Below are 57297 nucleotides of genomic sequence, written 5' to 3'. Positions count from 1 at the left end.
GGGCTGCCGGTCGAGAAGGACCTGGTGGTCGACATGGAGCCGTTCTTCGACGCCTACCGGGCGATCAAGCCGTACCTGATCACCTCCGGCAACCCGCCGACCCGCGAACGCATCCAGAGCCCGACCGACCGCGCCCGCTACGACGACACCACCAAGTGCATCCTGTGCGCGGCGTGCACCACCAGTTGCCCGGTCTTCTGGCACGAGGGCAGCTATTACGGACCGGCGGCGTTCGTCAACGCACACCGCTTCATCTTCGACAGCCGCGACGAGGGCGCCGCCGAACGCCTGGACATCCTCAACGAGGTCGACGGCGTGTGGCGGTGCCGCACCACGTTCAACTGCACCGAGGCCTGCCCGCGCGGCATCCAGGTCACCAAGGCGATCCAGGAGGTCAAGCGCGCGATCATGTTCTCGCGCTGATTGGCCCGTCGATCAGCGCAGCATCCGTCACAGGAGTACCTCTCCAGAACCGGCGCGCTATTCGCGAAAGTGCTACCGCATGCGATGGCACGTTTGAAACCTTTCTATTGGTGCCACGGACCGTCACACATCTCAGGCCTGCCTCGTCTGAGGGATATGACACAGAAAGCTCGGATCGAGCCCCTGTCCCCAAAAGCGGCGCCACGGCCACGTTCCCGAGCCGTGGTGCCAGTGTCACGCTCAACGATCATCGGCAGTCACATATCTGCCGGCTACACCGTCTCCAGCGCGTAACCCATTCGCACCGAAATCAGGAGACATTCATGATCATCACCTGGTGGCCGCTCGCCGCGCTGGCCGTGATCCAGCTCGCCGATGCCGCTCTCTGCTGGAAACCTGTCGGATTCATCCGTGACTGCCTGGTCGACGTCCGGTTTCCGCGCCGCTTCTGGCGCGTTCTACCGGTCCTGAAAGTCGCATCGGCAGCCGGCCTGATAATCGGGATCTGGTTCCCGCCGCTTGCGTTAGTGACCGGCGTTGCGCTGGTCGGCTACTTCATCATCGCGATCACAATGCATGTCACGACTCGCGATTTCGGCCGTAACCTATTCGTCAATGCGACCGGCATGCTTGCTTTGTGCGCAGCCACGCTCGGTTTCGTCATCGTGTCGATGTGACACCCACAGGTCGTGTACTAACGAGACGGACGCAGCGGAGACCCGGTGAACTTCTCGGGATTGGCGATATCCCATAGCGCGCAGACCTTTCCGTCGCGCATCGTCACCGCCGTGATCCGCGGCGCCATCTCGCGGTAGCCGTCACCGGCCGGGCAGCCGGCCGTGTAGATGCCGAGTTCGCCGTTGACGAACCCCAGCTGATAGGCGGTGAACATCGACGGGCCGTAACGCTGCGCCAGGCCAAAGAAGAATCGGGCCACCTTGTCCGCACCCTGGATGACGTTGATTGCGGTGGGCGCCTTGCCATTCGCATCGCCGGTCAGGATCACGTCCGGGTGCAGCAGCGCCACCACGGCCTCCAGATCGGCGGCGGCCATGGCGGCCAACAACTTGCCCACCACCTCGTTGTGCGACGGATCCGGTTCGGGCGGCGGCTCGGCCGTGACGGCCTTGCGCGCCCGCGACGCGAGCTGCCGGGCGCCGGCCTCGCTGGTTCCCAGCACCTCGGCCACCTCGGCGAACGGCACGGCGAACCCGTCGTGCAACACGAACGCGACCCGCTGATCGGGCGAGAGCCGTTCCAGCACCACCATCGCCGCGAATCGGGCGTCCTCGCCGGCCACCACCGCCGACAACGGATCGGCTTCCGGAGCAGGGGGACCCAACCCGGTGACCACCGGCTCGGGCAGCCAGTTTCCGGTGTAGGTCTCGCGACGATGCGCGGCCGAGCGCAACCTGTCCAGACCCAGCCTGCTCACCACCGTGGTCAACCACGCCCGCAGGTCGGCTATTGCCGTGTCCTGCCGGTGCCAGCGCAGCCAGGCATCCTGGACGATGTCCTCGGCATCGGCGACGGTGCCGGTCAACCGGTAGGCCACCGACATGAGATGCGGCCGAAGGGCTTCGAATTCGGCGACCCGCGTCGAGGTCATACCGACGAGCCTAGCCCGGCGACGACGAGCGCCGGAACGGCGCGAGTGAGGAGCCGGGCGATCGAACCTAGCCCGGCGACGGCGAGCGCCGGAACGGCGCGAGTGAGGAGCCGGGCGATCGAACCTAGCCCGGCGACGGCGAGCGCCGGAACGGCGCGAGTGAGGAGCCGGGCGATCGAACCTAGCGTTACGCTCACCACCAACATGACCGACAACCTGTGGCTGCACTTCTCCCGGCACGGCCCGGGAATCACGCCGCCGATCATCACCCGCGGCGAGGGCGTCACCATCTTCGACGACCGCGGCAAGAGCTACCTCGACGGCCTTTCCGGGCTGTTCACCGTGCAGGTCGGCCACGGCCGGGCCGAGCTCGCCGAGGCCGCCGCCCGGCAGGCGGGCACGCTGGCGTTCTTCCCGCTGTGGGGGTATGCCACCCCGACGGCCATCGAGCTCGCCGAGCGTCTCGCGGGCTACACGCCGGGCGACCTGAACCGGGTCTTCTTCACCACCGGCGGCACCGAGGCCGTCGAGACCGCGTGGAAACTGGCCAAGCAGTACTTCAAGCTCACCGGCAAACCCGGTAAGTACAAGGTGATTTCGCGATCGGTGGCCTACCACGGCACCACCCAGGGCGCCCTGGCGATCACCGGGCTGCCCCGCTACAAGGCGCCGTTCGAGCCAGTGACGCCCGGGGGCTTCCGGGTGCCCAACACCAATTTCTATCGGGCGCCGGAACCGTTCGGAGCCGGTCTGGAAACCGACGCCAAGGCCTTCGGGCAGTGGGCCGCGGACCGGATCGCCGAGGCCATCGAGTTCGAGGGCCCCGACACCGTGGCCGCGGTATTCCTCGAGCCGGTGCAGAACGCCGGAGGCAGCATCCCTCCTCCCCCAGGCTATTTCGAACGGGTGCGCCAGATCTGCGACTCCTACGACGTGCTGTTGGTCTCCGACGAGGTGATCTGCGCGTTCGGCCGCATCGGGTCGATGTTCGCCTGCGACGACTTCGGCTACGTGCCCGACATGATCACCTGCGCCAAGGGGATGACGTCGGGCTACTCGCCGATCGGCGCCATGATCGCCAGCGAGCGCTTGTTCGAGCCGTTCAACGACGGCGCGACGATGTTCCCGCACGGCTATACCTTTGGCGGCCACCCGGTTTCGGCGGCCGTCGGGCTGGCCAACCTCGACATCTTCGAGCGCGAGGGGCTCAACGATCACGTCAAAACCAACGCGCCCGCGTTCCGCGCCACCCTGGAAAAGCTCTACGACCTGCCCATCGTCGGCGACGTGCGCGGCGAGGGTTTCTTCTACGGCGTGGAACTGGTCAAGGACAAGGCGACCAAGCAGACGTTCAGCGACCCCGAGCGCCGGGTGCTGCTCGCCCGGGTCGGCTCGGCGCTGTTTGCGGCCGGGCTGTACTGCCGCACCGACGACCGCGGCGATTCGGTCATCCAGCTGGCGCCGCCGCTGATCAGTGGCCGAGCCGAATTCGACACCATCGAATCCATCCTCCGTGGCGTCCTGCGCGAGGAGTCCGAGCGGCTCTAACCGATGGGCGCGCGCCTGACCGCGTCGGCGGCCAGCATCACCTCGCGGGCATGCGGGGCGCTCGGGTTGTGCGCGAACCGCGATACGGAGTTGCACAGCCAGGCAAGTGCCGACCGCCGCTCCGGCTCGGTTGTGGCGTCACGATGCAGCTTCAGCTCCGCCAGCACCTGATCCAGCCCGGAACGCCGCACCTGGGTTGCCTTCTCGACCTGTTTGAGCAAATCCTTCAGCGCGCGCGGGCCGGCGCCGGGCGCCTCACTCGCGCCATCGCGCTTGCGCCGCAACCTGGTCCACAATCGATCGTCGGAAATGGCAAATCCTCTGGAATCGGTGCGGGCGGGCGCATTCCCGCCGGCCGCGCGCCCAGCGTAACCCGGGCCCGTCGGTGCGGCTGAGTAACTTCCGTCTCACCAGTCACAGCGCGGCTCCCCGGATTCGGGCCCTCGATCGCTTACTGTGCACAGACGATGACCCTGTTACGTTCCGTATCATGCCTGGCAGCGGCGTTTTTCCTGATGGCCGCCCCGGCCACGGTCGCGGCCCCGGCGGCGTTGCCGCTGGGGCGGGCCGAACCCGGCGCCGAACCCAATGCCGCACCCGCGAACTGCCCGTACAAGGTGAACACCCCGGCGGCGGTGGATTCGTCGGAGGTCCCCACGGCCGGCGACCCCCCGATCCCGCTGGCGGTACCCGCCAAGTCCATCGGCGGTGACGCCCTGGGCAGCTGCGGCATCGTCGCCGCGCCGAACACGCCGCCGCTACCGGGTGACGTGTCCGCCGAGGCCTGGCTGGTGGCCGACCTGGACAGCGGCGCCGTCATCGCCGCCAAAGACCCGCACGGTCGTCACCGCCCGGCCAGCATCATCAAGGTGCTGGTGGCGATGGCCTCCATCAACACACTCAACCTGAACAAGTCGGTGTCCGGAACCGCCGACGACGCGGCCGCCGAGGGCACCAAGGTCGGCGTCCAGGAGGGCGGCGTGTTCACCGTCAACCAGCTGCTGCACGGGCTCCTGATGCACTCCGGCAACGACGCCGCCCACGCGCTGGCCATGCAGCTCGGCGGCATACAGCAGGCGCTGGAGAAGATCAACGTGCTGGCCGCCAAGCTGGGCGGCCAGGACACCCGGGTGGCGACGCCGTCGGGGCTGGACGCACCCGGCATGAGCACCTCGGCCTACGACGTCGGGCTGTTCTACCGCTACGCGTGGCAGAACCCCACGTTCGCCGACATCGTCGCGACGCGAACCTTCGATTTCCCCGGCCACGGCGACCACCCGGGCTACGAGCTGGAAAACGACAACCAGCTGCTCTACCAATACCCCGGCGCCCTGGGCGGCAAGACCGGGTACACCGACGACGCGGGCCAGACGTTCGTGGGCGCGGCCAACCGCGACGGGCGGCGGCTGGTGGCGGTGCTGCTGCACGGGACCCGCCAGCCGATCGCGCCGTGGGAGCAGGCCGCGCACCTGCTGGACTACGGGTTCGCCACCCCGCAGGGCACCCAGGTCGGCTCGCTGGTCGCGCCCGACCCGTCGCTGGCGCCCGCCAAGCGCGACACCGCCGCCGCCGACCGGCCCGCCAATAACGCTGCGGCCGGCGGGATCATCGGTTCCGCGGACGCCATGCCGGTCCGGGTGGGCGTCGGTGTCATCGGCAGCATCGTCGTGTTCAGCTTGATCATGGCCGCACGCTCGATGAACCGTCGACCCCAACACCGCTGAGCGCCGCTCGCCCGCCCCCCGTCAGCCTCGCCGAGAAGTGTCCTCACGCCAAAGATGCGGTGGCCACCGAACGTCACGCTCCGGTGACCGGTTTTTGCCAGCGGACGCCACTCACGTCGGTGAGGGAAAGTGTGTAGCTCCGATTCCTGTCAATAGTTGCAGTCCCGGTGTTGAGCGAGATCCGGGCTTTGCCGCCCAATGGTATGACCAGGCCGCACGTTCCCGGTTTCACCGCCGCCACGTGGTAATTCGATATGTCGCTCTTGGGGAGTTGGCTCAGCTGCGGCCCGGCCACCTTGAAAATTGTCTTGCCGTTATCGAGTAGAGCGACACTGACCAGGAATGAGCCGTATACATCCACGCCTTCGGTCCGATAGACCGTAAACCGCAAACCGCCGTCCGTGATCGTCGCATCGGAGATTTCGACCACCGGTTTGACCGACTTGTTGTGCAGCGGCCCGTAGACACCGCCGTGAAAGTATTGGTTGGTCACCAGCGTTACCGAAAGCACCGCGACCGCCCCGATGACGACAACCGGTTTTCTGACCTTCACTTCACCCGAGGCGAGCCAGGTGAAATATTTCGCCCGGGTGAAGCTCAGGCCCTTGCGCCTCAGCAGGTCGTCGACCGAGTACTCGCCGCCTCCGCTGAGCAAGAACGCGCTTCCGGACGCGATACCTAGAATTCCAATCTGCCATTCGTCGAGACAGGTGGTCCCCAGCCATCCTGCGCCCAGCAGAATGCCGAAGGCCAGCAGCATGGCGCTCGCACCCATTGTCCGGGTGAATATCCCGAGCATGAGACACAATCCGACAAGCGCTTCCACCATCGTGAAGGCGATCATGGACCATTTCAGAAGATCTGGGTGCAGCACAAGGTAGCTTATGGCTGGCTTGATGCCCAGCGCGTTGGGAAGGAAATTGTTGAACTTCTCTCCCACATACCCGGGGGTGCCGGGGTCCAGCTTGTCGGCGAGAATCGCCCTGCGCCAAAACGCCGAAAAATAAGCCCAGCCTGCAACCAGTCGGAGCGGGAGGAGAATGAGCGCAGCTGACGAGCTTTGGGTGCTGCGCTCAAGAGTGAGGTCCTGATTTCGCATCGAAAATACCATCCTTTAAAACAGCGGAAACAATCATGAAAATGGATGGCCGAAAGAATTGGCGCGCACTATCCGCGGCTGCGGGAAGCAGCATTCACTCCGGCGATGGGGTATTCCTCAGCGCCGGAGCAGGCAGAACATATGAAGGCGAGCGCGTCCGCTGAAAGCACGCGGCGCATGCCGGAGCCCTGGCGGAGGTCCTCTCGCGATACCCGCGGAGACGTCGATCCCCTGCGTAAAACCGACCGCGGGCGTGCTCCGTGTGTCATCGGTACCAGACGGCGAACCACTCGCAACGAAAGTAAAATCGCTGCTGCGGCACAGCTCCCGCGGGGCGGCCTTATGGTGCATCGACGCGGCGCGCGAGTGGTCGACCAGCTGCTCACCGACGGGGGCCGCCGCCCGTGCAGATTCATGGTGTACGGCGACGATGGTGGCCAAAGCTTCGACTGTGCGCGGGCAGTGCGTGAGAGCAAGTGGCGCGAGCAGGGCGATCACCGCGACTGCCGCCCACCGCACCCCTCGAGGTCGGTTGAGCCGCACGATCTCGAGGTCCTTCGGCGCGCGGCGCACGCGATCAAGATAGCAGCGGGCGCCGCGGGGTGCGGGCGGCGCAACTTCTCGCCATAACAAGTCGGAAGCGAATTTATGGGCGCTGAGCAGCTGGAAACATCCCCCGATCGGACATGACGGGCGGAATTCCCCCGTCCCCGATCGGGGAGCATCGGGTACCAAGCCGCGCTCAATGAGCGCTCGGCCCGCGACACTAGACTCACCGAGGTGACCGAAGCCCGGCGCGGCCTGCTGGTCGGGCTGACCGCCGCCAGCGTGGGCATCATCTACGGCTACGACCTGTCGATCATCGCCGGCGCGCAGTTGTTCGTCACCGAGGATTTCGGACTGTCCACCCGGCAACAGGAACTGCTGACGACGATGGTGGTGATCGGTCAGATCATCGGAGCGCTCGGCGCCGGCGTGCTGGCCAACGTGATCGGGCGGAAAAAGTCGGTGGTGCTGATCCTGTTCGCCTACGCGGTTTTCGCGCTGCTGGCCGCGTTTTCGGTCTCGCTGCCGATGCTGTTGGCGGCGCGACTGCTCGTCGGCCTGACCATCGGCGTGACGGTGGTGGTGGTCCCGGTATACGTGGCCGAATCGGCGCCGACGGCGGTGCGCGGCTCACTGCTGACGGCCTATCAGCTGGCGATCGTCAGTGGGCTCATCGTCGGTTACTTGACCGGTTACCTGCTGGCGGGCACACACAGCTGGCGGTGGATGCTGGGGCTGGCCTGCGTGCCCGCAGCGCTGTTGGCGCCGTTGGTGATTCGGATGCCCGACACGGCGCGATGGTACCTGCTCAAAGGCCGGGTGGACGACGCCCGGCGCGCGCTGCTGAGGGTGGAGCCCGACGCGCGGGTCGACGAGGAGCTGGCCGAGATCGGCCGCGCGTTGAGCGAGGGTAGCGGCAGCCTTTCCGAGATGCTGCCGGAAATGGTTCGCAGGCCCTATCTTCGCGCCACCGTCTTCGTGGTCGTTCTCGGCTTCCTGATCCAGATCACCGGCATCAACGCGATCATCTATTACAGCCCCCGGATATTTCAGGCCATGGGCTTCACCGGCAATTTCGCGCTACTGGGGCTGCCGGCGCTGGTGCAGGTGGCCGGATTGGCGGCCGTCGGCACGGCGCTGCTGCTGGTCGACCGGCTGGGCAGGCGGCCAATCCTGTTGTGCGGCACCGCCATGATGATCGTCGCCGACGTGGTCCTGATGGCCGTATTCGGCCGCGGCACCGGCGGTGCGGCCGCCGGGCTCGCGGGCGTGCTGCTGTTCATCTTCGGCTACACCATGGGCTTCGGCTCCCTGGGCTGGGTGTACGCCAGCGAAAGCTTCCCGTCCCGGCTGCGGTCCCTCGGGTCGAGCACCATGCTGACCTCCAACCTGGTGGCCAACGCCATCATCGCCGCCGTCTTCCTCACCATGCTGCATTCATTGGGCGGCGCAGGGACTTTCGCGGCGTTCGCGGTGCTCGCGGTGGTCGCGTTCGCCTTCGTCTACCGGTATGCGCCGGAGACCAAGGGCCGCCAGCTCGAGGACATCCGTCACTTCTGGGAAAACGGCGGCCGATGGGATTGATCGCCGCGGGAACGATGGTCCTCGGCGGGCGGATCTGTCGGCCGGGCTGGCTCGAGGCCTCCGGCGGCCGGATCGTGGCCTGCGCGCCCGGCCCGCCGCCACGCCCGGCCGACCATGATTTTCCCGATTGCACTGTGGCGCCGGGCTTTATCGACATGCACGTGCACGGCGGCGGCGGGGCTTCCTACACCGACGCGGACGGCATCGACGCCGCCGCCGCCTTCCACCTGGGCCACGGCACCACCACCACGCTCGCCAGCCTGGTGACCGCCTCGCCCCCCGAACTGCTCAGCGGGGTGCGCGCGCTCGCCGAGGCGACCCGGGCCGGCGTCGTCGCGGGCATTCATCTGGAAGGCCCCTGGCTGAGCGGGGCGCGCTGCGGAGCCCACGACCGCACCCAGATGCGTGACCCTGACCCCAACGAGATCGACGCGGTGCTGACCGCCGGCGGTGACACCATCAAGATGGTCACCCTGGCGCCCGAGCTGCCCGGGGCCGATGCCGCGATCCGGCGTTTCACGGACGCGGGAGTCGTTGTGGCGGTGGGTCATACGGATGCGACCTACGAGCAGACGCAGCACGCCATCGCGCTGGGCACCACGGTCGGCACGCATCTGTTCAACGCGATGCCGCCGCTGCACCATCGCGAACCGGGCCCGGCGCTGGCCCTGCTCCGGGACCCGCGGGTGACCGTCGAGCTGATCGCCGACGGAGTGCACCTGCACCCGGACCTGGTGCACGCGGTGATCGAGGCGGCCGGCGCGGACCGGGTCGCCGTGATCACCGACGCGATCGCCGCGGCGGGCCGCGCCGACGGCGCGTACCGGCTCGGCACGGTGCGCATCGATGTGGTGTCCGGCGTCGCGCGGGTGCACGGGGCGTCGACGATCGCGGGCAGCACGGCCACCATGGATCGGCTCTTCCGCGCCGTGGCCGGGCTGGGGTCCGATGCCGATACCGCGCTCGAGGCCGCGGTGCAGACGACCGCCGCGACGCCGGCGCGGGCTCTGGGCCTGGATCGGGTCGGCAGCCTGCGGCCCGGCTACAACGCCAATCTCGTTGTGCTGGAACGTGATCTACGGGTCGTAGCCGTCATGCTGCTGGGCGACTGGCAGGACTATCCGAGACGAGTTTGCTAACATCGAGCCGGTCAGCACCTGACACCGGACGAGGGGCCCCGTACCCGGCCAGCGAAAAGACGGCGCCGCGGAGGTGCGCGATGGCATGGCTCGTCTTGATCGCGTCGGGGGTATTGGAGGCGGTGTGGGCGACCGCCCTGAACAAGTCCGACGGCTTCTCCCGGCTTGGCCCGTCGCTGGTCTTCGTTGTCGCGCTGGGGCTTTCGATGGCCGGGCTGGCGAGTGCGATGCGCACCGTGGCGGTCGGGACCAGTTATGCGGTGTGGGTCGGCATCGGGGCCGTGCTCACGGTGGGCTACGCGGCGCTGATCGGCGACGAACCGGCGTCGTTGACCAAGCTGTTGCTGATCGCCGGGATCGTGGCCTGCATCGTGGGTTTGAAGCTGGTCAGCTAGCGGTTACGGTGAGCGAAACCCGCAATGCGGGAAAGCGTTAGCGCCCCAACAGCTCCCAATGCCATCGCGGTGAGCGTCTGGCGGGTGCCCAGGCCCTCGTCCATGTGCACCCGCGGCGCGATGATCGCCGGGGCGGGGGGCTCGACGTGTCGGTCGCGCGGATCGGTGGATGCCGTCGCCGCCCACGCCGTGCAGAACAGGACGAGATAGGCGGTGATGTAAGCGAACACCATCAACCCCAGCACCGGGCCGAACGCGACGCCCGCCGGGCTGCGCAACACCGCCTTCAGATAGATCGACGCCACCTGTTTGAACACTTCGAAGCCGATCGCCGCGATCAGCCCGGCCCGCATCGAATCGACGAAACTCACCTTTTCCCGGGGCAGGCGCGCAATCATCCAGGTGAACAGCAGCCACGACACCAGCGTCGCGATCAGGATCGAGAAAAGCCAGAAGAGCCAGTCGAACACCGCAAACTGCGGTATGCCGAGCCATTTCAGCAACGTGGCCATGGGTGCGGCGTGGCCGACGGTGGTCAGCGCGACGGTGGCCACGATCACCGCGAACGTCCCCACCATCGCCAGCAGATCGGAGAACCTGCCGCGCACGAAGCCCGGTGACTCGAAGTGGCGGTCCCACCACATCTCGGTCAGCGCCTGCCGCAGGTGCGATATCCAGCCCAGGCCCGCCCACACCGCGGTGACCAGACCGATGACACCGACCGACGTCCGGGCATCGATGGCCGAGTTCATCAACTCCTGCAGCTGATTACCCAGCCTGCCCGACACCTGGGAGCGGATGTGATCGTCGATCGAGCTCAGCAGCTGCGGCCGCCGCGCCAGAACGAATCCGAACACCGCGAAACCGACCATGAGCAACGGAAACAACGCGAAAATCGTGTAATACGTGAGGCCGGCGGCGAAGAACCCGCCGTTGCGCTCGTCGAAACGCCGGTAGGCGCGAATGATGTGGTCGAGCCACCCGTGGCGGGCCCGCAGCCGATCGAGAATGCCTGCCTCGGCCGGCTCGCTCATGGTGAAACTTCTTACCTCCGTTGCGGAAGGAACCCAAGCCGATCGTAGACCCGTTGGACCGTTTTCCCGGCGACATCCTGGGCCCTTTCGGCTCCGGCCGCCAAAATGGCCTCCAATTCGGCCGGGTCGGCCCGCAGTTCGTCCACGCGGGCCTTGATCGGGGCGACGAACTCGACCACCGCCTCCGCGGTGTCCTTTTTCAAGTCGCCGTAACCCCTTCCGGCATAGCCCTCGACGAGCTTGTCGATGTCCACGCCGCTGACCGCAGACTGGATGGTCAGCAGGTTGGACACGCCGGGCTTGGCGACGGTGTCGAAGCGGATCTCGCGCTCGCTGTCGGTCACCGCCGAACGAATCTTCTTGGCCGACAACGCCGGATCGTCGAGCAGGTTGATCAGCCCGGCATCGGTGGCCGCGGACTTGCTCATCTTCGACGTCGGGTCGGCCAGGTCGTAGATCTTCGCGGTGGCCTTGGGGATGAGCACGTCCGGCACGACGAAGGTGTCCGGGAATCGGGCGTTGAACCGCTGCGCCACGTCGCGGGCCAGCTCGAGGTGCTGGCGCTGGTCCTCGCCCACCGGCACCAGATCGGTGTCGTAGGCCAGCACGTCGGCGGCCTGCAGCACCGGGTAGGTGAACAAACCCACGGTGGTGGAGTCGGCGCCCTGGCGCAGCGACTTGTCCTTGAACTGCGTCATCCGCGACGCCTGCCCGAAGCCGGTGAAGCAGCCCAGCACCCAGGCCAGCTGGGTGTGGGCGGGCACGTGGCTCTGCACGAAGACGGTGCTGCGGGCCGGGTCGATGCCCAGCGCCAGGTATTGGGCGGCGGTGACCAGGGTCCGCCGTCGCAGCGCCTCGGGATCCTGGGCGATGGTGATGGCATGCAGGTCGACGACGCAGAAGAACGCGTCCCAGTCATCTCCCCAGTCGTCCTGCAGCTCGACCCACCGGGTGATGGCGCCCAGCGCGTTACCCAGGTGAAGCGAATCGGACGTGGGCTGCACGCCGGAGAAAATGCGGCTGGATCCGGTAGCGGTGCTCATGATGCACCGATCTTTTCACGCGCGCCGTGGCAACCCAGCGTGCGGCCAGCTTCACGTTCGGTGCCGAGTGTGCGGCCAGCCGCACCCTCACGATCAGGCACCTTGCGGTACCGGCGGTACCGCCTTTAATGTCGGGTTATGCGCAATCTCGTCTGCTCGGGTCCGTCCTCGTGAGCCCCGCTCGCTCGGCGTCGCCTTCGGCCCGTCCGCCGACCCACCTGGGTTCCGGCGAGCCGGTCGTGCTGCTGCACGGATTTTTGATGTCGCAAACGGTGTGGGATCCGGTAGCGCCGCGGCTGGCCGACACCGGCCGCTACGAGGTCTTCGCCCCGACCATGGCCGGGCACAACGGCGGGCCCTTTGCGGGCACCTGGCTGTTGAGCTCGTCGGTGCTGGCCGACCACATCGAGCGTCTGCTCGACCAACTCGGCTGGGACAGCGCGCACCTGGTGGGTAACTCGCTGGGCGGCTGGGTGGCCTTCGAGCTCGAGCGGCGCGGGCGGGCCCGCAGCGTCACCGGCGTCGGCGCCGCGGGCGGGTGGACGCGCTGGAGCCCGGTCAAATTCGAGGTCATCAGCAAGTTCATCGCCGGCATGCCGATCCTGGCGCTGGCCCGGCTGTTGGGCCAGCACACGCTGCGGCTGCCACTGAGCCGCCGGCTGGCGACCCTGCCGCTGAGCGCGACCCCGGACGGGGCCAGCGAGGAGCAACTGCGCGGGGTGGTCGACGACGCCGCGCACTGCCCGGCCTATTTCCAGCTGCTGATCAAGGCGCTGCTGGCGCCGGGGCTGCTGGAGCTGGCGCAGACCGCGGTACCGGTGCAGCTGGTGCTGTGCGAGAAGGACCGGGTGGTGCCGCCCAGCAGGTTCAGCCGGCATTTCACCGACTTCCTGCCCACGGGCACAAAGATCACCAAGCTCGACGGCGTCGGGCACGTACCGATGTTCGAGGCCCCCGAGCGCATCACCGCGGCCATCGCCGACTTCCTCGACGAGTGCGCCACCGGCCCCGACCGATTTTCGGACCGGCACCGACCGCCGGCTAGTTAGCCAGCTTCTTTTCCAGGTTCTCGGCGATCGAGTTGAGGAATTCCTCGCTCTGCTGCCACTGTTGGTCGGGGCCGATCAGGATGGCGAGGTCCTTGGTCATCTTCCCGCTCTCGACCGTGGAGACGATGACGGTTTCCAGCGTCTGCGCGAACTCGATCACCTCGGGGGTGTCGTCCAGCTTGCCGCGGTGCGCCAGCCCGCGCGTCCAGGCGAAGATCGAGGCGATCGGGTTGGTCGAGGTCGGCTTGCCGGCCTGATACTGCCGGAAGTGCCGCGTGACGGTGCCGTGCGCGGCCTCGGCCTCGACCGTCTTGCCGTCGGCCGTCATCAGCACCGAGGTCATCAACCCCAGCGAACCGTAGCCCTGCGCGATGGCGTCGGACTGCACGTCGCCGTCGTAGTTCTTGCACGCCCACACGTAGCCGCCCTCCCACTTGAGGCAGGCGGCGACCATGTCGTCGATCAGCCGGTGCTCGTAGGTCAGGCCCTCGGCATCGAACTGCTCCTTGAATTCCTCGTCGTAGATGCGCTGGAACTCGTCTTTGAACATGCCGTCGTAGGCCTTGAGGATGGTGTTCTTGGTGGACAGGTACACCGGCCATTTGGCGTTCAGGCCGTACTTGAAGGTCGCCCGCGCGAAGTCGCGTACGGAGTCCTTGAAGTTGTACATCCCCATCACGACACCGCCGTCGTCGGGGATGGACACCATCTCGTGCACGATCGGCTCGCTGCCGTCCGCGGGGGTGAAGGTGATCGCGACGGTGCCGGGCTTGTCGACCTTGAAGTTGGTCGCCCGGTACTGGTCGCCGAAAGCGTGGCGCCCGATGACGATCGGCTTGGTCCAGCCGGGAACCAGGCGCGGCACGTTGGAGATGACGATCGGTTCGCGGAAGATGGTGCCGCCCAAGATGTTGCGGATCGTCCCGTTCGGCGACAGCCACATCTTCTTGAGGTTGAACTCTTGGACGCGCGCCTCGTCGGGGGTGATCGTCGCACACTTGACGCCCACACCGTGCTTCTTGATCGCGTAGGCCGCGTCGATCGTCACCTGGTCGTCGGTGCGGTCGCGGTGCTCGATGCCCAGGTCGTAGTAGTCCAAATCGATGTCGAGGTGCGGCAGGATCAACAAGTCCTTGATCAGCTTCCAGATGACGCGGGTCATCTCGTCACCGTCGAGCTCGACGACGCGGCCTTTGACTTTGATCTTGGTTTCTTTGGAAACCAGATTGGACATGCTTGGTTTCAAGGCGTCCGAAACCTCCCTGCGGCCTCAGCCGTGCGCAGCCGCTAGCACCTCGTTGAACGTCTTGCTCGGCCGCATCACTGCGGTCGTCTTCTCGTTGTCGGGGTAGTAGTAACCGCCGATGTCGACCGCCTCGCCCTGCACCTCGGCGAGTTCGGCCACGATGGCGTCCTCACTGCGGCCCAACGAGTCGGCCAGCGCGGCGAAGCGCTCGCGCAACTCCTCGTCGTCGTTTTGGGCGGCGAGTTCGGCCGCCCAGTACAGCGCCAGATAGAACTGGCTGCCGCGGTTGTCGAGTTCACCGGTCTTGCGAGACGGACTCTTGTTGTTGTCCAACAGCTTTCCGATCGCGGCATCCAGCGTCTTGCCCAACAGCTTGGCGCGCTCATTGTTGGTCTTGATACCGATGTCCTCGAAACACGCTCCCAGGGCAAGGAACTCACCGAGGGAATCCCAGCGCAGATGATTCTCCTCGACAAGTTGGTGGACGTGCTTGGGCGCCGAACCGCCCGCCCCGGTCTCGTACATTCCGCCCCCGGCCATCAACGGCACGATGGACAGCATCTTGGCGCTGGTGCCCAGCTCCAGGATCGGGAACAGGTCGGTGAGGTAGTCGCGCAGGATGTTTCCGGTGGCGGCGATGGTGTCCTGGCCGCGCATCGCGCGCTCCAGCGTGTACCTCATGGCCCACACCTGCGGCATGATCTGGATCTGCAGGCCCTCGGTGTCGTGCTCCTTGAGGTACTCCTTGACCTTCTTGCGCAGCTCGACCTCGTGCGGACGTTCGGTGTCCAGCCAGAACAGCACCGTCATGCCCGAGTTTCGCGCGCGGGTGACGGCCAGCTTGACCCAGTCGCGGATCGCTTCGTCCCGGACGATGGGCATGCGCCAGATGTCGCCGCTTTCCACCTTCTGGGTCAGCAGGACTTCCCCGGTGTCGAGGTCGACGATATTGGCGACGCCGTCCTCGGGGATCTCGAACGTCTTGTCGTGCGAGCCGTACTCCTCGGCCTGCTGCGCCATCAGCCCGACGTTGGGGACCGTTCCCATCGTCGTCGGATCGAACTGCCCGTGGGTCTTACAGAAGTTGATGATCTCTTGGTAGATCCGGGCGAAGGTGGACTCGGGATTAACGGCCTTGGTGTCCTTCTGCCGCCCGTCGGCGCCCCACATCTTGCCGCCCGCGCGGATCATCGCCGGCATCGACGCGTCGACGATCACGTCGCTGGGCGAATGAAAGTTGCTGATGCCCTTGGCCGAATCGACCATCGCCAGCTCGGGCCGGTGCTCGTGGCACGCGTGCAGATCGCGGATGATCTCCTCGTGCAGCGACGCGGGCAGCGACTCGATCTTGCTGTACAGATCGACCAATCCGTTGTTGACGTCGACGCCGAGTTCGTCGAAGAGCGCCTGGTGCTTGGCGAAGGCGTCCTTGTAGAAGATCTTCACGGCGTGGCCGAAGACGATGGGGTGGGAGACCTTCATCATGGTCGCCTTGACGTGCAGGGAGAACATCACGCCGGTCTCGTAGGCATCCTGCATCTGCTCTTCGTAGAACTCAATCAGGGCCTTCTTGCTCATGAACATGGAATCGATGACGTCGGCGTTGCGCAGCGACACCATCGGCTTGAGCACGATTGTCTTGCCGCTTTCGGTCTCCAGCTCCATCTTCACGTTGCGCGCGCGGTCCAGCGTCATCGACTTCTCGCCGTGGTAGAAGTCGCCGCTCCGCATGGTCGCGACATGGGTGCGCGACGCCGGCGACCAGTCCGCCATGCTGTGCGGGTGCTTGCGCGCATACTCCTTGACGGCCTTGGGTGCGCGTCGGTCCGAGTTACCTTGCCGCAGTACCGGGTTCACGGCGCTGCCCAGGCATTTGCCGTAGCGGGCGCGAATTTCCTTGTCCTCGTCGGTCTTCGGACTTTGCGGAAAGTCCGGAACCTTGAATCCCTTGCCTTGCAGTTCCTTGACGGCGGCAATCAGCTGGGGCACCGAGGCACTGATGTTCGGCAGCTTGATGATGTTGGTGTCGGCCAGCTTCGTCAGCCGGCCCAGTTCCGCCAGGTTGTCCGGAACCCGCTGCTCGTCGGTCAGGTGCTCGGGGAACTCCGCGAGGATCCGGGCCGCCACCGAGATGTCGCTGGTCTTGATCTCGATGCCCGCCGGTTCGGCGAAGGCACGCACGATCGGCAGGAACGCGTAGGTCGCCAGCAGCGGCGCCTCGTCGGTCAGCGTGTAGATGACGGTCGGCTCTTCGGCGCTCACGGTCCCTCTCCCGGCGGCAAGATCTTCGATATCGGACAAATCTATGGGGGCTCAGCAATCTAACCGCCACGTTATCAAGGGTGTTTGGACGGGCGTCGACCTGCATGTGCGCCGCCACGGTTGGCAGCGGGTCGGCACAGTAAGATAGTCTTCGTATTGGTCATGAGCGCCAGCGTCAAGCCCCGGCTTGCTGGCCGGCAACCCTCCAACCGCGGTGGGGTGCCCCGGGTGATGACCAGGTCTAGTAGCCACAGGCTGCGCGGCAAGCGCGGGTCCGCCATAACGGACCCCTGACTAGAGGGGACACGTGATGTGCTTCTGTCCAGCTCCTTGCGATCGGCTCACCCTTTCAGATCGCCGATGTAGGCAATCGTGTGCCGGTGTTAGCCGGCCCGCCGCCGCAGAGATCCCGCTGAGATCCCGCTGAGATCAGAAGCCCATTTCCCAGGAGAAAGCCAACCCACGTGAGTTCCGACAACGCCCCTTCCCATGCCTCTTCCGATGGCACTACCAGCGGCGACGACATCGATCCGACCGCGCACTGGTCGTTCGAGACCAAGCAGGTGCACGCCGGTCAGCACCCCGACCCGGCCACCAACGCCCGCGCGCTACCGATCTACCAGACCACGTCGTACGTCTTTGACGACACCACACACGCCGCCGCCCTGTTCGGGCTGGAGGTTCCGGGCAACATCTACACCCGGATCGGTAACCCGACCACCGACGTTGTCGAGCAGCGCATCGCCACGCTCGAAGGCGGCGTCGCCGCGCTTTTCCTCAGCTCGGGGCAGGCCGCTGAGACATTCGCCATATTGAACCTGGCGTGTGCCGGAGATCACATCGTCTCGAGCCCGCGTCTCTACGGCGGGACGTACAACCTGTTCCACTATTCGCTGGCCAAGCTGGGTATCGAGGTCAGCTTCGTGGAGAACCCCGACGATCTGGATTCGTGGCAGGCCGCGGTACGGCCGAACACCAAAGGCTTCTTCGCCGAGACCATCTCCAACCCGCAGATCGACGTCCTGGACATCCCCGGGGTCTCCGGGGTCGCCCACGCCAACGGCGTCCCGCTGATCGTCGACAACACCATCGCCACGCCGTACCTGATCCAGCCGCTGCAGCACGGCGCGGACATCGTGGTGCACTCGGCCACCAAGTACCTCGGTGGGCACGGCTCCGCGATCGCCGGAGTCATCGTCGACGGCGGCACGTTCGACTGGACGCAGGGTCGTTTCCCGGGATTCACCACGCCCGACCCGAGCTACCACGGCGTGGTCTACGCCGAACTCGGTCCGCCCGCCTATGCGCTCAAGGCGCGGGTGCAACTGCTGCGTGATCTCGGTTCGGCCGCAGCGCCGTTCAACGCGTTCCTGGTTGCCCAGGGTATCGAGACGCTGAGCCTGCGCATGGAACGCCACGTCGCCAACGCGCGCCGCGTGGCCGAATTTTTGGCAGGCCACGAGCGCGTGCTGTCGGTCAACTACGCGAGCCTGCCCGGCTCACCCTGGTACGAGCGGGCAAAGAAGTTGGCGCCCAAGGGAGTCGGGGCGGTGCTCGCCTTCGAGCTGGCCGGCGGCGTCGACGCCGGCAAGGCCTTCGTGAACGCGCTGAAGCTACACAGCCACGTCGCCAACATCGGCGACGTGCGTTCCCTGGTGATCCACCCGGCCTCCACGACGCACGCTCAGCTGTCCCCGCAGGAACAGCTGAGCACCGGGGTGAGCCCGGGGCTGGTGCGGCTGTCCGTCGGCATCGAGGGGATCGACGACATCCTGGCCGACCTGGAGCTCGGCTTCGCCGCGGCAAGTAAATTCGGGACGACCGCGGGGGCGTCGGGCACCGATCCGCACGCCGTGGCGGCCTTCTAAGGGAGCCCGGTCGATGACGATCTCCGACGTGCCCACCCAAACGCTGCCCGACGAAGGCGAAATCGGCTTCGTCCATATCGGCTCGCTGACCACCGAAAGCGGCGCGGTGATCGACGACGTGCACATCGCCGTGCAGCGCTGGGGCGAGTTGTCGCCGACGCGCGACAACGTGGTGGTGGTGTTGCACGCACTGACCGGTGACTCGCACATCACCGGGCCGGCCGGACCCGGACATCCCACCGGCGGCTGGTGGGACGGGATGGTCGGGCCCGGCGCTCCGATCGACACCGACCGCTGGTGCGCGGTGGCCACCAACGTGCTGGGCGGCTGCCGCGGCTCCACCGGGCCCAGCTCGCGGACCCGGAACGGAAAGCCTTGGGGCTCAAGGTTCCCGCGGGTTTCGATCCGCGACCAGGTGGAAGCCGACATCGCCGCGCTGGCCGCGCTGGGGATCGACGAGGTCGCCGCCGTGGTCGGTGGATCCATGGGTGGCGCAAGGGCTTTGGAGTGGATCGTCGGTCACCCGAACCGGGTTCGGGCCGGGCTGCTGCTGGCGGTGGGCGCGCGCGCCACCGCAGATCAGATCGGCACCCAGTCCACGCAGATCGCGGCGATCAAGGCCGACCCGAATTGGCAGGGCGGCGACTATCACGACACCGGACTCACGCCCGAAACCGGGCTGGCGATCGCGCGGCGCTTCGCCCACCTGACCTACCGCGGTGAAGTCGAGCTCGACAGCCGGTTCGCCAACGACGGGCAGAACGACGAGGATCCGGCCGACGGCGGCCGCTACGCGGTGCAGAGCTACCTGGAGTACCAGGGCGACAAGCTGCTGGAGCGCTTCGACGCGGGCAGTTACGTGGTGTTGACCGAGGCACTGAACAGTCACGACGTCGGCCGGGGACGCGGCGGGGTGCCCGAAGCGTTGGGTGGCTGCCCGGTGCCGGTGGTGGTGGGCGGCATCACGTCCGACCGGCTGTACCCGCTGCGCTTGCAGGAGGAGCTGGCCGAGCAGCTGCCGGGCTGCGCCGCTCTGCGGGTGGTCGACTCCGTCTGCGGGCACGACGGCTTCCTGGTGGAATCCGACGCGGTCGGCGAATTGATCCGCGAGACACTGGTGTTGGCCACCGCGGACAGCAGGGAAGGCACGTCGCAACGGTGACCCGCTCGCGGCAGGACCGCTCCTTGTCGTTCGGCTCGGCGGCCGCGGCTTATGAGCGTGGCCGCCCCTCCTATCCCCCCGAGGCGATCGACTGGCTGTTGCCGATAGGCGCGCGTCAGGTGCTCGACCTGGGTGCGGGCACCGGCAAGCTGACGACCCGGCTGGTGGAGCGCGGCCTGGACGTGGTGGCCGTCGACCCGATCCCGGACATGCTGGAGGTGTTGCGGACCTCGCTGCCCGAAACCCAGGCCCTGCTGGGTACGGGGGAAGAGATTCCGTTGGAAGACAACAGTGTTGACGTGGTGCTGGTGGCGCAGGCGTGGCACTGGATGGACCCCGAGCGCGCGATTCCGGAGGTGGCCCGCGTGCTGCGGCCGGGCGGGCGGCTGGGTCTGGTGTGGAACACCCGCGACGAGCGGCTCGGCTGGGTGCGCGAACTGGGCCGGATCATCGGCAGCGACGGCGACGGCCGCACCCAGGTGAAGCTGCCCGAGCCGTTCACCGAACTCGCGCAGCATCAGGTCGAGTGGACGAGTTACCTTACGCCGCAAGCACTGATCGACCTCGTCGCGTCGCGCAGCTACTGCATCACCTCGCCGACCGAGGTCCGCTCCCGAACGCTCGACCAGGTACGCGAGTTGCTCGCCACCCATCCGGCGCTGGCGCATGCGACCGGCTTGGCGCTGCCCTATGTCACCATGTGCACCCGCGCGACGCTGGCCGGGTAACGGGATGGAGCAACGGCTGAGTCTGATTACCCTGGGCGTTGCCGATCTGGATCGCGCCCGCCGCTTCTATGAACGCCTCGGCTGGCACGGTCACGAGGTGCAGGAAACGGTCTTCTTCCAGGCCGGCGGTCTCCCGGTGGGTCTGTGGGCGAGGGAAAAGCTTTCAGCCGATCTCGGCATCACCGACCAAGGCGATGACGGTTTCGGCGGCGTCGCTTTGGCTCACAACGTGCGCTCGCGCACCGACGTGGACGAGATCATGGCCGCGGCAGAGGGCGCGGGCGCGACCATTACCCGCGCTGCTGCCGAGACGTTCTACGGCGGGTATGCGGGTGCGTTCGGCGATCTCGATGGCCACGCGTGGGAGATCGCCCACAACCCCGGGTTCGCGCTGGCCGAGGACGGCACGATCACAGTGCCCGACTTCTCAGACTCCTAACCGTAATTCAAGTTTCCAAGCGAGTTACCACGTGTCGTCATCATCCCCGTCGCGCAACAGCTTTTCGGGGTGGTGGAAAGTGTTGATGCGGGGTTGGCCACGGTCCAGGTGAGGGGGCCGACGCCATTCGGTGTCACCCCCGGCGTTCTTTCGGGTGCTCCAGCCGCCGGGTCGCAGCAGGCGGTGATGCGGGCCGCAGGCGAAGGTGAGGTCGTCTACGTCGGTGGTGTGGCACGCGGCCCAGTCGGTGACGTGGTGGACTTCGCAGTAGTAACCGGGCACGGTACATCCCGGCGCGCTACAACCGCGATCCTTGGCGTACAAGACGATTCGCTGCCCGGGTGAGGCCAGCCGTTTGGTGTGATAGAGCGCCAGGGCCTTACCTTTGTCGAAGACGGCCAGGTAGTGATGGGCGTGACGTGCGAGGCGGATCACATCGCTCATCGGCAAGATGGTGCCGCCGCCGGTCAGACCCCGCCCGGCGGCAGCCTCCAACTCGGCCAGCGTGGTGGTGACGATGATGGAGGCCGGCAACCCGTTGTGCTGACCCAACTCACCGGAGGCCAGCAGCGCGCGCAGTGCCGCGAGGAGTGCGTCGTGGTTACGCTGGCCCGCCGAGCGCGGATCACGCTCGATAGCCTCTTGGGTGGGAGCGCCGTCTACACAGGGCGTGTCGTCGAACGAGTTGCACATTCCCGGTGCGGCGAGCTTGGCGAAGGCGGCTTCGAGGGTCGCCCGCAGCTCGGGGCTGATCCAGCCGCGCAGTGCTGACATGCCGTCGGCCTGTTGGTTACCCAGGGTCAGGCCGCGTTGGCGGGCGCGGTCCTCGTCGGTGAAGGTGCCGTCTGGGTTGACCGCATTTTCGAGCCCCCGGGCCAGCTCGCTGAGTTGTTCGGGACGAAACTGGGTTCCGAGCTTGGCCAGTTCGGCCTCGGCGCACTCGCGGGCCGCCCCGTCGACCCAGCCGGGCAGCCGGCGGTAGAACTTGCGGATCACCGCGACCTGGCCGGCTCCGAGTGTGCCGTCGCGTTGGGCGGCCGCGGTCGCGGCTAACATCGGCGACAACGGTTCGCCGGTCAGCCCGTGGCGCGGCCCCAGATCCCGTGCTTCTTTGATGCGCCGAGACGCTTCGGCCCCGCTGATCAGCGTCGCCTCGGTCAGCGCGTACGAGAGCGTGCCGCCGAGTTCTGAGGACGGGGCTTGGCGCGCCAGGGAATTGATCAGCGGATGCTCCACCGCGGGTATGCGCCGGCGCAGCGTCTCACAGCGCTCCAACACCGCCAGTTGTTGCCGCGGGTTCAACGCGTCTAATGACAGCGCGCAGGCGCGGTCCAAATCGGCATCGAGCGCATCGAACACCGCGTCGACATCGTGCTGACTAGTTGGACTCACACCGCGAAACTATCGGGGCCCACCGACAAAAAACCCCGCATTGTGACCGCTGAAACCGCAGTGATACAAGGGATTTCGATATACGTTTCGGATATCCGTTATGGCGTCCGCGTGAGGCTGGAGGCGGGTGACCGGAGCGTCAACGACGTGCCCCAGGTACCGAACCGTCAGGCGATGGACCCACCGCCATCGGCTTCTAGACAGTTGACGTAGCCACCAACCGAGAAGTGTTGCACCGCTTGGTGTGCGGTGCCCGGACAGGAGTTCGCGGCATCGCTGGGCTACCGAACCCGCGGTGTTGGCGAGGGCGCACCGCCCACGAAGCCGCCCGCCCTACGGCGCCGCCCATTAATCGACAACGCGAGAGCACCGACCTCACGAAACGCTTATTGTGCGAACCTTTATCCCACCGTTTCGCAAACGTGACAGTGATAGCTCAGAGTTCGTAGGCGTGGCTCGAGTGCCGTCAGGTGCACTCCATGCGGACGGGAAGGCTGGCGTGAAGGCACTTACACGAACTCATCGATGGATCTGGGTTTTGCGTCATCAGCCCCTCACCGTTCGCCTGCTGGCCGCGGCCGCCGGCCTGCTCACCGTGGCCTCGGCGTTCGCGGCGCCGGCCGGCGCGGAGGGCAACGGCGACGACTTCATCGACGCGCTCAATCACGCCGGCGTCGACTTCGGCGAACCCGGAAACGCGATGGCCGTCGGCGAGTCGATCTGCCCGATGCTCTCGCAGCCGGGCGGCAACTTCGCCGCGGCCGCGTCCAGCGTCGCCGGTCGGGGCATGTCACCGCAGATGGCGAGCATGTTCACCACGATCGCGATACAGACGTACTGTCCGCAGGAGATGGCGAACATCGCCAGCGGCAACCTGTCCGGCGCCATGCCACAGGTGCCGGGAATGCCCGGACAGATCCCGGGAATGGGCGGGCAGGTCCCCGGAATGCCCGGGCAGATACCGGGCATGGCGGGCCAAATACCGGGCATGACGGGAATGGCCGGCCAGCTGCCGGGGCAGGTGCCGGCGCTGCCGCGTTTCTAAGTCGAGTGTCTACACGGTGCCCAGCGGGTCGATGGTCCACGCGATATAGACCATTGCCGCCCCGACCGCCGCGGTGGTGATGAAGTCGATTCCCTTGCCGCGCACCACCAGTAGGCCGGCCCGTTCCTCGGACAGCACCAATCGCAACAGCGCGGCCACGCCCACTCCGATGCCGATCAACAACGAACCGCGACGCCAGAAGTTGGCCCCCACCAGGGCCAGCGCCGTGGCAAAGATCAAGCCCACCAACAGGATCGGCCATTGGGCGCGCAGCACGGTCCGCGCGGTCATTCCCGCTCGGCCAGCTCGACAACGTTGGTCAGCAGGAACGCGCGGGTCAACGGGCCCACACCACCGGGGTTGGGTGACACGTGGCCGGCCACATCCCACACATCGGGGTGCACGTCGCCGACGAGTCCGTCTTCCGTCCGGCTGACCCCCACGTCGAGCACCGCGGCACCGGGACGCACCATGTCGGCGGTCAGCAGGTGTGGGACCCCGACGGCGGCGACGATGATGTCGGCCTGCCTGGTCAACGCCGGCAGGTCGCGAGTTCCGGTGTGACACAACGTCACCGTGGCGTTCTCGGAACGGCGGGTCAGCAGCAGCCCCAACGGGCGACCGACCGTCACACCGCGGCCGATCACGACCACGTGCGCCCCGGCGATCTCGACATCGTAGCGGCGCAGCAGGTGCACGATGCCGCGCGGCGTACACGGCAGCGGGGCCGGGTTGTTGAGCACCAGCCGGCCCAAATTCGTCGGGTGCAGCCCGTCGGCGTCCTTGTTCGGGTCGACGCGCTCGAGCGCCGCGTTCTCATCCAGGTGCTTGGGCAGCGGCAACTGCACGATGTAACCCGTGCAGTCGGGGTTGGCGTTCAGCTCGTCGATGGTGTCGTTGAGCGTGGCGGTGCTGGTGTCGGCGGCCAGGTCGCGGCGGATCGAGGTGATCCCGACCTTGGCGCAGTCGGCGTGCTTGCCCCGCACGTAAGCCTGCGAGCCCGGGTCCTCGCCCACCAGGATGGTGCCCAAGCCGGGGGTGCGTCCCGATGCCGTCAACGCGGCCACCCGCTCTTTGAGGTCGACGAAGATCTCGTCGCGGGTGGCCTTGCCGTCCAGCGTGATTGCTCCCACGCTGACAGTCTGGCAGATATCGATGATGGCGACCCGCCACGCCCGGCTTCGCCGCGCTTGCGATCGCCAGGTGCCCAATGATGGCGACCCGCCACGCCCGGCTTCGCCGCGCTTGCGATCGCCATTAGGCTCCCGGTATGTCTAGTGCTCCGGACGTGTTCAGCCCCGCGAAGCTCGGTCCGATAACGCTGCGCAACCGCACCATCAAGTCCGCCACGTTCGAGGCGCGCACGCCGGACGCGCTGGTGACCGAGGACCTCATCGAATTCCACCGGCTGCCGGCGGCCGGCGGGGTCGGCATGACGACCGTCGCCTACTGCGCCGTCTCCCCCGGCGGCCGCACCGAGGGCAACGGGATCTGGATGCGGCCGGAGGCGGTGCCCGGGTTCCGCCGGCTCACCAACGCGATCCACGCCGAGGGCGCCGCCGTCAGCGCCCAGATCGGCCACGCCGGCCCGGTGGCCAACGCCAAGTCCAACAAGGCCAAGGCCCTGGCGCCGGTCCGCTTCTTCAACCCGATCGGAATGCGGTTCGCCAAGAAGGCAACCCGCGAGGACATCGACGCGGTCATCGCCGGGCACGCCAACGCCGCGCAGCTGGCCATCGAAGCCGGATTCGACGCCGTCGAAATCCATCTGGGCCACAACTATCTGGCGAGTTCGTTCCTGTCCCCACTGATCAATCGCCGCGACGACGAGTTCGGCGGATCGCTGCAGAACCGGGCGAAGGTCGCCCGCGGCATGGTGATGGCCGTTCGGCGTGCGGTGGAAAAGGAAGGCACACCGATCGCGGTGACCGCCAAGCTGAACATGGCCGACGGCGTTCGCGGCGGCATCAGCACCGAGGAATCGCTGACCACCGCCAAGTGGCTGGAGGAGGATGGCGGGCTGGACGCGATCGAACTGACCGCGGGCAGCTCACTGGTCAATCCGATGTACCTGTTTCGCGGCGACGCGCCTATCAAGGAGTTCGCCGGCGCGTTCAAGCCGCCGCTGCGCTGGGGCATGCGCATGACCGGCAAGAAGTTCCTGCGCGAATACCCCTACCGCGAGGCCTATCTATTGCGCGACGCCAAGCTGTTCCGCGCCGAGCTGAAAATGCCGTTGATCCTGCTCGGCGGCATCACCAACCGGGAGACGATGGAACTGGCGATGGCGGAGGGATTCGAGTTCGTCGCGATGGCCCGGGCGTTGCTGGCCGAGCCGGATCTGATCAACCGGATCGCCGCCGACGACGCCCAGCATCGGGTGCACTCGGCGTGCACGCACTGCAATCGGTGCATGCCCACGATCTACAGCCGAACCCACTGCGTGGTCACGGGCGCACCCGACGCCGTCGGCGCTCCAGGCTGATCCACAGGGCTGCAAGCTACAGTTGTGGCGATGTCAGCACCAGCCCCGCCAGCGCTAACCGTCCATCACGAAGGATCGGAGCATACCTTCGCGGCGGGCCACGATGTGGTCGTCGGACGCGATCTGCGAGCCGACATGCGCATCACGCACCCCCTGATTTCGCGCGCCCACCTGTTGCTGCGTTTCGATCAGGGCAAGTGGCTGGCCATCGACAACGGTTCGCTCAACGGAACTTTCGTCAACGGCCGGCGCGTGCCGGTTGTCGAGATCCACGACGGGCAAACCCTCAACATCGGAAACCCGGACGGGCCGCTGCTGACGTTCGACGTCGGGCGTCACCAGGGGATGGCCGGGCGTCCGCCCAAGACCGAATCGATGGGTATCCCGATGGCGGCCGTGGCGTGGTCGGCGCAACCGGCCCCGCCCGTCGCCGCTCCGCCCGGCCCGCCACCCCCGGCCGGGCGCACACCCAACTGGGCGGCCCCGCCGAGGCGACCGCAGCCCGCACCGGCGCACCGGCCCGGCCCCCCGGGGCAAACCATGTACGGCGGTGGTGGTGGGCGGCCGCCGGCCTACCCGCCCGCCGCGCCGCCGCCCCCGCTGCACCACGCCCCGCCGGTGCCGCAGATGCCGGCCCGCGGCTCGATGGCCCCTGCGGTGATCCCGCACACGCACTCGGCGCGCGCCTCCGCCAAGCCGCCCGAGGTGGCGAACCTGGCGACGAAGATGTTCCACGCGCTGTTGCCGTCGCGGTCCGGCGCGATCCGGCAGCCGGCCGGTTCGCAAACCATCGGCCGGGCCACCGACAACGACATCGTCATCCAGGACGTGCTGGCCTCACGCCACCACGCGTTTTTGATCCAGACGCCGCTGGGCACCGAGATCCGCGACGCGCACAGCGTGAACGGCACCTTCGTCAACGGCGTCCGGGTCGGTTCGGCGGTGCTGACCGAGGACGACGTGGTCACCATCGGAAACGTCGACCTGGTGTTCACCGGCGACAGCCTGGTCCGGCGCACCGAGGCGGCCACGCGGACCGGCGGGCTGGAGGTCAACTCCGTCTGCTACACCGTCGACCACGGCAAGCAGCTGCTCGACCACATCTCGGTGACCGCCCGGCCCGGGACGCTGACGGCCATCATCGGCGGTTCGGGCGCCGGGAAGACCACGCTGTCGCGGCTGATCGTCGGCTACACCAGCCCCACGTCGGGCACGGTGACGTTCGAGGGCCACAACATCCACACCGAGTACGCCTCCATGCGCAGCAGGATCGGGATGGTCCCGCAGGACGACGTGGTCCACCGCCAGCTCACGGTCAACCAGGCCCTGAACTACGCCGCCGAACTGCGCCTGCCACCCGACACCAGCAAAGAGGAACGGGCCCGCGTCGTCGCTCAGGTGCTCGAGGAACTCGACATGACCCAGCACGCCGACACCCGGGTGGACAAGCTCTCGGGCGGCCAGCGCAAACGCGCCTCGGTCGCCCTCGAGCTGCTCACCCAGCCGTCGCTGCTGCTCCTCGACGAGCCGACGTCCGGTCTGGACCCGGCGCTGGACCGTCAGGTCATGCTGATGCTGCGCCAGCTCGCCGACGCGGGCCGCGTGGTGCTGGTCGTGACCCACTCGGTGTCCTACCTGGAGGTGTGCGATCAGATCCTGCTGATCGCGCCGGGCGGCAAGACCGCGTTCTGCGGTCCGCCCGACCAGGTCGAGACCGCCATGGGCACCCGCAACTGGGCTGACATTTTCGCCAAGGTGGGTGCCGACCCGGACGAGGCCAACCGGCGCTTCAAGGAGCGCGACCAGCGATCGCAGCGGCCACCGAGTCCGCAGAGTCCCGCGGATCTGGGCGAGCCGCCCCGAGCCGACCTGTGGCGGCAGCTGTCCACGATCGCCCGCCGCCAGGTCCGCCTGGTCGTGTCCGACCGTGGGTACACGATCTTCCTGGCGATCCTTCCGTTCCTCATCGGCGCGTTGTCGCTGACGGTGAAGGGCCCGCATCCCGGCCTCGGGCCGGCCGACCCGATGGGCCCTGCGCCCACGCAGCCGCAGTACATCATGGTGCTGTTGAACATCGGTGCCGTCTTCATGGGCACCGCGCTGACCATCCGGGATCTCATCGGCGAGCGCGCCATCTTCCGGCGAGAGCAGGCCGTCGGCCTGTCCACCACCGCCTATCTGCTGGCGAAGATCGCGGTGTTCTGCGTGTTCGCGACCGCCCAGGCCGCGGTGGCGACCACCATCGTGCGGCTGGGCAAGGGGGCGCCGACGGCAGATCCCCCGTTCTTCGGCAACTCCACCTTCTCGCTGTTCGTCACCGTGGCGGGCACCTGTGTGGCGTCGGCGATGCTCGGCCTGCTGTTGTCGGCGTTGGCGCAGTCCAATGAGCAGATCATGCCGCTGCTCGTGGTGTCGATCATGTCGCAGCTGGTGTTCTCCAGCGGGATGATCCCGGTCTACCAGCGGATTGGCCTCGAACAGCTGGCGTGGCTGACGCCTGCGCGTTGGGGGTACGCCGCGGGGGCGTCGTCGATCGACTTCCCGGCGCTGGTGAAGGTCAAGCAGATCCCGCTCAACGACCCGATTTGGCAGCACTCCAAACACATCTTCATCTTCGACATGGCCATGCTCATGCTGCTGTCGATCGGTTACACCGGCTTCGTCCGCTGGCACATCCGGCTGAAACGCTGAGGCCGGAGCGCGAGCCGCGAACTCAAACCTGGATGCGATGACCCGACCTGCCCAGCCCGTGCTGACGGCTCGATCCGAGCGCTCCGAGGGCAGCTTTGCCGCGGGCCGCGACGCGGTCGTCGGCAGCGATCTGCGGGCCGACTTGCGGGTGGCGCACCCGTTGATCGCCCGCGCACACGTGCTGCTGCGCTTCGATCGGGGCCGGTGGCTGGCGGTTGACAACAACACGCTGAACGGGGTTTACCTCGACGGCCAGCGGGTGCCGGTCGTCGACATCCACGACGGCCAGACCATCAACATCGGCAAGCCCGACGGCCCGCGGATCACCTTCGAGGTGGGCCGGCCAGCGGCACGCTCGTCGCGACGCGGAGATGCCCAGCGCGCCGCACCTCCACCATCGGCCGGCATGGCCGGCGGTGACACCGGGGAATTTCCCACCACGCGGGTCGCGGTCCCGGGGCCCGAATCCGGTCGCCTGCCGGTGCCCGGGCGGACCGCGTGGATCGGGCGCGCGCTCAACAACGACGTCGTCGTGAACGACGTGCTGGCCTCCCGCCATCACGCCTTCTTGATCCCGACGCCGGCCGGCGCCGAGATCCGCGACGCGAACAGCAGCAACGGCACCTTCGTCAACGGCGTCAGGGTCGGGTCGGCGGCGCTGTCCGACGGCGACGTGGTCACGATCGGGAACGTCGACCTGGTGCTGCGCGGCGGCGTGCTGGTTCGCCGCCAGGAGGCGGCGAGCCACGCCGGCGGCCTCGAGGTGCGCGAGGTCAACTTCGGCATCGGTGGCAAGAGCCTGCTGGAACGGATCTCGCTGACCGCTCGTCCCGGTACCTTGACCGCGCTGATCGGCGGGTCCGGCGCGGGCAAGACCACACTGTCGCGGCTGATCGCCGGGTACGCGACCCCGACTTCGGGCTCGGTCACCTTCGAGGGCCACGACATCCACACCGAGTACGCGCCGCTGCGCACCCGCATCGGGATGGTCCCCCAGGACGACGTCGTGCACCGTCAGCTCACGGTCAGCCAGGCGCTCGGCTACGCCGCCGAGCTGCGCCTGCCGCCGGACACCAGCAAGGCCGATCGCGCCCAGGTCGTCGCGCAGGTTCTCGACGAGCTGGGCTTGACCGAACACGCGAACACCCGAGTCGACAAGCTGTCCGGGGGGCAGCGTAAGCGCGCGTCGGTGGCGCTGGAGTTGCTCACCGGGCCGTCGCTGCTGATCCTCGACGAACCGACGTCGGGCCTGGACCCGGCGCTGGATCTGCAGGTCATGACCATGCTGCGGCAACTCGCCGACGCCGGCCGCGTCGTGCTGGTGGTGACGCACTCGTTGACCTACCTCGACATCTGCGACCAGGTGCTGCTGATGGCGCCGGGCGGCAAGACGGCGTTCCTGGGCCCGCCCGGCCAGATCGGCGCGGCCATGGGAACCACCAACTGGGCGCGCATCTTCGCCAAGGTGGGCGCCGACCCGGACGAGGCGAATCGCCGCTTCCGGGCCCGAACGGAAGCGGCGAACAGACCGCCACCGCCGAGGCGGACCCAGGCGCCGGCCGCGCTGGGCACGCCGGCGCAGACCAGCAAGCGCCGCCAGTTCTCCACGATCGCCCGCCGCCAGGTCCGGCTGGTCGTGGCCGACCGCGCCTACTTCGTGTTCCTGGCGGTGCTGCCGTTCGTCATGGGTGCACTGTCGCTGACCGTCCCCGGCAGCGCCGGTTTCGGCTATGCCGATCCGGCAAGCGAATCGGGGGGCGAGGCCGGGATGATCCTGAGCTTGCTCACCATGGCCGCCGCGTTCATGGGAACCGCGCTGACCATCCGCGACCTCGTCGGGGAGCGGCCGATCTTCCGGCGGGAACAGGCGGTCGGCCTGTCGACCACGGCCTACCTGCTGGCCAAGGTCGCGGTGTTCTGCGCGTTCGCCGTCGTCCAGGCGGCCATCGCCACCACCATCGTGGTGCTGGGCAAGGGAAAGCCGACACGACCGGCGGTGCTGCTCGGTGACGCCACCGTCGAGCTGTTCGTGGCCGTGGCGGCGACGTGCGTGGCCGCGGCGATGCTCGGGCTGCTGCTCTCGGCGCTGGCCCGCACAGGCGAGCAGGTCATGCCGCTGCTGGTGGTGTCCCTGATGATGCAGATGGTGCTCTCCGGCGGCATGGTGCCGGTCACCGACCGGATCTTTCTCGACCAGCTGTCCTGGCTGGTGCCGTCGCGGTGGGGGTACGCCGCGCAGGGGTCGACCGTTGACCTGTGGGCGGTGTCGCCCGGCCCGCAAAGCCCCCGGGACAGCCATTTCCAGCACACACCCGCGGCCTGGCTGCTCGACATGGGCATGCTCGCGGTGCTCTCGGTCGGCTACGCCGCGCTGGTGCGCTGGCGCATCCGGCTCAGGCGCTGAGCGATCAGGCCTCGCCGCCGAGCCGCAACCCGTGCGCCAGCGCGAAGGCCACGGCCTGATCGACGTCGACGCGGGCACCGGTCAGCGACGCGGTCGTCCACAACCCGGGGTCGATGACGGCGCCCCGCAGATCGGCGCCGTCCAGCCGGGCCCCGACGGTCCGCGCGCCGCGCAGGTCCGCGCCGCGCAGCACGGTCTTGCGCAGGTCGGCCTCCACCAGGCTGGTCTCCCGCAGCCGGCAGCCGCTGAAGTCGACGCCCCGAAGGTCGATGCCGGCGAGCACGGCGAGCGTGAAATCCACCTCGTCGAATGTGATCGGCCGGAGCCGGCACTGCACGAACACCGACCCCAGCATGGAGCATTGGGCAAAAGAGCTGTGCCACAACGACGTCCGGTGGAAGGTGCAGTTGCGGAAGGCCGAACCGCGATGTCGCGACTCGGCCAGGTCGGCGCCGCTGAAATTGCATTCGGTGAACACGGCCCGCTCGGTCTGCAACCGGCTCAGGTCCTCGTCGGTGAAGTCGTGGCCTGCGAAGTCGCACGCGGTGACGGTCGACCCGCCGCGTAACTCGGTCAATTGGGCGTCAGGCTGGCCAGAGCGTATTCGCTGACCGCGATGAGGGCGTCGGTCGCCGACCGGCGATCCCGGGCGTCGACCGTGATCACCGGAATGTGCGGGGGCAAGGTCAGCGCTTCGCGCACTTCGGCAACCGGGTAGCGCGGAGCGCCGTCGAACTCGTTGACCGCGACCAGGAACGGCAGGTTTCGGTGCTCGAAGAAGTCGACGGCGGCGAAGCTGTCCTGCAGGCGCCGGCAGTCGACCAGCACCACCGCACCGATCGCGCCGCGGACCAGGTCGTCCCACATGAACCAGAAGCGGCGCTGCCCCGGGGTGCCGAAGAGGTAGAGCACGAGGTCTTCGGCCAGCGTGATCCGGCCGAAGTCCATCGCGACGGTGGTGGTCCGCTTGTCCGGGGTGGCCTCGAGCGCGTCGACGGCGGTCGAGGCGTCGGTGAGCATCGCCTCGGTGCGCAGTGGCATGATCTCCGACACCGCCCCGACGAACGTGGTCTTGCCGGCCCCGAATCCGCCGGCGATCACGATCTTCGTCGACGCGTGGGCGCCGGAGTCGGGCTGCGCTTCAGAGTGCGCGTAAGCCACGCAGGGTCCTTCCTATGAGTTCGTGGCGCTCATCGGAGGTCGAACGCTCGGACAAAGTTCTATGCACCCGAAGGTAACCGGACAGGACCAGATCCCCGACCAGGACGCGCGCGACGCCGAGCGGCAGGTCCAGGCGCGCCGAGATTTCGGCCACCGACGGGCTTGGCGGGCCCTGGCCGCACAGCCGGATGATTCTGCCGCGCGCATCGTTGGGCGGCCACCGGTGGGTCAGGCCGGCCTGCAGGCTCTGGATCGGCGCCTCCAGGGGCAGCTCGACGTTGGTGTCGGTCCGCCCCGACGTCAGGGTGTACGGGCGGACCAGGTTCCCCTTACGGTGCGCGGGCCAGGTCTCGGGGGTTTCCATCGCGGCTCACGAGTGCGCAGCGGACCGGCGGGTCGGCTGCACCACGCCCCCCACCCGTTCGACGAGGACGGCCATCTCGTAGCCGATCTGACCGATGTCGCACGACGTCACGGCCAGCGTCGCCAGATGCGAGCCATCGCCGACGCGCATCAACAACAGGTAGCCGTTGGCCATCTCGACCACCGACTGCAGCACCTGCCCGCCCTCGAACAACTGCGCGGCGCCCGTCGCCAGGCTGGCCAGCCCGGAGGCCACGGCGGCCAGCTGGTCGGCGCGTTCACGGGGCAGGTGCTCGCTGGCGGCGATGGGCAGCCCGTCGACGGACACCAGCAGCGCGTGCGCGACGCCGGGCACCTCGCGGGCGAACCTGGTCACCAGCCAGTCCAGGGACCCGCCGGAGAAATTGTCGGGTGACGTCATTGTTGGTCGGGTCCTTCACTACTTTCACGATCCGTCTCACGGGCGTGTGAACGTCCGGTGCGCACGCCACCGAAATGGTTGCTGAACGAGGCGCGCACCGCCTCGGGGTCCCGGGTGACGGCCGCGTGCTGCGGCTCCCGGTGCGACGGCGACCTGCCATTGAGGCCGTGCTCGGGCTCGTCGGTTTCGGTCCGACCGGTTCCGTTCGCGCCGCCGGGCACCAGCCGGGCGCCGGGAGTGCGGACCGGCAGGCCGTGGTCGGTGGTCTGCGACTCGACGGGCTTGTCCTCGGCCGCAGCCGCCAGGGTCCAGCCGCGGTCCCAGACCGACTGCCAATCGAGGTCGGGGCTGTTGACCAGGTCATGCGGATCGCCCAGCATCTCCGAGAGCATCCGCCGGTAGATGACGTCATCGTCGGCCGCCAGGCCGGCGGGCTCGTCCTGCCGGGGTTCCCGGGACCGGGCGGCGAAGAAGGCCGAGGTGTCCGATGCCGCCCGGACCGGTTGGGCCGGAGCCGGTTTGGGCTCGCACGCCGCGGGCTCGGGCGCCGCCGGCTCGCGCGCCGCCGGCGCGGGCTCGGCCGGCCCGGGAGCCGGCGCGGCCTTGGGCGCGTCTTCCCACCACGGGGTCGCCAGCTCACGGCGCCGCCGCGGGGGCTGTTGTTCGGCAGGCGGGGCGGGGACTTCGGTGATGCCGCTGGAACCCGGATTGCGGCGCGGCAACAGGGTGACCGACGGCCCGGCCGCGTCCGGGGCGCTGCGGGCCGCCGGCTCTTGCCTGCCGGCCCGCCGCCCGGCGTCGTCGGCGGCCGCGGGCGTGGTGATCGCGCCGGCGAGTTTGACGCTCGGCGACGACACCGCCCGGATATGCCGGGGCGCAGCCGATTCCACCGCGTTCAGCCCGGTGAGCACCGTGGGCGGCAGGTAGATCTCGGCGGTGGTGCCCGAGCCCGACTCGTTGGCCGCCGGGCCACGCAGCCCCACCCGCATGCCGTGCCGGGCCGCGATCCGGCCGACCACGAAAAGACCCATGTGGCGGGCGTTGTCGGGGCTGACGTCGCCGCCGGCCTGCAACCGCATGTTGGCGATGCGCCGGTCGGCGTCGTTCATTCCCAGTCCGCAGTCGGCGATCCGCACCACGACTCCCGCTTGGGGATCTGAGCCGCCGCGGGACGCCGACACCCGCGCCGACGTCGCCGGCGGCGAGTAGCGCAGGGCGTTGTCGATCAGCTCGGCGAACAGATGGATGGCGCCGCCCGCGGCCGCGCCGGCCAGCGCGCACTCGGGCAGCCCGGCGATCTCGACGCGGCGGTAGTCCTCGACCTCGGACACCGCGGCGTTGATCACCGTCGCCAGCGGCACCGGGTCGCGCTGGTCGCGTGCGAGCTGCGCGCCGGCCAGCACCAGCAGGTTGGCACTGTTGCGGCGCAGCCGGGCCGCCAGGTGGTCCAGCCGGAACAGGCTGTCCAGGCGATCAGGATTCTCTTCGTTGCGCTCCAGCCGGTCGATGAGCGCCAGCTGCTGGTCGACCAGCGACCGGCTGCGCCGCGACATGGTCTCGAACATGTCGTTGACCAGCAGCCGCAACCGCGCCTCGTCGCCGGCCAGCAGCAGGGCCTGGGTGTGCAGTTCGTCGACGGCGTGGGCGACCTGGCCGATCTCCTCGGTGGTGTACACCGGCAGCGGGGTCGGAACCGGTTCGGCCCCACCGGCTTTCACGCGGGCGATCTCTTCCTCGAGATCGGTGTGGGCGACTTTGAGCGCACCGTCGCGCAGGATGCGCAGCGGCCGCACCAGCGCGCGCGCCACCAGGAGCACCACGATCAGCGCGATGACGATCGCGGCCAAAACCACAACGCTGTCCAGGATCGCGGCGCCGCGCCGATCGGCGGCCTGTGCATGCACCGACTTGGTCACCGAGGCGGTGACGTTCGTGATGACCTGTTCGGCGATGTCGTCGGTGGTTTGTATGGATCGCAGCAGCTCGGTGTTGTCGACGAGCACGCTGGCCGGATCGGACATGATCGCCATCCGGCTCACCATCTGCTGTTGCAGTGTCTTGGCCTCCGGCGACCCGGCCCCGAGCACTTCGCTCATGCCGAACAGCGTCGACGGTTCGGTGCCCGCCAGGGTGGCCATCGAGGTACGCAGCTGGGGCTCGGGCAGGTCGGCCCCACGGGTGACCAGGATTTTCTGCATCGTCATCTGCCCGCGCGCGCCGACCGCCCGGCTCAACCCCTGCGCCTGGGCGCGGATCTGCTCGTTGTCCACGCGCACCGACGCGTTGATGACGTCTTCGGCCGTCAACAGGATCGGCGCGTAGAGAGTCACCCGCTCCCGTAAACCGAGACCGTTGTCAGCCACCTTGTTCACCAGCATCTGACCTCCGTCGAGCAGGGTGTTCACCCCGGACCGGACGTCGTCGGTGACGTCGGTGTCGGCCAGCCTGCTCTCCAGTTCGAATTTGCGTGCCTCGTAGTTCTTCTTGGCGCCCTCGACGTCGCGTCCGGCGGAGCCGGCCTGCAGCGCGACATCCAAAGCCGACATATATTTCGTGATCACCGGAACCACGTCGGCGCGGGTGGCGGCCAGCCGCAGACCCGCCGAGCTGGCCATCGCGGTGTGGATGCGAAGCACACCGAAAACCGTCGCCAATATCAGCGGCACCAGCACGATCGCCAGCACCTTCCAGCCGACCGGCCAGTTGCCCAGCGACCAGGCCGGCGGGCGTTTGGCGGTGTCGGTGGCGCGGATCGGTGCGGGCCGGGGGGCGTCCGCCTCGGCCGGCGCGGCCGGGCGGGTGAACATGGTCACGTCATCGCGGCCGCGCGACCGGCCGCTGCGCTGACGCGAGGCGCTGAACGAAACGAGAGACTCATGAAACTTCCTGCTTTATTTCCACCCGCCCCGCGCCAGATAGGCGCGCGCGTGTAAGTGTGGCAATCCGACGAGTATGACAGCCCGCGGCCCAGCCCACCAGAATCGTTACTGAGCAGACAGGTCCCTCCAAGGTGGTGCCGCGCGCCCACGGTCACCCCTGGCAAACACCGGGATCGCGAAAAACCGCGACAAACTCAAGCGGGCCGAAGAACCGCGACCAGGAAGTCGGAATCGTCGGTGAACGGGCGCACATCCCAGGTGGAAAGCAGCACATCGATCGCGAACCCCGCGTCGACCGCGTCGCCCAGAAACACCTCGAAGTCATAGTCGCGGCCGGCCCCGAAGCCGATCGCCGCGCGCCCGTCGGCGGCGACGTGGGCGCGGAGCCGCCTGAGCACCTGGACCCGGGTGCTCGGGGCCAGGAACGTCATGACGTTGCCGGCGGAGACGATGATGTCGAACGGTTCGGCGATGCCGCGCGCGGGCAGGTCAAGTTCGGCGAGGTCACCGACCAGCCAGTGCGGGCCGGGGTGATCCTGCTCGGCCGCTTCGATGAGCGCCGGGTCGACGTCCACGCCGACCACCTGGTGGCCGGCCGCGGCCAGGAACCCGCCCAACCGGCCGGGCCCACACCCGGCGTCGAGAATGCGGGCGCCGCGGGGCGCCATGGCGTCCACGAAGCGGGCCTCGCCGGCCAGGTCGTCACCCGCACGGGCCATGGCCCGGAATCGTTCGATATACCAATGCGAATGCCCGGGATCGGCGGCGACCTTCTGCATCCAAATGCTCTGTTCGACCATGCGACCATTATCGCGTTGTGTTCAAGTTGATGTTCTACTGCCCACGCATCGCGCCCAATACGGGCAACGCCATCCGGATGGTGGCGGCGACCGGCTGCGAATTGCATCTGGTCGAGCCGATGGGGTTCGACCTGTCCGAACCCAAGCTGCGACGCGCCGGGCTGGACTACCACGACCTGGCCTCGGTCACGGTGCACGCCTCGCTGGCGGCCGCCTGGGACGCGCTGTCGCCGGAGCGGGTGATCGCGTTCTCCTCGCACGCGCCCACCTCGTTCGCCGACGTGCGCTACCGCGCCGGGGACGTGCTGATGTTCGGTCCCGAGCCCACCGGGCTGGACGCGGCGACGCTGGCCGACGCGCACATCACCACGCAGGTCCGCATCCCGATGCTGGCGGGCCGGCGTTCGCTGAACCTGTCGAACGCCGCGGCGATCGCCGCCTACGAGGCGTGGCGGCAGCACGGGTACGCCGGGGCCGTGTAGCCCGGGCGGCCTACCAGGTGTCCCAGTGCGTGACCTGCTCGGCGGGCAGCCGCTTGGCCGGGCGGAAGTCGGTGCCCTTGGTGTAGGCGATCGGGAACAGGCCGCCCTGGCTGTAGTGGTCGTTCGGGATGCCGAGCACCTCGGCGGCCTGCCGGTCGCCGTCGTTGACCAGGTGCAGCGTGGTCCAGCAGGTGCCCAGCCCGCGCGAGCGCAGCGCCAGGCAGAAGCTCCACACCGCCGGGAACAGCGACGCCCAGAACGACGCGCTCAGTCCCAGGGGCGCCTTCTCCACCCGCCCCTCAAGGCAGGGGATCATCAGCACCGGCGCCTCGTGCATGTGCTCGGCGAGATAAAGCGCGGAGTCCCTGACCTTGGGCATCCGCTCGCCACGGGTGTCGCCCTCGGGATATTCGGCGAACGGCAGGCTGAGGTAGCTGCGGGCGTTGGCCAGGTAGATGTCGGCGATCGCCTTCTTCTTCTCGGCGTCCTCGACGAAGATCCATTGCCAGCCTTGCGCGTTGGAGCCGGTGGGCGCCTGCAGCGCGAGTTCGAGGCATTCCATCAGCACGTCACGGCTCACCGGCTTGTCGAAGTCGAGGCGTTTACGGACCGAGCGGGTGGTGGCGAGGACTTCGTCGACGGACAAGTTGAGGGTCATGTGTGGGAGGTTACCTTCGCGCCAATGAGCGGTTAGTCGACGATTTCGACGACGCCGGTGGACCCGTCGACGATGATCATCGAGCCGTCGGGAATGTCGCTGGTGCCGGTGACGGTGTTGATTACGCAGCACACGCCGAGTTCCCTGGCGACGATGGCGCCGTGGCTCATCTGGCCACCGGTGTCGATCACGAGCGCGTCGGCGAGCATGAACAGGGGCGTCCAGCTCGGATCGGTCGTCTTGCAGACAAGGATGTCGCCAGGGTCCAGATCGACCCCGCTCGGATCCGAGACGACGCGTGCGCGCCCGGTGACCTTCTCGCCCACGACCCCGATGCCGGTGAGCCGGCGCGCGCGCCCGCCCGCGGCGGCGTCCGCGCCGGGGCCAAGCACGATCGGGGTTGGATTGCCCGCCCAGGTCGGTGGGAGGTGGAGGCTCAGGTAGCGCTCGTGATTGCTCTTGCGCTCCGCCGCGAGCTCTCGCAGCCTGCCCGTGGGCTCGCCGGTGAACTCCTCCAACGTGAGGAAGAAGGCGTCCTCTGGGTCGTCGAGCAGTCCCTGGTCGGCCAGGATCCGGCCACCGACACGGGCCCCGCAGCGAGCCCCGTCGAGGTCGTGCAGAAAGGACGCCTTGCCGATCTCGCGCGCCGGGATGAAGCGGGCCGCCAGACCCATGACCAGTTTGGCCAGCGGACGCTTCGCTCTGGGCAAACCACTGAGCACCCTGGCCGCGGCGGCAGTGCGCGCCGCCACCTGCGCGCGCTCGCGCTCGCGCGGGTCGGTTGTTCCGCGTGCCGCGTAGCCACGCATTATCGCCTCGACCGGACGAGGGTCCTCGCGCCAGCTTTGGGTATCGAGCCGGCCCTCGTCGGGCCCGTGAAAGCCGTGACGGCACTGGATGTCCGCCACGGTCAGCCTCCCGTGGGACGCCTCCCATAGGTCGCTGATGATCTGGGTCTCCTCCATCCCTCCGAACCCGGTAGCGAGGGTGGTACCCAAACTCGCATCGCCCGTCGCCTGCTCGGCGAGAGCGTTCAGCGCCTCGAGCAGCTGCGGGCCGAGCATGCTCACGATCGTGTGCGGCACACCGACCGTGGCGAACCGCTCGGCGCCCTCGCGCACCAGCCGCTGCGCGTCGGCCAGCGTCTGCGGAGGAGAATCGATGGCGTTGCGCCGCCACCACGTCCGCTGATCTTCCAGCAACCCCGGCAATACGCGCGGGCTGCGCAGCGCCGCGACCGGCATCTTGCGCAGGACCGTGAGGGTACGCAGCAGCCCGGCCGGGCCACCCCAACTGAAAGTGTCGGTCACCCGCCCGAACATCTTTTCTTCAAGCACATCGGCCGAGCTGCCGGGCAGGCGGTCACCGACCGCTCGGAAGAAATTCACGTTGCCCGCGGGCCGGCCGTAGAAGATCCCGGACATGCGGTCGTCCGCCGCGGGGGGCGGCGGCACCTCGCTGGGACGCAGCACGCCGAGCGCGCCGAACGCACGCCGGCACGCAATTTCCATCCCGTAGTTCCAGATTCCCCAACTGAGCGGCTTCTGTACGCCTTGGATCGCCTCGCCGAAGTTCACTGTCGTCCAGTGCGTTTCCGCCCGGGACGCCATGTGCACGGGGTTGGGCGACTCCAGCTCACCGTCGTCGGTTGCATGTTTTGCCATGCGGTTATCTCCTCATCCTTGCCGCCGAGAGCGATTATGTTATCGGGAATGAAAATATATTCAGCCTAGCGAATGGCCCTGCGTCGCGGGCCGCCTATCCGACGGTTCCGGCGCGGCTGAGCACCTCGACCGTGCCTGCCGTCCCAGCCGCGCGCGACAGGAGTTTCGTCTGACCGTGCCTATCAGGCCGGGTTGCGCTGATGGATGAGGTCGCAAAGCTCGATGGAGCGCGCGGCCGCGGCCTGGGCGGCCTCCGGCTCGAGGACCATCGGCAGATAGTCCATCGGGCACACCCAATCCGCTCCGGCATCGATGTAGAGCTGGATCTGGTCAGCGACCTGCTTGGGTGTGCCACACACCCAGCCCGCGTACGTGTGCTCCGGCGTCACCGTGGCGATCACTTGGTCAATCAGCGCGTCCGGGGTCTGGTAGGGAAGGAATTGCTTGTAATAGACGAAGTCCTCGCCGAGCGGCGCCGGCAGCCCGATGTCTTTCCAGAGCATGTTGTCGATGCGGCCGAACAAGGCGCTCAGCCACTTGATGATCGGGTTCGCCAGATGCGGTTCCAGGTCTTCGGGTGAGTCCGCCAGCAACGCCGGGAACCAGATCGCGAAGCGGAAATCGTCCGGATTCCGGCCGAGCCGTTCGACCTCGTCCAGCAGCTTTTGGCGCTCGGTGGCGAATCGTTCGACGCTCTCCCACGCGGGCGGGCACGTGACCGCCAGTCCATCGGCCCACGCCGCGGTGTGCTTGAGCAACGTGGGTCCGGCGCCGAGCCCGTAGAGCGACGGCCGGTGGGGCATCCCCGCACCGAGTGTTGCGTGGTCGAACGTCCACCGGCGCCCCGAGTAGTCGAACGGCTCCCCTTTGGCCTCGAGGACCATGCGGTAGAGCGCAAACAGATCCTTCATCCGCGACATGCCCTGATTGGTGGGATGGCCGAATGGTCCGGTCTGCTTGATCTCGCCCCCGCCCACCTGAAAGCTGACCTTGCCCTCGGTGATGTTCGCCAGCGTCAGCATCGTGGTGATCAGCTCCGCCGGGCCACGCCGGACGGCGTCGGTCGAAATAGCGAGGCTCAACCCGGGCGCCGCCGCGGCGATGTAAGCCGCCATCACGAAGACGTCCGGGTGCGAGTCCGGATCGGTCATGACCCGAGCCATCGGCGTGTTCTCCGCGGTCCAGAGTTGACGGGGGATGAAATTGGTGAACTGGTCGGCGAGCAGTATCCCGTCAAGCGCGCCCGTCTGCTCGAGCGCCTGACACTGCTGCTGCACAAGTTTCGGTGGCAGGTTGCGGTCGGCCCACACCGCGATCGCGGTCTCTACCCGTCTTTTCGTCATCGGATGTCCTGCCCGTGGTTGAGGTCTACAGCGCGTCGAAGGCGTTCACGTCGGCGATGTGATTCAGCGCTCGGATCACAATCGCGTCACCGAGTCCGCGACCGTCGCCGATGTCCATCTCGCCCAGCAGGGCCATCCCGGCGCCGAGGGAGAACAGGACGTTCTGGCGGTAATGCCGCCGGCAATCGTCCCAGCTGTAGTCGTCGACGCCGCGGCTGATCAGCTCGGCGTGGTAGCGCCGAAGCAGGGTCTCCCAATTATCTTGCAGCAATTCAACTTTCATGCTCTGGGTGAGGAGCAGCGCGATGTCGTGCGTTCCGCGCGCGTCGGCGACGGCCTGCCAATCGATGAAGACCGGGGTGCCGTCGGGCTCGAAGAAAACGTTGTCGAGCCGCGCGTCGTGGTGCGCGACGGTGTGCGGTCCCTCGACTCCCCGGGTGAGCACGGCTTGCCAGTCGCCCGCGTGCCGAAGCACCGCCTGCAGCGACTCCTCGGGGACCCGGCCGGTGAAGCGATCACGCAGGGCGCCGCTTCCGCTGGAAACCAGGTGGGCAACCATCCCGGCGAAGCCGGGGTCCACCGGGTTGAGCAGCCAATCCTGTTGCCGGGCAGGCGTATTCCAGAAGGCGGCGTGGAGCCCGGCCAGCGCATCGATGATCCGCTCGGCGTCCTGGATCGTCAGGCCCTCCATCTGATCGCCCATCCGCAGCTGCCCCAGGTCCTCGAGCAAAAGCGGCGTCTCGCGACCATCCCCCACATAGAAACAGCGCGGGGCGCGGACCGGAACGTGCTGCGCGAACGTGGCGTAGAAGCGCGCCTCACGGGCGAACAGGCCCATCGCCGCGTCCATCGCGGCGCGAACCTCGTCCTGACCGGTGATCTTGGCGACCACGCTCGCCGGTCCCGTCGTGCCGTCATCGTAAGTGAGTCGCACGCGCGCCAAATCGGTTGTCGCGCCGGCAAATGCTACGGGCTCGGCCTCCGCCGTGGCGACGGGCAGGTCGAGCGCGTGCGCGAACCAGTCGACGGTCAGCGCCGCCAAGGTCGGCGGGACCGCGGCGCTCATCGCTGCAGGCCCTGGACGAAGCCTCGCACTATTACCTTCAAGCCCTCCTCGAACTGCTCACTGGACGGGCGTGCGATCAGCGCCTGATTCAAGGCGTGCACGTTTTCGTACTCCTCCCGCGGAAGTTCCTGCACCAGCGCCCAGCGCTCGCCCACGCTTGCGGTCGTCGTGTGCAGTTGACGTTGCGTGAATCCGATCGTGTAGGCGACGAGCGCGTTGAACGCGACCGCGGCGTTCTCGGCCGTCAGTCCGGCCCGGCGCAGCGCCCGGATGGTGCGCTCCGCGGTGGCGAAGCCGACCTGGCCGTTCGTGTGCTGCCGGGCGACGATCTCCGCGAGTTCCGGATGTTCGTGCAGCAGGCGGTTCGCCGTGCAGAAGATCGTCAGCACTTCGGATTCCCACGACGCGGAGCTCGCCGGTATAGGCTCCATGATCTCGCGGAACAGCCGATCGGCGAGCGCTCCGAGCAACTGCTCCTTGGCGGTGATGAGTCGATAGATCGTTGTGATCGGCACCTCGCAGCGGTCGGCGAGCGCCCTCATGCTGAGGGCCTCATAGCCGCTTTCGGCGACGATCGCCGCCGCCGCGTCGATCACGTCCTCGCGAGCGATGTCATGCACTTTGGGCCGGCGACGAACGACAGTTCTAGGCATCGGCTGTTTCTCGGGCTGTTTCTCGGGCTGTTTCTCGGGCTGTTTCTCGCTTCGCGAGTCGCCAGGCGTCGATCAGGCCCGCGTTCTGACCGGGGGTCGACCCGTAGGTCGCGACCTCATCCGCCCCGGCGTCGATGAATCGTCGCAAGTTCGTCGCGCACTCCTCGGCGGTTCCGATGGCGCACGAGTCGAGCATCCATTCGTCGGGGATGAGCTCCGCGGGGGCCAGCATTTCGTGACGATGAAAAACCATGTCGGGCACCTTGCCGACGCCGGTGAACATAGGGTGGCGACGGACCGCGAGCACGACGTCTTCGTCCCAGCCGTTGACGCGGGCGAGGTTCTCCCCGTAGCCGGGGTAGACGAAGTACGAGACGGTCCGCCCGTGCGCGAGCTGCCGCGCCTCTTCCTCCGATAGATCCGGCGCGGTGACCACCGACTGCACGATCCGGACCTCGCCGGGGTCGCGGCCGATCCGCGCGCACGCGTCGCGGATCCGGCCGACGGCGGCGCGGGTCGCCCCGGGAGTGAAGATCGGCGGCAGGATCACGCCATCGAAGGCGGCCGCGATCGTCTCCGCGCCCTGGGGGTTCGCGAACGAACCCAGCCACAGCCGCGGCGGTTCGCCATCGAAGGTCTCCGACATCGAGAAGTCGGCGAACACGCCCGATTGACCGTCGTAGGAGACCGTCTCGCCGGCCCACAGCCGCCGATAAAGGCTTACGTATTCAATGATTTCGCGGTAGCTGGCCTTGCGCAGCCCCATGTGGCGAAATATTGCGTCGTCGCCGAGCCCGAGGCACAGGTCGAGGCGCGGTCCATAGCAGGCGTGCATCGTCGCGCCGAAGGCGGCGGTGTTCCAGATCTGGCGTGTCTGCGGATCGATGGTCCCGGTCGCAAGCCGGATCCGCTCGGTCCGGGCGGCGATGCCCGAGAGCACGACGTCGGCGTGCTTGATGTCGTACCGCTCGGAGACCCAGACGCGGGAGAAGCCCAGGCGCTCCGCCTCGATGCCGTCCGCGATGCCCTCGGCCGGCGTGCGGCACTCCGATGGGAACCGGCGCCCGGCGGGGGGCGACGCTTTCACGGCCCCCGAGATCGCGTACGCGCTGAGGTCTTCGACCGCATTCACGCGGAGAAGAATACACATTTCCGAGCTCTGTCAGAACACTTTCGGAACTTTCTCGTAACGCGTTCCGATCGATCGTCACCGGAAGTCGCGCGAGCGCGAGCCGACCGCCAGGGTGATGCGGCCCAACCTTTCGGCGACGACGGTGATCGCGCCGCTGGCGTTTTGGACCTGCCCGCGCACCAGCAGCGCCGGCGCCGAATTCGCCAGCTTGCGATGCCGCGCCCACACCCCCGGCGCGCAGAGCACGTTGACCATCCCGGTCTCGTCCTCCAGGTTGAGGAATGTCACCCCCTGGGCCGTCCCGGGGCGCTGCCGGTGGGTCACCGCGCCGGCGATCAGCACGCGGTCGCCGTCGGTCACCGATCCCAGCTTCTCGGCGGGCACCACCCCCATGGCGTCCAGGTCTTCCCGCAGGAACTGCGTCGGGTAACTGTCCGGGGAGACGCCGGTGGCCCACACGTCGGCGGCGGCCAGTTCCAGCTCACTCATCCCGGGCAGCGCCGGGATGTGCGAGGACGAGCCCACCCCGGGCAGTCGGCCCGGCCGCTGGGTGGCCGCCGCGCCGGCCGCCCACAGCCCCTCGCGCCGGGACATGGAAAAGCAGGCAAAAGCACCGGCGGTGGCCAGCGCCTCGGTCTGCGGCACGGAGAGCTGCATCCGGGTGGTCAGGTCCAGCAGGGAGGTGAACGGGCCGTTGGCTTTTCGTTCTTCGACCAGCGTCTCGGCAAGGTCGTCGCCGATGTGGCGGACGGCCCCCAGACCCAGCCGTACCTCCATCCCGGCGTTCTCGAGCGTGGCGTGCGCCAGGCTGGCGTTGACGTCCGGGCCGTGCACCGTCACGCCATGCCGGCGCGCGTCGGCCACCAGCGACTGTGGCGAGTAGAAACCCATCGGCTGGGCGCGCAGCAGTGCGGCGCAGAACGCCGCCGGGTGGTGCAGCTTGAACCACGACGAGTAGAACACCAGCGACGCGAAGCTCAGTGCGTGGCTTTCCGGGAAACCGAAATTGGCAAACGCCTCCAGCTTTTCGTAGGTGCGGTCGATCACCTCGTCGGGGGCGCCGTGCAGCGCACGCATCCCGTCGTAGAACCGGCCACGCAGCCGTCGCATCCGTTCGGTGGAACGCTTGGATCCCATGGCACGGCGCAACTGGTCGGCCTCGGCAGCGGAAAAGCCGGCGCAGTCGACCGCGAGCTGCATCAGCTGTTCCTGAAAGAGCGGCACCCCCAGCGTCTTTCGCAGCGCCGATTCCATGGACGGGTGGTCGTAGACCACCGGATCCAGGCCGTTGCGCCGCCGGATGTAGGGGTGCACCGACCCACCCTGGATGGGCCCGGGACGGATCAGCGCGACCTCCACCACCAGGTCGTAGAACACCCGCGGCTTCAGCCGCGGCAGGGTGGCCATCTGCGCGCGCGACTCCACCTGGAACACGCCGACGGAATCGGCACGGGCCAGCATCCCGTACACCGCCGGCTCGGAGAGGTCGAGGCGGGCCAGGTCCACCTCGATGTCCTTGTGCTCGGCCAGCAGGTCGATGGCGTAGTGCAGCGCCGAAAGCATGCCCAGCCCGAGCAGGTCGAACTTCACCAAACCGATTGCCGCACAGTCGTCTTTGTCCCACTGCAGGACGCTGCGATTCTCCATCCGCGCCCACTCCACCGGGCACACGTCGGCGATCGGGCGGTCGCAGATCACCATGCCACCGGAGTGAATACCCATGTGCCGCGGCAGGTTCCGGATCTGGTTCGCCAGGTCGATCACCTGCTCGGGAATGCCGTCGATGTCCGGTGAATCCGCTGCGCCGCCCCAGTGGCTGATCTGCTTGCTCCAGGCGTCCTGCTGACCCTGCGAGAAGCCCAGGGCGCGGGCCATGTCGCGCACCGCGATCTTTCCGCGGTAGGTGATGACGTTGGCGACCTGGGCGGCGTAGTCACGGCCGTATTTGTCATAGACGTACTGGATGACTTTTTCGCGCTGGTCGGACTCGATGTCCATGTCGATGTCGGGCGGCCCGTCGCGGGCCGGCGACAGGAAGCGCTCGAACAGCAGCTCGTTGGCCACCGGGTCGACGGCGGTGACGCCGAGGGCGTAGCAGACCGCGGAGTTTGCCGCCGATCCCCTGCCCTGACACAGGATGTTGTTGTCCCGGCAGAACCGGGCGATATCGTGCACCACCAGGAAGTAGCCCGGAAACCGCAGCTGGGCAATGACTTTCAGCTCGCGCTCGATCTGGGAGTACGCGCGCGGTGCGCTCGGCCCGTAGCGGTCGCGCGCCCCGGCCATCGTCAACTGCCGCAGCCAGCTGTCCTCGGTGTGCCCGTCGGGCACGTCGAACGGGGGCAGCTGGGGCGCGATGAGCGCCAGCCCGAACGCGCACTGCTCGCCCAGCTCGGCGGCCGCCGTCACCGCGTCGGGCCGCTGCCCGAACAGCCGGGCCATCTCCTCACCGGAGCGCAGGTGCGAACCACCCAGCGGGGCCAGCCACCCGGCGGCGCAGTCCAGGGACTGCCGGGCCCGGATGGCGCCCATCGCCATGGCCAGCCGGCGCCGCGACGGCCCCGCGAAATGCGCCCCGGTGGTGGCGACGACTCGGACACCGAAGCGCGGGGCCAGCGCGGCCAGCACCGCGTTGCGTTCGTCGTCGAGGGGCTGACCGTGGTGGGTCAACTCGATGCTGACCCGCGCGGCGCCGAACCGGTCCACCAGGTCGGCCAGCGCCCGCTCCGCCGCGTCCGGCCCACCGCCGGAAAGCGCTTGGCGCACATGGCCTTTGCGGCATCCGGTCAAGATGTGCCAGTGCCCACCGGCGGCGGCCTCGGTCAGCGCGTCGAAATCGTAACGGGGCTTGCCCTTCTCGCCGCCGGCCAGATGCGCCGCGGCCAGTTGCCGCGACAGCCGCCGGTAACCCTCGGGGCCGCGGGCCAGCACCAGCAGGTGCGGCCCGGCCGGATCGGGGCGCTCGGTGCGGGCCGCACCGCCCAGCGACAGTTCGGCGCCGAACACGGTACGCATGTCGAGCTCGGCGGCGGCCTCGGCGAACCGCACCGCCCCGTACAAGCCGTCGTGGTCGGTGAGCGCCAGGGAGCGCAGGTCCAGCCGGGCCGCCTCCTCGACCAGCTCCTCGGGCGTGCTCGCCCCGTCCAAGAAGCTGAACGCCGAATGCGCATGCAGTTCGGCATAGGCGACGGACGAGCGGGACGCCCGGCCGCCACCCGGCGGCTGGTACGTCGCGCGCTTGCGCGACAGGGGCCCGTCCTGTTCCGATTCCGCCGGTCCGCCGGCATGGCGCGGCTTGCTGTCGAGCACCCGCTCCATTTCCGCCCAGCTCGGCGGCCCGTTGAACCAGCCCACCCATCCGAGTGTATCGAACTGGTGTTCGATACTAAGACGACGATGACAGCAGCTCGTGGTCGACGCCGAGGAGCCGATACGTCGGCACGGCTCGTCGGTCGCACGTGATGAGCGGGAGCTTGTGGTTGCGGGCGGCGGCGCCGACGAGGCCGTCGTACAGCGCGCCACCCGCCAAACCCGCTTGGGCAAACTCCCGCAGCAGGCCTTCGGTGGCCGCCGCGGACAAGAAGCATGACTCCGGGAAATTGACCTCACCCAGCCGGAACGCCGCAGCTGGACTGAGGCGGTGTGGCGGTGGCAGTCGTGTCAACACCGACATCAGCTCCACGGCCGCATGCCCGGACATCCCCCGCCGGCAGCCGAGCAGCCTGGCCCTGGCGGCACGGTGAAATGGGTTCTCACGCTGCGCCAGCGCAAGGGCCGCACTGGTGTCGACCAGCACATGTTCAGCGCTGGTCGGCAAGCCGCAGCTCCCTCACCGCGTCGGCGTCCAGCTCCGGGCCGCCGCTGGGCAGCAGGAGAAGCCCGTCCTCCTCGACGAGATCGTCGGCCGCCACGCTCTCGATGCGGATGGCCGCCCCATCGAGGGATATCTCGACCTCGCCCGCAGCGATGCCCGCCTGCTCGCGCAGCGATTTGGGGATGACCAACCGCCCCACCTTGTCGATGGTAATACGCATCCCATTACTTTACCACTAAACTGGGAAAGCAATGTTGCACGGATTCCGGCGTCACCCCTGCAATCGCCGCATTGCCGACGCGGTGGGGCACAGCAGACCACCTAATGTCGTGACCATGACGGTCATCATCGACCCGCGACGCCATGACGCGGTGCTGTTCGGGGCCGAGATCGCGCTCGGCTCCGCCCTGGCCGCGCAGCTGCACGAGATCGGCGTGCGCACCGCCGTCGTTTCGGCGGACGGCCCGGCGCGGGCGGCCGACCGCCTGAACGTGCGCCCGGGCCGTGGCGTCGTGGTCGCCGGGGACGCCGCGGGCGTCGAGACCGCCCGCGCCGCGGGATTCGCCTGGGTGATCGGCGTCGACCCCTCCGGGCGCCCCGACGCGTTGCGTGACGCCGGGGCCGACGCGGTGGTCACCGACCTGCGCGAGATCGGCGTGCGCACCGGCGACCGCCGGATGTCGCAGCTGCCCGATGCGATGCAGGCCCTGGCCGACGGCCTGGCCCACCGGCGACCGGCCGTGTTCTTCGACTTCGACGGCACGCTGTCCGACATCGTCGACGACCCGGACGCCGCCCGGCCCGTCGCCGGGGCCACCGAGGCGCTGGGAAAGTTGGCCGCACGCTGTCCAGTCGCGGTGCTGTCCGGCCGCGATCTCGCAGACGTGACGAACCGCCTTGGCGTACCGGGCATCTGGTACGCGGGCAGCCACGGTTTCGAGCTCACCGCACCCGACGGGACACACCACCAGAACGACCCCGCGGCCGCGGCCATCCCGGTGCTGGAGCAGGCGGCCGGCCAGCTGCGCGGCCAGCTCGGTGCGATTCTCGGAGTTGTGGTGGAGCACAAGCGATTCGGCGTTGCCGTGCATTACCGCAACGCCGAACGCGAACGCGTCGGTGAGGTGCTGGCCGCGGTGCGCGCGGCGGGCCGCCGCGACGCCCTCCGGGTGACCACCGGACGCGAGGTCATCGAGCTGCGACCGGACCTGGACTGGGACAAGGGTAAAACGCTGCGCTGGGTGATCGATCACCTGCACGGGGCCGGGTCGGGTTCACTGACGCCGGTCTACCTCGGCGATGACATCACCGACGAAGACGCGTTCGACGCGGTCCGCGCGAGCGATATCGTCGGTGTGCCGATCCTGGTGCGGCACAACGACGATGGCGACCGCGCCACCGCCGCGCTGTTCGCCCTGGACAGCCCAGCGCGGGCCGCCGAATTCACCGACCGGCTGGCGGACCAGCTCCACGGCCTCGAACGTTAGGCGTATTCCACCACGCCGTCGTCGAGCACCACCCGGGCCTCTGCCCCGTCGGCGCCCTCCGGCGCGGAAGCCTCGGTGCGGAACACGGCCTTGCCCGGCCCGGTCCGCCAGATCAGCGTGGTCAGTGTCTCGCCGGGAAACACCGGCGAGGTGAATCGCGAGGCGATCGAGGTGATGTTGGCCGCGACGCCCCCGCCGAGCTCGGACACCAGTGCGCGCCCGGACACCCCGTAGGTGCACAACCCGTGCAGGATCGGCTTGGGGAACCCGGCCATTTCCCGGGCGAACCAGGGGTCGCTGTGCAGCGGGTTGCGGTCACCGGAGAGCCGGTAGATCAGCGCCTGGTCTTCGCGGGTGGGCAGCGCGATCCGCGCGTCGGGCTCGCGGTCCGGGAATTCGGGCGCGACCGGCCGCTGACCCGGCATCCCCCCGAAGCCGCCCTCGCCGCGGATGACCAGCGTGGTGAGCGTCTCGGCGATCAGCTGCCCTGATTGCGGGTCGGTGCCCCGGCCGCGCAACACGAGGATCGCGTTCTTGCCCTCGCCCTTGTCCTGGATGTCGGCGACCTCGGAAACCACCGAAAGCTTTCCCGCGGGCGGCAGCGGCGCATGCAGCCGGATGCTCTGCGATCCGTGTAACAGCATGGCCCAGTTGAACTTTCCGACCAGGCCCGCCGCGCCGAACGCCGGGCAGCAGATCACCGCGTACGTGGGGAGCACCTGCTGGTCGATGTCGTGGCTGTTCTCGGTGGTGAATGCCAGGTCGTCGAGACCGGCGCCGACACCGAGCGCGTAGAGCAGCGTGTCCCGGTCGGTCCATTCGAAGGGCATGGGTTCGGTCACCGCGCCGACGGCGCTCGGGTCAATCGCCATGGGGTCTCCTGATCGTTTGTAGGGATCCTCGGTCCACTCTGGCATCCGCCACAACGACGGCATGACCAAGGCCCGCCCTTCACATCCGGGGTCCGCCATACTACTGTCCGTAGTAGCTTGGCCCGCGTCCGGCATGAGGTGATCGATGGCTCCGACGAGAAACGTGACGGTCATCGGCGGCGGCCTTGCCGGTCTGACGGTCGCCATCGCGTGCGCAGAGCGGGGTACGAATACCACTCTGTACGAAGCACATTCGACACTTGGCGGCCGGGCCCGCTCCACAGCGGCGCCCTACATCGCCAATGACGGCACGCACGCGTTCTATGAAGGCGTGCCCTGGCGGTGGTTGGCCGCGCGGAAACTGGTCACTCCGGCGGAGCGGCTCGGCGTGGCGCAGCTGGCGCGGGTGCGATTCCGCCATGCGGGGCGGCTGCGACGCATCCCACCGGCCAGCTTTACGGCGATGGCGTGCTTCGGTCGCCGCCACCGGGCCCCGGTCGACCGCAGCTTTCGCGAATGGGCGACCGAAAAGTTCGGCACAGCCGCATGCGATGCCGCCGCAGGCATAGTGGGTCCGGCGATCTACGAGGCCGATCCGGGCCGGTTGTCGGCCCGATTCGTGTTCGAGCGATTCCTGCGGGTGACGACGCCGCGCTATCCGCCGGTCACCCGATATCCGAGCGGCGGTTGGGCCGCGGTGATTTCCCGAATGGAGCGCTACGCCCGATCGCTGGGAGTCGATATCCACACCGATTCCCGGGTCGCGTCACTACCCGAGACGGGGCCGGCGGTCGTCGCGACCTCGCTGGAGGCCGCGCGAGGCCTGTTGGGTGATGACTCGCTGCGCTGGGAAAGCGGCCGCGCCGCCCTGCTTGATATCGGGATAGAGCGACATCGCCGCGACGCATTCGCGGTGTTCGACCTTGATCAGGGCGGTTTCGCCGAGCGCTTCACCAGCCAGGACAAATCCCTGGCGCCGCCGGGCCATTCGCTGATCCAGGGTGAGATCCCTTTGCTTGCAGGCGAATCCAAGGCCGCCGGCCTGGCCCGGCTGGAGCGGCTGTTCGACCTCGCCTTCCCTCAGTGGCGGGATCGTGTCACGTGGCGACGCGACCAGTCGGCCAACTTCCGCACCGGCGCGCTTGAACTCCCCGGTCAGAGCTGGCGGGACCGACCGTCGATCGACCAGGGCGACGATCGCTATCTGGTGGGCGACATGGTCGCCGCGCCCGGGCTGTTGGCCGAGGTGTCGATCAACAGCGCCCTGAGCGCGAGCTCGATCATCACGCGGTCCGCCGATCTCCCCGAGGCCGCGCGGTAACAAACCATCGCAAACCCTTCCCACCGAAGCCGTCGGCAGGGCAGGCTATCTCCCATGCCCAAGCGCAGCATGATCCGGAAGGCCTCAGCCGCGGTCGCGGCTCTCACCGCAACGGTGATCGTCGCCGGCTGCGGCGGCTCACCGCAGGCGCGGTCCATCACGGTGACGTTCGTCCGGCACGCCCAGTCGGAATCCAACGCCAGCGGCACCATCGACACCGACGTGCCGGGCCCGGGTCTGACGCCGGAGGGCAAGGGGCAGGCCGAACAGGTCGCGCACCAACTCGGCCGCAAGGACTACGACAGCGTCTACGCCTCCACCATGACCAGGGCGCAGCAAACCGCCGCCCCGCTGGCCGCCGAACTCGGCAAGCAAACCGAGGTTCTGCCCGGCATCCAGGAGATCAACGCCGGCTGGTACAACGGCAAGCCCGAGTCGATGGCGTCCTCGACGTACCTGCTGGCACCGGCGGACTGGATCAAGGGCGATGTGTCGAACAGCATCCCCGGCTCGATCAGCGGCAAAGAGTTCAACGACCAGTTCACCGCGGCCGTCAACAAGATCTACAACAGCGGCCACCGCAACCCGGTGGTGTTCTCGCACCGGAACTCGATCATGGTGTGGACGCTGATGAACGCCCGCAACGGCAAGGACAGCCTGATGAACACCCACCCGCTACCGACCACCGGCCGCGTGGTGATCACCGGTAACCCGATGACCGGCTGGACGCTGGTCGATTGGGACGGCATCCGCGACTTCCACAACTAGCCGGACCAAGCCCCCTGTGAAGATCGGCAGTTGACGCGCGCGGCTGCCAGCCGCCACCATGTCTTCATGCGGTATGTCGTTACCGGCGGTACCGGGTTTATCGGTCGCCGCGTCGTGTCCCGTCTTCTGGAAACCCGGCCCGATGCGCAGGTGTGGGTGCTGGTCCGACGGCGGTCGCTGGGCCGCTTCGAACGGCTCGCGGCCGCGTGGGGTGATCAATGGGGTGAGCGGGTAAAACCGCTGGTCGCCGAGCTGCCGGAGCTGGACCTGACCGACGAGGTCCTCGCCGAGCTGGGCGAGGTCGACCATGTGGTGCACTGCGCGGCGATCTACGACATCACCGCCGGCGAGGCCGAGCAAAGCGCCACCAACGTCGAAGGCACCCGCGCGGTGATCGGCCTGGCGCAGCGGCTGGACGCGACGATGCACCACGTGTCGTCGATCGCCGTGGCGGGTGACTTCCGCGGCGAGTACACCGAGGACGATTTCGACGTCGGCCAGCAACTGCCGACGCCCTATCACCAGACCAAGTTCGAAGCCGAACTGCTGGTGCGCTCGGCGCCCGGGCTGCGTTATCGCATCTACCGCCCGGCGGTGGTCGTGGGCGATTCACGCACCGGCGAGATGGACAAGGTGGACGGGCCGTACTACTTCTTCGGCGTGCTGGCCAAGTTGGCGGTGCTGCCCAAGCTGACCCCGATCCTGCTGCCCGACACCGGCCGCACCAACATCGTCCCGGTCGACTACGTCGTCGACGCGCTGGTCGCCCTGCTGCATGCCGAGGGCTGCGACGGGCGGGCGTTCCACCTTACCGCCGAAAAGACCGTCGGCCTGCGGGGCATCTACCGCGGTGTGGCCAAGGCGGCCGGGCTGCCGCCGCTGCGCGGGTCGCTGCCCCGCTCGGTGGCCGCCCCGGTGCTCAAGGTGCGCGGACGGGCCAGGGTGGTGCGCAACATGGCGGCCACCCAGCTGGGCATTCCCGCGCAAGCGCTCGACCTCGTCGATCTGGCCCCCACCTTCGTCAGCGAGAAAACCCGAAACATCTTGGGGGGCAACGGAATACGTGTTCCGGAGTTCTCCTCCTACGCGCCCCGGCTCTGGCGGTACTGGGCGGAGCACCTCGATCCGGATCGCGCCCGCCGCGACGATCCGCAAGGACCGTTGCAGGGCCGGCACGTCATTATCACCGGCGCATCCAGCGGCATCGGCCGGGCATCGGCCATCGCGATCGCCGAGCGCGGTGCCACCGTGTTCGCGCTGGCCCGAAACGGCGCGGCGCTGGACCAGCTGGTCGCCGAGATCCGCGCCAATGGTGGTGTCGCCCATGCCTTTACCTGCGATATCACCGATTCCGCATCGGTGGAACACACCGTCAAGGACATCCTGGGACGCTTCGAGCATGTCGATTACCTGGTGAACAACGCCGGCCGTTCCATCCGCCGCTCGGTCGTCAACTCCACCGACCGGCTGCACGATTACGAACGGGTGATGGCGGTCAACTACTTCGGCGCGGTGCGGATGGTGCTGGCGCTGCTACCCCATTGGCGCGAGCGGCGATTCGGTCACGTCGTCAACGTGTCGAGCGCCGGCGTGCAGGCACGCAACCCCAAATACAGCTCCTACCTACCGACCAAGGCCGCGCTGGACGCGTTCTCCGACGTGGTCGGGTCCGAGGTGCTGTCCGACCACATCACCTTCACCAACATCCACATGCCGCTGGTGCGCACCCCCATGATCGTGCCGTCGCACCGGCTCAACCCGGTGCCGGCGATCAGCCCCGAGCGCGCGGCGGCGATGGTGGTGCGCGGGCTGGTGGAAAAGCCGGCGCGCATCGACACCCCGCTGGGCACGCTCGCCGAAGCCGGAAATTACTTCGCCCCCAGGACTTCTCGGCGAATCCTGCACCAGCTCTATCTCGGCTATCCCGACTCGGCCGCGGCACGCGGCCAGGCCGCGAATCCGGCGCCCGCGCAACGGGCCGCACGCCGCAAGCCCAACCGGCCCGTCCGCGCCGTCACCGGCGGCATCCGCACGCCCCGGGGAGTCAAGCGGCTGGTCCGCCTGGTGCCCGGCGTGCACTGGTAGTCATTTCTGCAGCGTGAACTGATTGACGTCGATGTATCCGATGCGGAACATCTCAGCGCAGCCGGTCAGGTATTTCATGTACCGCTCGTAGACTTCCTCGGACTGCACCGCGATGGCCTCGTCCTTGTGGGCCTGCAGCGCGGCGGCCCAGATGTCGAGCGTCTTCGCGTAGTGCGGCTGCAGCGACTGCACGCGGCTCACGGTGAAACCGTTCGCGGTCGCGCGCTCCTGCACCATCGGTATCGACGGCAGCCGCCCGCCCGGGAAGATCTCGGTCACAATGAATTTGACGAATCGGGCGAACAGAAACGATAAGGGCATGCCGCGCTCGGCCATCTCCGTCGGGTGCAGCCCGGTGATGGTGTGCAGCAGCATGATCCCGTCATCGGGCAGCACGCTATGCGCGAGGGTGAAGAACGCGTCGTAGCGCTCGTGCCCGAAGTGCTCGAAGGCGCCGATGCTGACGATCCGGTCGACGGGCTCGTCGAACTGCTCCCAGCCCTGCAGCAGGATCCGCGCGGAACGGGGGCTGGCCGATCGCGCGATCAACCGCTCGACGTGGTCGGCCTGGTTGCGGCTCAGGGTGAGGCCGACGACATTGACGTCGTAGCGTTCCATCGCGCGCATCATGGTGGCGCCCCACCCGCAGCCGACGTCGAGCAACGTCATGCCCGGTTGCAGCCCAAGTTTGCCGAGGGCGAGATCGATCTTGGCGATCTGCGCCTCTTCCAGCGTCATGTCGTCACGCTCGAAGTAGGCGCAGCTGTACGTCTGGGTCGGGTCGAGGAATAGCCGGAAGAAGTCGTCCGACAAGTCGTAGTGGGCCTGCACATCGTCGAAGTGCGGCGTTAGCTCCGACCCCTCGGGGGGCTCCGACATCGTGGGCATGATGTCAGCCTAACCGCCGATTTGGCTACTGTGTACACAGTGAACGTTCCCGTTTTCGTCGACGTCGATACCGGCGTGGATGACGCGCTGGCGCTGATGTACCTGTTCGCCAGCCCGGACGCCGAGGTGGTCGGCATCGCCTCGACCGGCGGAAACGTCTGCGTACAGCAGGTTTGCGAAAACAATCTGGGCCTGCTGCGGCTGTGCGGTGTCGACGGCATACCGGTTTCCCAGGGTTCCGACCAGACCCTGACCGGACCGATGCGTCTGCCGTCAAAGGTCCACGGCCCCAGAGGATTGGGCTACGCCGACCTGCCGCCGGGCGGGCGCCGGCTCACCGACTACGACTCGGCCAGCGCCTGGGTGCGGGCGGCGCGCGCCCACCCCGGCGAGCTCATCGGCGTGGCGACCGGCCCGCTGACCAATCTGGCGCTGGCGCTGCGCGCCGAGCCGACACTGCCGACGCTGCTGCGCCGGCTGGTGATCATGGGCGGTAGCTACGACCACCGGGGCAACACCACCGCGGTGGCGGAATGGAACATCAGCGTGGACCCCGAGGCCGCGGCCGAGGTGCTGGCGGGCTGGGGTCATGAAGCCATTGAGCAGCAGCGGCTTCCGATCCTGTGCGGCCTGGACTTGACCCGCAGGGTCGCGATGACGCCGGAGCACCTGGCGCGGCTGGCGGCCGCCGCGGAGTCGACGACGACGCAGCTGAGCGAGCACGACGAACGCGGAACCCGGTCGAGCGCGTCCAACCCGCTGATCCGGGTGATCGAGGACGCGACGCGGTTCTACCTGGAGGCCTATCACGAACTCGGCCACGGGTATCAGGCACATATGCACGATCCGCTGGCCGCCGCCGTCGCGCTGGATCCCGAGCTCGTGACGACCCGTTTGGCGACGGTGGACATCGAGCTGACCGGGACCCTGACCCGCGCCATGACGGTGACCGACTGGTCGGGTCGTCGAGAACCCAACGCGCTGATCGGGATTGACCTCAAGAATGGGAACGCGGCGGCCTTCTTCGATCGGTTCATCGAACGGGTGGGCCCCTTTGCGCGCCGGTTAGCCGGTACGCCATGAAGATTCGTGCCATCGAGCTGATCCGCGCGGGATGGGGCGGCGTGCTACTGGCCGCCCCCGCCGAGGTGCTGGGCCACATTCACGGGATACGGGTCGATCGCAGGGCGATCGTCGTCACCCGGATCCTGGGCGCACGCCATCTGGTCCAGGCGCTGTTATCGGGTGTCGACCCCGGTCCGGAGGTGCTGGCGGCCGGGGTCTGGGTCGACACGGTGCACTCGGTGACCGCGCTCGGCCTGGCCGTCGTCGACCGGCGCCGGGCCCGTGGCGGGGTGACCGACGCCCTGGTCGCGGCGTCGTGGGCCGGCCTGGGCTGGCGCCACCTGCGCGCCGGCCGGGCCAGGACCGAAGGCATCCGCGGCCGTGACCGGCTGGCCCGCGCCGTCCTGCGGCCCTTGCCCGGTGGCCGCGCGCTGATGGCGAAAGCGCAGGCGGTACGCGCCACGTAGCCGCGAGCCGCCCGATTCGATCGGGTCAATATCGGCCCTCGCCGTGTCTGGTGGCGCCGCGGCGCTTGACGTCGGCGACAATGATGGATGGTGTTGACATGATTTGGTGGGGTGAGTGGGGCTCGGCGTCAATCGTTAGCAACTCTCATCAAATGAAAGGTTTCGGGAGTCATGGCGGAGCTGGTTACCGGGAAAACGCTGCCAAACGTGGTGGTCACTGGCGTCGCCATGACGACCGCACTGGCGACTGACGCCGAGACCACCTGGAAGCTGTTGCAGGACAGCCAAAGTGGTATCCGCAAACTCGAGGATTCGTTCATCGAGGAGTTTGACCTGCCGGTGCGCATCGGCGGTCATCTGTTGGAGGAATTCGACGGCGGACTGACCCGCGCCGAACGCCACCGGATGGGTTACCTGCAAATGATGTCGACCATCTTGAGCCGGCGGGCGTGGGAGAACGCCGGCTCACCCGAGGTCGACAGCAACCGGCTGATGGTGTCCATCGGCACCGGCCTGGGGTCGGCGGAGCAGATCGTGTTCAGCTACGACGATCTGCGCGCGCGTGGCATGAAGGCGGTCTCCCCGCTGGCGGTGCAGAAGTACATGCCCAACGGCGCCGCGGCGGCGGTGGGTCTGGAACGCCACGCCAGGGCCGGGGTGATCACCCCCGTGTCGGCGTGTGCGTCCGGTTCGGAGGGCATCGCCCAGGCGTGGCGCAACATCGTCTTCGGCGAGGCCGACATCGCGATCTGCGGCGGCGTCGAGGTCAGGATCGAGGCGGTCGCGATCGCGGCGTTCGCCAAGATGCGGATCGTGATGTCCACCAAGAACGACGACCCGGCCGGGGCGTGTCGCCCGTTCGACCGCGACCGCACCGGCTTCGTGTTCGGCGAGGCCGGCGCGCTGATGGTGATCGAAACCGAGGAACACGCCAAGGCCCGCGGGGCCAACATCTTGGCCCGCATCATGGGCGCCAGCATCACCTCCGACGGC

Annotated in this window: 52 protein-coding genes and 2 riboswitches (1 of these 54 only partly in view); of the genes, 24 read left to right on the top strand and 28 right to left on the bottom strand. The window is 68.1% G+C overall.

Annotation, left to right across the window (positions count from 1 at the left end; genetic code table 11):
• Positions 1-423, top strand: the 3' portion of a protein-coding gene (locus tag EPN51_RS21190; protein ID WP_293046507.1) for a succinate dehydrogenase iron-sulfur subunit. It extends 381 nt beyond the left edge of the window; only the last 423 of its 804 coding nucleotides appear in the window; its start codon lies beyond the left edge, outside the window; the stop codon is at positions 421-423.
• 323 nt (positions 424-746) lie between these two features.
• Positions 747-1100 (top strand): DoxX family protein, encoded by a 354-nt coding sequence (locus EPN51_RS21185; RefSeq protein WP_293046504.1) that lies wholly within the window; start codon positions 747-749, stop codon positions 1098-1100.
• Between the two features lie 17 nt (positions 1101-1117).
• On the opposite strand, the gene EPN51_RS21180 is transcribed toward EPN51_RS21185, so the two are convergent.
• Both EPN51_RS21180 and EPN51_RS21175 read right to left on the bottom strand, forming a co-directional pair.
• Positions 1118-2032 (bottom strand): sigma-70 family RNA polymerase sigma factor, encoded by a 915-nt coding sequence (locus EPN51_RS21180; protein ID WP_293046502.1) that lies wholly within the window; start codon positions 2030-2032, stop codon positions 1118-1120.
• Complete coding sequence (locus EPN51_RS21175) at positions 2029-2238, bottom strand: hypothetical protein (RefSeq protein ID WP_293046499.1); 210 nt, start codon at positions 2236-2238, stop codon at positions 2029-2031. Before EPN51_RS21175 ends, EPN51_RS21180 begins: the two co-directional genes overlap by 4 nt.
• Between EPN51_RS21175 and EPN51_RS21170 the strand changes: the two genes are divergently transcribed.
• Entirely contained in the window at positions 2237-3580 is a 1344-nt protein-coding gene (locus tag EPN51_RS21170; protein ID WP_293046496.1) for an aspartate aminotransferase family protein, read from the top strand. The genes EPN51_RS21175 and EPN51_RS21170 overlap by 2 nt on opposite strands.
• Here the strand turns inward: EPN51_RS21170 and EPN51_RS21165 are convergent.
• Positions 3577-3876 carry a hypothetical protein gene (locus EPN51_RS21165; RefSeq protein ID WP_366509468.1) on the bottom strand — a complete coding sequence of 100 codons (300 nt, stop codon included), beginning with the start codon at positions 3874-3876 and terminating at the stop codon, positions 3577-3579. The genes EPN51_RS21170 and EPN51_RS21165 overlap by 4 nt on opposite strands.
• Before the next feature lie 171 nt (positions 3877-4047).
• Here EPN51_RS21165 and EPN51_RS21160 point away from each other — a divergent pair, with 171 nt between their 5' ends.
• On the top strand, positions 4048-5304 hold the full coding sequence (locus EPN51_RS21160) for a D-alanyl-D-alanine carboxypeptidase family protein (RefSeq protein WP_293046491.1): 1257 nt from the start codon (positions 4048-4050) through the stop codon (positions 5302-5304).
• Between the two features lie 73 nt (positions 5305-5377).
• Here EPN51_RS21160 and EPN51_RS21155 read toward each other — a convergent pair whose 3' ends face one another.
• On the bottom strand, positions 5378-6403 hold the full coding sequence (locus tag EPN51_RS21155) for a TQO small subunit DoxD (RefSeq protein WP_293046488.1): 1026 nt from the start codon (positions 6401-6403) through the stop codon (positions 5378-5380).
• 780 nt (positions 6404-7183) lie between these two features.
• Between EPN51_RS21155 and EPN51_RS21150 the strand changes: the two genes are divergently transcribed.
• The 3 genes from EPN51_RS21150 (at position 7184) to EPN51_RS21140 (ending at position 10067) form a co-directional block, all read left to right on the top strand.
• Positions 7184-8533, top strand: coding sequence for a sugar porter family MFS transporter (locus EPN51_RS21150; RefSeq protein WP_293046485.1), 1350 nt, complete (start codon positions 7184-7186; stop codon positions 8531-8533).
• Positions 8524-9672 (top strand): N-acetylglucosamine-6-phosphate deacetylase, encoded by a 1149-nt coding sequence (gene nagA, locus EPN51_RS21145; RefSeq protein ID WP_293046483.1) that lies wholly within the window; start codon positions 8524-8526, stop codon positions 9670-9672. The genes EPN51_RS21150 and nagA overlap by 10 nt, the downstream gene beginning before the upstream one ends.
• A gap of 5 nt (positions 9673-9677) precedes the next feature.
• A riboswitch (guanidine-III (ykkC-III) riboswitch) is annotated at positions 9678-9741 on the top strand.
• Between the two features lie 11 nt (positions 9742-9752).
• Positions 9753-10067 carry a multidrug efflux SMR transporter gene (locus EPN51_RS21140; RefSeq protein ID WP_293046481.1) on the top strand — a complete coding sequence of 105 codons (315 nt, stop codon included), beginning with the start codon at positions 9753-9755 and terminating at the stop codon, positions 10065-10067.
• Here the strand turns inward: EPN51_RS21140 and yhjD are convergent.
• Both yhjD and trpS read right to left on the bottom strand, forming a co-directional pair.
• Complete coding sequence (gene yhjD, locus EPN51_RS21135) at positions 10064-11101, bottom strand: inner membrane protein YhjD (RefSeq protein ID WP_293046479.1); 1038 nt, start codon at positions 11099-11101, stop codon at positions 10064-10066. The two genes, EPN51_RS21140 and yhjD, sit on opposite strands and share 4 nt — an antisense overlap.
• A gap of 11 nt (positions 11102-11112) precedes the next feature.
• Complete coding sequence (trpS, locus tag EPN51_RS21130) at positions 11113-12144, bottom strand: tryptophan--tRNA ligase (RefSeq protein WP_293046477.1); 1032 nt, start codon at positions 12142-12144, stop codon at positions 11113-11115.
• 239 nt (positions 12145-12383) lie between these two features.
• Here trpS and EPN51_RS21125 point away from each other — a divergent pair, with 239 nt between their 5' ends.
• Positions 12384-13193: an alpha/beta hydrolase gene (locus EPN51_RS21125; RefSeq protein WP_293046556.1), complete on the top strand. Its 810-nt coding sequence runs from the start codon at positions 12384-12386 to the stop codon at positions 13191-13193.
• On the opposite strand, the gene EPN51_RS21120 is transcribed toward EPN51_RS21125, so the two are convergent.
• Both EPN51_RS21120 and EPN51_RS21115 read right to left on the bottom strand, forming a co-directional pair.
• The gene (locus EPN51_RS21120; RefSeq protein WP_293046475.1) at positions 13186-14427 is read right to left on the bottom strand and encodes an NADP-dependent isocitrate dehydrogenase; all 1242 of its coding nucleotides are present in this window, start codon (positions 14425-14427) and stop codon (positions 13186-13188) included. The two genes, EPN51_RS21125 and EPN51_RS21120, sit on opposite strands and share 8 nt — an antisense overlap.
• Positions 14428-14463: 36 nt before the next feature.
• A complete protein-coding gene (locus tag EPN51_RS21115) occupies positions 14464-16701 on the bottom strand; it encodes an NADP-dependent isocitrate dehydrogenase (protein ID WP_293046473.1) in 2238 nt (745 codons plus the stop codon).
• A 158-nt stretch (positions 16702-16859) separates the two neighbouring features.
• A riboswitch (SAM riboswitch) is annotated at positions 16860-16976 on the top strand.
• A gap of 189 nt (positions 16977-17165) precedes the next feature.
• Between EPN51_RS21115 and EPN51_RS21110 the strand changes: the two genes are divergently transcribed.
• The 4 genes from EPN51_RS21110 to EPN51_RS21095 are packed head-to-tail and all read left to right on the top strand — an operon-like array spanning position 17166 to position 20898.
• Positions 17166-18569 carry a bifunctional o-acetylhomoserine/o-acetylserine sulfhydrylase gene (locus EPN51_RS21110; protein WP_293046471.1) on the top strand — a complete coding sequence of 468 codons (1404 nt, stop codon included), beginning with the start codon at positions 17166-17168 and terminating at the stop codon, positions 18567-18569.
• Positions 18570-18582: 13 nt separating this feature from the next.
• The gene (locus tag EPN51_RS21105) at positions 18583-19731 is read left to right on the top strand and encodes a homoserine O-acetyltransferase (protein WP_293046469.1); all 1149 of its coding nucleotides are present in this window, start codon (positions 18583-18585) and stop codon (positions 19729-19731) included.
• On the top strand, positions 19728-20459 hold the full coding sequence (locus EPN51_RS21100; protein ID WP_293046467.1) for a class I SAM-dependent methyltransferase: 732 nt from the start codon (positions 19728-19730) through the stop codon (positions 20457-20459). Before EPN51_RS21105 ends, EPN51_RS21100 begins: the two co-directional genes overlap by 4 nt.
• Before the next feature lie 4 nt (positions 20460-20463).
• Positions 20464-20898 (top strand): VOC family protein, encoded by a 435-nt coding sequence (locus EPN51_RS21095; protein ID WP_293046465.1) that lies wholly within the window; start codon positions 20464-20466, stop codon positions 20896-20898.
• A gap of 24 nt (positions 20899-20922) precedes the next feature.
• On the opposite strand, the gene EPN51_RS21090 is transcribed toward EPN51_RS21095, so the two are convergent.
• The gene (locus EPN51_RS21090; RefSeq protein WP_293046464.1) at positions 20923-22290 is read right to left on the bottom strand and encodes an HNH endonuclease signature motif containing protein; all 1368 of its coding nucleotides are present in this window, start codon (positions 22288-22290) and stop codon (positions 20923-20925) included.
• A gap of 499 nt (positions 22291-22789) precedes the next feature.
• Between EPN51_RS21090 and EPN51_RS21085 the strand changes: the two genes are divergently transcribed.
• Positions 22790-23335 carry a DUF732 domain-containing protein gene (locus EPN51_RS21085; RefSeq protein WP_293046462.1) on the top strand — a complete coding sequence of 182 codons (546 nt, stop codon included), beginning with the start codon at positions 22790-22792 and terminating at the stop codon, positions 23333-23335.
• A gap of 9 nt (positions 23336-23344) precedes the next feature.
• Here EPN51_RS21085 and EPN51_RS21080 read toward each other — a convergent pair whose 3' ends face one another.
• Together EPN51_RS21080 and EPN51_RS21075 are read right to left on the bottom strand one after the other, a co-directional pair.
• On the bottom strand, positions 23345-23626 hold the full coding sequence (locus tag EPN51_RS21080) for a DUF3017 domain-containing protein (protein ID WP_293046461.1): 282 nt from the start codon (positions 23624-23626) through the stop codon (positions 23345-23347).
• The gene (locus EPN51_RS21075) at positions 23623-24468 is read right to left on the bottom strand and encodes a bifunctional methylenetetrahydrofolate dehydrogenase/methenyltetrahydrofolate cyclohydrolase (protein ID WP_293046460.1); all 846 of its coding nucleotides are present in this window, start codon (positions 24466-24468) and stop codon (positions 23623-23625) included. Before EPN51_RS21075 ends, EPN51_RS21080 begins: the two co-directional genes overlap by 4 nt.
• 137 nt (positions 24469-24605) lie before the next feature.
• Between EPN51_RS21075 and EPN51_RS21070 the strand changes: the two genes are divergently transcribed.
• The 3 genes from EPN51_RS21070 to EPN51_RS21060 are packed head-to-tail and all read left to right on the top strand — an operon-like array spanning position 24606 to position 30915.
• Entirely contained in the window at positions 24606-25820 is a 1215-nt protein-coding gene (locus EPN51_RS21070) for an NADH:flavin oxidoreductase (RefSeq protein ID WP_293046458.1), read from the top strand.
• Between the two features lie 30 nt (positions 25821-25850).
• The gene (locus tag EPN51_RS21065; RefSeq protein ID WP_293046457.1) at positions 25851-28511 is read left to right on the top strand and encodes an FHA domain-containing protein; all 2661 of its coding nucleotides are present in this window, start codon (positions 25851-25853) and stop codon (positions 28509-28511) included.
• A 37-nt stretch (positions 28512-28548) separates the two neighbouring features.
• Positions 28549-30915, top strand: a complete 2367-nt coding sequence (locus EPN51_RS21060) for an ATP-binding cassette domain-containing protein (protein ID WP_293046455.1) — start codon at positions 28549-28551, stop codon at positions 30913-30915.
• Between the two features lie 4 nt (positions 30916-30919).
• On the opposite strand, the gene EPN51_RS21055 is transcribed toward EPN51_RS21060, so the two are convergent.
• From EPN51_RS21055 to EPN51_RS21030, 6 genes are all read right to left on the bottom strand, one after another.
• The gene (locus EPN51_RS21055) at positions 30920-31492 is read right to left on the bottom strand and encodes a pentapeptide repeat-containing protein (protein ID WP_293046453.1); all 573 of its coding nucleotides are present in this window, start codon (positions 31490-31492) and stop codon (positions 30920-30922) included.
• Entirely contained in the window at positions 31489-32076 is a 588-nt protein-coding gene (locus EPN51_RS21050) for an ATP/GTP-binding protein (protein WP_293046452.1), read from the bottom strand. The genes EPN51_RS21055 and EPN51_RS21050 overlap by 4 nt, the downstream gene beginning before the upstream one ends.
• Complete coding sequence (locus EPN51_RS21045) at positions 32057-32440, bottom strand: DUF742 domain-containing protein (RefSeq protein WP_293046450.1); 384 nt, start codon at positions 32438-32440, stop codon at positions 32057-32059. The genes EPN51_RS21050 and EPN51_RS21045 overlap by 20 nt, the downstream gene beginning before the upstream one ends.
• Positions 32441-32446: 6 nt before the next feature.
• Positions 32447-32860, bottom strand: coding sequence for a roadblock/LC7 domain-containing protein (locus EPN51_RS21040; protein ID WP_293046449.1), 414 nt, complete (start codon positions 32858-32860; stop codon positions 32447-32449).
• The gene (locus EPN51_RS21035) at positions 32857-35667 is read right to left on the bottom strand and encodes an ATP-binding protein (RefSeq protein ID WP_293046447.1); all 2811 of its coding nucleotides are present in this window, start codon (positions 35665-35667) and stop codon (positions 32857-32859) included. Before EPN51_RS21035 ends, EPN51_RS21040 begins: the two co-directional genes overlap by 4 nt.
• 266 nt (positions 35668-35933) lie before the next feature.
• Positions 35934-36539 (bottom strand): class I SAM-dependent methyltransferase, encoded by a 606-nt coding sequence (locus tag EPN51_RS21030; RefSeq protein WP_293046446.1) that lies wholly within the window; start codon positions 36537-36539, stop codon positions 35934-35936.
• A 17-nt stretch (positions 36540-36556) separates the two neighbouring features.
• Between EPN51_RS21030 and EPN51_RS21025 the strand changes: the two genes are divergently transcribed.
• A complete protein-coding gene (locus EPN51_RS21025) occupies positions 36557-37021 on the top strand; it encodes a tRNA (cytidine(34)-2'-O)-methyltransferase (RefSeq protein WP_293046443.1) in 465 nt (154 codons plus the stop codon).
• 10 nt (positions 37022-37031) lie between these two features.
• On the opposite strand, the gene EPN51_RS21020 is transcribed toward EPN51_RS21025, so the two are convergent.
• From EPN51_RS21020 to EPN51_RS20980, 9 genes are all read right to left on the bottom strand, one after another.
• Positions 37032-37679, bottom strand: a complete 648-nt coding sequence (locus tag EPN51_RS21020; protein WP_293046441.1) for a nitroreductase family protein — start codon at positions 37677-37679, stop codon at positions 37032-37034.
• Between the two features lie 32 nt (positions 37680-37711).
• A complete protein-coding gene (locus tag EPN51_RS21015) occupies positions 37712-39343 on the bottom strand; it encodes a PEP-utilizing enzyme (RefSeq protein ID WP_293046438.1) in 1632 nt (543 codons plus the stop codon).
• Between the two features lie 182 nt (positions 39344-39525).
• Positions 39526-40686 carry an LLM class flavin-dependent oxidoreductase gene (locus EPN51_RS21010; protein WP_293046436.1) on the bottom strand — a complete coding sequence of 387 codons (1161 nt, stop codon included), beginning with the start codon at positions 40684-40686 and terminating at the stop codon, positions 39526-39528.
• A 25-nt stretch (positions 40687-40711) separates the two neighbouring features.
• Positions 40712-41752 carry a phosphotransferase gene (locus EPN51_RS21005; RefSeq protein WP_293046433.1) on the bottom strand — a complete coding sequence of 347 codons (1041 nt, stop codon included), beginning with the start codon at positions 41750-41752 and terminating at the stop codon, positions 40712-40714.
• Complete coding sequence (locus EPN51_RS21000; RefSeq protein ID WP_293046431.1) at positions 41749-42348, bottom strand: TetR/AcrR family transcriptional regulator; 600 nt, start codon at positions 42346-42348, stop codon at positions 41749-41751. The genes EPN51_RS21005 and EPN51_RS21000 overlap by 4 nt, the downstream gene beginning before the upstream one ends.
• Positions 42349-42397: 49 nt before the next feature.
• Entirely contained in the window at positions 42398-43537 is a 1140-nt protein-coding gene (locus EPN51_RS20995; RefSeq protein WP_293046428.1) for a TIGR03857 family LLM class F420-dependent oxidoreductase, read from the bottom strand.
• 75 nt (positions 43538-43612) lie between these two features.
• The gene (locus EPN51_RS20990) at positions 43613-46891 is read right to left on the bottom strand and encodes an error-prone DNA polymerase (RefSeq protein ID WP_293046426.1); all 3279 of its coding nucleotides are present in this window, start codon (positions 46889-46891) and stop codon (positions 43613-43615) included.
• A gap of 31 nt (positions 46892-46922) precedes the next feature.
• A complete protein-coding gene (locus EPN51_RS20985; RefSeq protein ID WP_293046423.1) occupies positions 46923-47354 on the bottom strand; it encodes a type II toxin-antitoxin system VapC family toxin in 432 nt (143 codons plus the stop codon).
• Entirely contained in the window at positions 47338-47571 is a 234-nt protein-coding gene (locus EPN51_RS20980; protein WP_293046420.1) for an AbrB/MazE/SpoVT family DNA-binding domain-containing protein, read from the bottom strand. The genes EPN51_RS20985 and EPN51_RS20980 overlap by 17 nt, the downstream gene beginning before the upstream one ends.
• A gap of 115 nt (positions 47572-47686) precedes the next feature.
• On the opposite strand from EPN51_RS20980, the gene otsB reads away from it, so the two are divergent.
• Positions 47687-48838, top strand: a complete 1152-nt coding sequence (gene otsB / locus EPN51_RS20975; RefSeq protein ID WP_293046419.1) for a trehalose-phosphatase — start codon at positions 47687-47689, stop codon at positions 48836-48838.
• On the opposite strand, the gene EPN51_RS20970 is transcribed toward otsB, so the two are convergent.
• The gene (locus EPN51_RS20970; protein ID WP_293046416.1) at positions 48835-49710 is read right to left on the bottom strand and encodes a MaoC family dehydratase; all 876 of its coding nucleotides are present in this window, start codon (positions 49708-49710) and stop codon (positions 48835-48837) included. The two genes, otsB and EPN51_RS20970, sit on opposite strands and share 4 nt — an antisense overlap.
• Positions 49711-49855: 145 nt before the next feature.
• Between EPN51_RS20970 and EPN51_RS20965 the strand changes: the two genes are divergently transcribed.
• The 3 genes from EPN51_RS20965 (at position 49856) to EPN51_RS20955 (ending at position 53884) form a co-directional block, all read left to right on the top strand.
• Positions 49856-51031: an FAD-dependent oxidoreductase gene (locus EPN51_RS20965; protein WP_293046414.1), complete on the top strand. Its 1176-nt coding sequence runs from the start codon at positions 49856-49858 to the stop codon at positions 51029-51031.
• A gap of 54 nt (positions 51032-51085) precedes the next feature.
• Positions 51086-51799 (top strand): histidine phosphatase family protein, encoded by a 714-nt coding sequence (locus EPN51_RS20960; protein ID WP_293046411.1) that lies wholly within the window; start codon positions 51086-51088, stop codon positions 51797-51799.
• Positions 51800-51865: 66 nt separating this feature from the next.
• Positions 51866-53884, top strand: coding sequence for an SDR family oxidoreductase (locus EPN51_RS20955; RefSeq protein ID WP_293046408.1), 2019 nt, complete (start codon positions 51866-51868; stop codon positions 53882-53884).
• On the opposite strand, the gene cmaA1 is transcribed toward EPN51_RS20955, so the two are convergent.
• Positions 53885-54763, bottom strand: coding sequence for a cyclopropane mycolic acid synthase CmaA1 (cmaA1, locus tag EPN51_RS20950; RefSeq protein WP_293046553.1), 879 nt, complete (start codon positions 54761-54763; stop codon positions 53885-53887).
• Positions 54764-54811: 48 nt separating this feature from the next.
• Here cmaA1 and EPN51_RS20945 point away from each other — a divergent pair, with 48 nt between their 5' ends.
• From EPN51_RS20945 to EPN51_RS20935, 3 genes are all read left to right on the top strand, one after another.
• Positions 54812-55855, top strand: a complete 1044-nt coding sequence (locus EPN51_RS20945; protein WP_293046405.1) for a nucleoside hydrolase — start codon at positions 54812-54814, stop codon at positions 55853-55855.
• Positions 55852-56304: a hypothetical protein gene (locus tag EPN51_RS20940; protein WP_293046402.1), complete on the top strand. Its 453-nt coding sequence runs from the start codon at positions 55852-55854 to the stop codon at positions 56302-56304. The genes EPN51_RS20945 and EPN51_RS20940 overlap by 4 nt, the downstream gene beginning before the upstream one ends.
• 171 nt (positions 56305-56475) lie before the next feature.
• Positions 56476-57297, top strand: an 822-nt coding sequence (locus EPN51_RS20935; RefSeq protein WP_293046399.1) for a beta-ketoacyl synthase N-terminal-like domain-containing protein, incomplete at its 3' end; no start/stop codon positions are given.

It is taken from the genome of Mycobacterium sp. (assembly GCF_004298145.1).
GTDB lineage: Bacteria > Actinomycetota > Actinomycetes > Mycobacteriales > Mycobacteriaceae > Mycobacterium.
This window is presented reverse-complemented; position numbering and strand designations above follow the sequence as displayed.

What these genes read in the sequence shown, in the direction of transcription:
- EPN51_RS20980 (WP_293046420.1), bottom strand. Translation starts at nt 47,571, where the DNA reads ATGCGTATTACCATCGACAAGGTGGGGCGGTTGGTCATCCCCAAATCG.
- EPN51_RS20960 (WP_293046411.1), top strand. Translation starts at nt 51,086, where the DNA reads ATGCCCAAGCGCAGCATGATCCGGAAGGCCTCAGCCGCGGTCGCGGCT.
- EPN51_RS21005 (WP_293046433.1), bottom strand. Translation starts at nt 41,752, where the DNA reads ATGAGCGCCGCGGTCCCGCCGACCTTGGCGGCGCTGACCGTCGACTGG.
- EPN51_RS21155 (WP_293046488.1), bottom strand. Translation starts at nt 6,403, where the DNA reads ATGCGAAATCAGGACCTCACTCTTGAGCGCAGCACCCAAAGCTCGTCA.
- EPN51_RS21180 (WP_293046502.1), bottom strand. Translation starts at nt 2,032, where the DNA reads ATGACCTCGACGCGGGTCGCCGAATTCGAAGCCCTTCGGCCGCATCTC.
- EPN51_RS21010 (WP_293046436.1), bottom strand. Translation starts at nt 40,686, where the DNA reads ATGACGAAAAGACGGGTAGAGACCGCGATCGCGGTGTGGGCCGACCGC.
- EPN51_RS21140 (WP_293046481.1), top strand. Translation starts at nt 9,753, where the DNA reads ATGGCATGGCTCGTCTTGATCGCGTCGGGGGTATTGGAGGCGGTGTGG.
- EPN51_RS20970 (WP_293046416.1), bottom strand. Translation starts at nt 49,710, where the DNA reads ATGGCGATTGACCCGAGCGCCGTCGGCGCGGTGACCGAACCCATGCCC.
- EPN51_RS20965 (WP_293046414.1), top strand. Translation starts at nt 49,856, where the DNA reads ATGGCTCCGACGAGAAACGTGACGGTCATCGGCGGCGGCCTTGCCGGT.
- EPN51_RS21060 (WP_293046455.1), top strand. Translation starts at nt 28,549, where the DNA reads ATGACCCGACCTGCCCAGCCCGTGCTGACGGCTCGATCCGAGCGCTCC.
- yhjD (WP_293046479.1), bottom strand. Translation starts at nt 11,101, where the DNA reads ATGAGCGAGCCGGCCGAGGCAGGCATTCTCGATCGGCTGCGGGCCCGC.
- EPN51_RS21035 (WP_293046447.1), bottom strand. Translation starts at nt 35,667, where the DNA reads ATGTTCACCCGCCCGGCCGCGCCGGCCGAGGCGGACGCCCCCCGGCCC.
- EPN51_RS21015 (WP_293046438.1), bottom strand. Translation starts at nt 39,343, where the DNA reads ATGGCAAAACATGCAACCGACGACGGTGAGCTGGAGTCGCCCAACCCC.
- EPN51_RS21170 (WP_293046496.1), top strand. Translation starts at nt 2,237, where the DNA reads ATGACCGACAACCTGTGGCTGCACTTCTCCCGGCACGGCCCGGGAATC.
- EPN51_RS21095 (WP_293046465.1), top strand. Translation starts at nt 20,464, where the DNA reads ATGGAGCAACGGCTGAGTCTGATTACCCTGGGCGTTGCCGATCTGGAT.
- EPN51_RS21080 (WP_293046461.1), bottom strand. Translation starts at nt 23,626, where the DNA reads ATGACCGCGCGGACCGTGCTGCGCGCCCAATGGCCGATCCTGTTGGTG.
- EPN51_RS21030 (WP_293046446.1), bottom strand. Translation starts at nt 36,539, where the DNA reads ATGGTCGAACAGAGCATTTGGATGCAGAAGGTCGCCGCCGATCCCGGG.
- EPN51_RS21040 (WP_293046449.1), bottom strand. Translation starts at nt 32,860, where the DNA reads ATGACGTCACCCGACAATTTCTCCGGCGGGTCCCTGGACTGGCTGGTG.
- EPN51_RS21020 (WP_293046441.1), bottom strand. Translation starts at nt 37,679, where the DNA reads ATGACCCTCAACTTGTCCGTCGACGAAGTCCTCGCCACCACCCGCTCG.
- otsB (WP_293046419.1), top strand. Translation starts at nt 47,687, where the DNA reads ATGACGGTCATCATCGACCCGCGACGCCATGACGCGGTGCTGTTCGGG.
- cmaA1 (WP_293046553.1), bottom strand. Translation starts at nt 54,763, where the DNA reads ATGTCGGAGCCCCCCGAGGGGTCGGAGCTAACGCCGCACTTCGACGAT.
- EPN51_RS21160 (WP_293046491.1), top strand. Translation starts at nt 4,048, where the DNA reads ATGACCCTGTTACGTTCCGTATCATGCCTGGCAGCGGCGTTTTTCCTG.
- EPN51_RS21185 (WP_293046504.1), top strand. Translation starts at nt 747, where the DNA reads ATGATCATCACCTGGTGGCCGCTCGCCGCGCTGGCCGTGATCCAGCTC.
- EPN51_RS20955 (WP_293046408.1), top strand. Translation starts at nt 51,866, where the DNA reads ATGCGGTATGTCGTTACCGGCGGTACCGGGTTTATCGGTCGCCGCGTC.
- EPN51_RS21105 (WP_293046469.1), top strand. Translation starts at nt 18,583, where the DNA reads ATGACGATCTCCGACGTGCCCACCCAAACGCTGCCCGACGAAGGCGAA.
- EPN51_RS21175 (WP_293046499.1), bottom strand. Translation starts at nt 2,238, where the DNA reads ATGTTGGTGGTGAGCGTAACGCTAGGTTCGATCGCCCGGCTCCTCACT.
- EPN51_RS21065 (WP_293046457.1), top strand. Translation starts at nt 25,851, where the DNA reads ATGTCAGCACCAGCCCCGCCAGCGCTAACCGTCCATCACGAAGGATCG.
- trpS (WP_293046477.1), bottom strand. Translation starts at nt 12,144, where the DNA reads ATGAGCACCGCTACCGGATCCAGCCGCATTTTCTCCGGCGTGCAGCCC.
- EPN51_RS21120 (WP_293046475.1), bottom strand. Translation starts at nt 14,427, where the DNA reads ATGTCCAATCTGGTTTCCAAAGAAACCAAGATCAAAGTCAAAGGCCGC.
- EPN51_RS20940 (WP_293046402.1), top strand. Translation starts at nt 55,852, where the DNA reads ATGAAGATTCGTGCCATCGAGCTGATCCGCGCGGGATGGGGCGGCGTG.
- nagA (WP_293046483.1), top strand. Translation starts at nt 8,524, where the DNA reads ATGGGATTGATCGCCGCGGGAACGATGGTCCTCGGCGGGCGGATCTGT.
- EPN51_RS21045 (WP_293046450.1), bottom strand. Translation starts at nt 32,440, where the DNA reads ATGGAAACCCCCGAGACCTGGCCCGCGCACCGTAAGGGGAACCTGGTC.
- EPN51_RS21070 (WP_293046458.1), top strand. Translation starts at nt 24,606, where the DNA reads ATGTCTAGTGCTCCGGACGTGTTCAGCCCCGCGAAGCTCGGTCCGATA.